Origin of the sequence: Catellatospora coxensis, from assembly GCF_016862635.1 — a bacterium.
GTDB classification, from domain to species: domain Bacteria; phylum Actinomycetota; class Actinomycetes; order Mycobacteriales; family Micromonosporaceae; genus Catellatospora; species Catellatospora coxensis.
The window spans coordinates 1-55,789 of sequence record NZ_BONI01000037.1; the positions used below are offsets into that span (position 1 = coordinate 1).

The 55,789-nt window shown below is 71.9% G+C and carries 56 protein-coding genes (1 of these 56 cut by a window edge); 30 read left to right on the plus strand and 26 right to left on the minus strand.

Features of this window, described 5'->3' with window-relative positions; genetic code table 11:
• On the plus strand, positions 1-1,250 hold a 1,250-nt coding region (locus Cco03nite_RS21550; protein WP_203693972.1), incomplete at its 5' end, for a proprotein convertase P-domain-containing protein.
• Positions 1,251-1,302: 52 nt separating this feature from the next.
• Here Cco03nite_RS21550 and Cco03nite_RS21555 read toward each other — a convergent pair.
• Complete coding sequence (locus tag Cco03nite_RS21555) at positions 1,303-2,205, minus strand: UTP--glucose-1-phosphate uridylyltransferase (RefSeq protein WP_203693973.1); 903 nt, start codon at positions 2,203-2,205, stop codon at positions 1,303-1,305.
• A 197-nt stretch (positions 2,206-2,402) separates the two neighbouring features.
• On the opposite strand from Cco03nite_RS21555, the gene Cco03nite_RS21560 reads away from it, so the two are divergent.
• Complete coding sequence (locus Cco03nite_RS21560; protein WP_203693974.1) at positions 2,403-3,584, plus strand: pyridoxal phosphate-dependent aminotransferase; 1,182 nt, start codon at positions 2,403-2,405, stop codon at positions 3,582-3,584.
• Between the two features lie 126 nt (positions 3,585-3,710).
• Here the strand turns inward: Cco03nite_RS21560 and Cco03nite_RS21565 are convergent, their stop codons facing one another.
• Positions 3,711-4,790 (minus strand): calcium:cation antiporter, encoded by a 1,080-nt coding sequence (locus Cco03nite_RS21565; protein WP_203693975.1) that lies wholly within the window; start codon positions 4,788-4,790, stop codon positions 3,711-3,713.
• A 98-nt stretch (positions 4,791-4,888) separates the two neighbouring features.
• On the opposite strand from Cco03nite_RS21565, the gene Cco03nite_RS21570 reads away from it, so the two are divergent.
• Positions 4,889-5,947 (plus strand): hypothetical protein, encoded by a 1,059-nt coding sequence (locus Cco03nite_RS21570; protein WP_203693976.1) that lies wholly within the window; start codon positions 4,889-4,891, stop codon positions 5,945-5,947.
• A gap of 42 nt (positions 5,948-5,989) precedes the next feature.
• Positions 5,990-6,625: a hypothetical protein gene (locus Cco03nite_RS21575; RefSeq protein ID WP_203693977.1), complete on the plus strand. Its 636-nt coding sequence runs from the start codon at positions 5,990-5,992 to the stop codon at positions 6,623-6,625.
• A 3-nt stretch (positions 6,626-6,628) separates the two neighbouring features.
• Here Cco03nite_RS21575 and Cco03nite_RS21580 read toward each other — a convergent pair whose 3' ends face one another.
• Complete coding sequence (locus Cco03nite_RS21580; RefSeq protein ID WP_203693978.1) at positions 6,629-7,717, minus strand: winged helix DNA-binding domain-containing protein; 1,089 nt, start codon at positions 7,715-7,717, stop codon at positions 6,629-6,631.
• Between the two features lie 11 nt (positions 7,718-7,728).
• The gene (locus Cco03nite_RS21585; RefSeq protein WP_239167545.1) at positions 7,729-8,433 is read right to left on the minus strand and encodes an MOSC domain-containing protein; all 705 of its coding nucleotides are present in this window, start codon (positions 8,431-8,433) and stop codon (positions 7,729-7,731) included.
• Between the two features lie 37 nt (positions 8,434-8,470).
• Between Cco03nite_RS21585 and Cco03nite_RS21590 the strand changes: the two genes are divergently transcribed.
• Complete coding sequence (locus Cco03nite_RS21590; RefSeq protein WP_239167546.1) at positions 8,471-9,586, plus strand: M20 family metallopeptidase; 1,116 nt, start codon at positions 8,471-8,473, stop codon at positions 9,584-9,586.
• A 45-nt stretch (positions 9,587-9,631) separates the two neighbouring features.
• Positions 9,632-9,838, plus strand: a complete 207-nt coding sequence (locus tag Cco03nite_RS21595; RefSeq protein WP_203693980.1) for an RNA-binding S4 domain-containing protein — start codon at positions 9,632-9,634, stop codon at positions 9,836-9,838.
• A 12-nt stretch (positions 9,839-9,850) separates the two neighbouring features.
• Here Cco03nite_RS21595 and Cco03nite_RS21600 read toward each other — a convergent pair whose 3' ends face one another.
• Positions 9,851-10,567 carry a DUF4184 family protein gene (locus Cco03nite_RS21600; RefSeq protein ID WP_203693981.1) on the minus strand — a complete coding sequence of 239 codons (717 nt, stop codon included), beginning with the start codon at positions 10,565-10,567 and terminating at the stop codon, positions 9,851-9,853.
• A gap of 83 nt (positions 10,568-10,650) precedes the next feature.
• Here Cco03nite_RS21600 and Cco03nite_RS21605 point away from each other — a divergent pair, with 83 nt between their 5' ends.
• Complete coding sequence (locus Cco03nite_RS21605) at positions 10,651-11,550, plus strand: GNAT family N-acetyltransferase (protein WP_203693982.1); 900 nt, start codon at positions 10,651-10,653, stop codon at positions 11,548-11,550.
• Positions 11,551-11,615: 65 nt separating this feature from the next.
• On the opposite strand, the gene Cco03nite_RS21610 is transcribed toward Cco03nite_RS21605, so the two are convergent.
• Genes Cco03nite_RS21610 through Cco03nite_RS21625 form a run of 4 tightly spaced genes read right to left on the minus strand, consistent with a single transcriptional unit; the run spans position 11,616 to position 13,923 of the window.
• Entirely contained in the window at positions 11,616-12,383 is a 768-nt protein-coding gene (locus Cco03nite_RS21610) for a DUF899 domain-containing protein (RefSeq protein ID WP_203693983.1), read from the minus strand.
• A 21-nt stretch (positions 12,384-12,404) separates the two neighbouring features.
• Complete coding sequence (locus Cco03nite_RS21615) at positions 12,405-13,079, minus strand: DUF2182 domain-containing protein (protein ID WP_203693984.1); 675 nt, start codon at positions 13,077-13,079, stop codon at positions 12,405-12,407.
• A 17-nt stretch (positions 13,080-13,096) separates the two neighbouring features.
• Positions 13,097-13,477, minus strand: coding sequence for an ArsR/SmtB family transcription factor (locus tag Cco03nite_RS21620; RefSeq protein ID WP_203693985.1), 381 nt, complete (start codon positions 13,475-13,477; stop codon positions 13,097-13,099).
• Positions 13,474-13,923, minus strand: coding sequence for an SRPBCC domain-containing protein (locus Cco03nite_RS21625; RefSeq protein WP_203693986.1), 450 nt, complete (start codon positions 13,921-13,923; stop codon positions 13,474-13,476). The genes Cco03nite_RS21620 and Cco03nite_RS21625 overlap by 4 nt, the downstream gene beginning before the upstream one ends.
• Before the next feature lie 123 nt (positions 13,924-14,046).
• Between Cco03nite_RS21625 and Cco03nite_RS21630 the strand changes: the two genes are divergently transcribed.
• Entirely contained in the window at positions 14,047-14,439 is a 393-nt protein-coding gene (locus Cco03nite_RS21630; RefSeq protein ID WP_203693987.1) for a hypothetical protein, read from the plus strand.
• Between the two features lie 144 nt (positions 14,440-14,583).
• Here Cco03nite_RS21630 and Cco03nite_RS21635 read toward each other — a convergent pair whose 3' ends face one another.
• Positions 14,584-15,297 carry an NRDE family protein gene (locus Cco03nite_RS21635; RefSeq protein ID WP_203693988.1) on the minus strand — a complete coding sequence of 238 codons (714 nt, stop codon included), beginning with the start codon at positions 15,295-15,297 and terminating at the stop codon, positions 14,584-14,586.
• A gap of 97 nt (positions 15,298-15,394) precedes the next feature.
• Positions 15,395-16,339 carry a hypothetical protein gene (locus tag Cco03nite_RS21640; protein WP_203693989.1) on the minus strand — a complete coding sequence of 315 codons (945 nt, stop codon included), beginning with the start codon at positions 16,337-16,339 and terminating at the stop codon, positions 15,395-15,397.
• A 101-nt stretch (positions 16,340-16,440) separates the two neighbouring features.
• On the opposite strand from Cco03nite_RS21640, the gene Cco03nite_RS21645 reads away from it, so the two are divergent.
• Complete coding sequence (locus Cco03nite_RS21645; RefSeq protein ID WP_203693990.1) at positions 16,441-16,992, plus strand: hypothetical protein; 552 nt, start codon at positions 16,441-16,443, stop codon at positions 16,990-16,992.
• Between the two features lie 11 nt (positions 16,993-17,003).
• Here Cco03nite_RS21645 and Cco03nite_RS21650 read toward each other — a convergent pair whose 3' ends face one another.
• Positions 17,004-17,663 (minus strand): dienelactone hydrolase family protein, encoded by a 660-nt coding sequence (locus Cco03nite_RS21650; RefSeq protein WP_239167547.1) that lies wholly within the window; start codon positions 17,661-17,663, stop codon positions 17,004-17,006.
• A 158-nt stretch (positions 17,664-17,821) separates the two neighbouring features.
• Here Cco03nite_RS21650 and Cco03nite_RS21655 point away from each other — a divergent pair, with 158 nt between their 5' ends.
• Complete coding sequence (locus tag Cco03nite_RS21655; protein WP_203693991.1) at positions 17,822-20,122, plus strand: isoamylase; 2,301 nt, start codon at positions 17,822-17,824, stop codon at positions 20,120-20,122.
• A gap of 47 nt (positions 20,123-20,169) precedes the next feature.
• On the opposite strand, the gene Cco03nite_RS21660 is transcribed toward Cco03nite_RS21655, so the two are convergent.
• The gene (locus Cco03nite_RS21660) at positions 20,170-21,126 is read right to left on the minus strand and encodes an endonuclease/exonuclease/phosphatase family protein (RefSeq protein ID WP_239167548.1); all 957 of its coding nucleotides are present in this window, start codon (positions 21,124-21,126) and stop codon (positions 20,170-20,172) included.
• A gap of 262 nt (positions 21,127-21,388) precedes the next feature.
• Here Cco03nite_RS21660 and Cco03nite_RS21665 point away from each other — a divergent pair, with 262 nt between their 5' ends.
• From Cco03nite_RS21665 to Cco03nite_RS21710, 10 genes are all read left to right on the plus strand, one after another.
• Positions 21,389-22,390, plus strand: coding sequence for an MFS transporter (locus tag Cco03nite_RS21665; protein WP_203693992.1), 1,002 nt, complete (start codon positions 21,389-21,391; stop codon positions 22,388-22,390).
• A gap of 1 nt (position 22,391) precedes the next feature.
• Positions 22,392-24,677 carry a molybdopterin oxidoreductase family protein gene (locus Cco03nite_RS21670; RefSeq protein ID WP_203693993.1) on the plus strand — a complete coding sequence of 762 codons (2,286 nt, stop codon included), beginning with the start codon at positions 22,392-22,394 and terminating at the stop codon, positions 24,675-24,677.
• Positions 24,674-25,327 carry a 4Fe-4S dicluster domain-containing protein gene (locus tag Cco03nite_RS21675; protein ID WP_203693994.1) on the plus strand — a complete coding sequence of 218 codons (654 nt, stop codon included), beginning with the start codon at positions 24,674-24,676 and terminating at the stop codon, positions 25,325-25,327. The genes Cco03nite_RS21670 and Cco03nite_RS21675 overlap by 4 nt, the downstream gene beginning before the upstream one ends.
• Positions 25,324-25,833, plus strand: coding sequence for a QcrA and Rieske domain-containing protein (locus Cco03nite_RS21680; protein WP_203693995.1), 510 nt, complete (start codon positions 25,324-25,326; stop codon positions 25,831-25,833). Before Cco03nite_RS21675 ends, Cco03nite_RS21680 begins: the two co-directional genes overlap by 4 nt.
• Positions 25,830-26,132 carry a DUF6755 family protein gene (locus Cco03nite_RS21685; RefSeq protein ID WP_203693996.1) on the plus strand — a complete coding sequence of 101 codons (303 nt, stop codon included), beginning with the start codon at positions 25,830-25,832 and terminating at the stop codon, positions 26,130-26,132. The genes Cco03nite_RS21680 and Cco03nite_RS21685 overlap by 4 nt, the downstream gene beginning before the upstream one ends.
• A complete protein-coding gene (locus Cco03nite_RS21690) occupies positions 26,129-27,349 on the plus strand; it encodes a nitrate/nitrite transporter (protein ID WP_239167549.1) in 1,221 nt (406 codons plus the stop codon). The genes Cco03nite_RS21685 and Cco03nite_RS21690 overlap by 4 nt, the downstream gene beginning before the upstream one ends.
• A 139-nt stretch (positions 27,350-27,488) precedes the next feature.
• On the plus strand, positions 27,489-27,851 hold the full coding sequence (locus Cco03nite_RS21695; protein WP_203693997.1) for an SCP2 sterol-binding domain-containing protein: 363 nt from the start codon (positions 27,489-27,491) through the stop codon (positions 27,849-27,851).
• The gene (locus Cco03nite_RS21700) at positions 27,844-29,943 is read left to right on the plus strand and encodes an amylo-alpha-1,6-glucosidase (protein WP_203693998.1); all 2,100 of its coding nucleotides are present in this window, start codon (positions 27,844-27,846) and stop codon (positions 29,941-29,943) included. The genes Cco03nite_RS21695 and Cco03nite_RS21700 overlap by 8 nt, the downstream gene beginning before the upstream one ends.
• A 100-nt stretch (positions 29,944-30,043) precedes the next feature.
• On the plus strand, positions 30,044-30,496 hold the full coding sequence (locus Cco03nite_RS21705; RefSeq protein ID WP_203693999.1) for a DUF6325 family protein: 453 nt from the start codon (positions 30,044-30,046) through the stop codon (positions 30,494-30,496).
• 28 nt (positions 30,497-30,524) lie between these two features.
• Complete coding sequence (locus Cco03nite_RS21710) at positions 30,525-30,884, plus strand: SHOCT domain-containing protein (protein WP_203694000.1); 360 nt, start codon at positions 30,525-30,527, stop codon at positions 30,882-30,884.
• Between the two features lie 87 nt (positions 30,885-30,971).
• On the opposite strand, the gene Cco03nite_RS21715 is transcribed toward Cco03nite_RS21710, so the two are convergent.
• From Cco03nite_RS21715 to Cco03nite_RS21745, 7 genes are all read right to left on the minus strand, one after another.
• The gene (locus Cco03nite_RS21715) at positions 30,972-32,192 is read right to left on the minus strand and encodes a cation:proton antiporter domain-containing protein (RefSeq protein WP_203694001.1); all 1,221 of its coding nucleotides are present in this window, start codon (positions 32,190-32,192) and stop codon (positions 30,972-30,974) included.
• A 94-nt stretch (positions 32,193-32,286) separates the two neighbouring features.
• The gene (locus tag Cco03nite_RS21720; protein WP_203694002.1) at positions 32,287-33,399 is read right to left on the minus strand and encodes an acyltransferase family protein; all 1,113 of its coding nucleotides are present in this window, start codon (positions 33,397-33,399) and stop codon (positions 32,287-32,289) included.
• A 121-nt stretch (positions 33,400-33,520) separates the two neighbouring features.
• Positions 33,521-34,150: a DUF899 domain-containing protein gene (locus tag Cco03nite_RS21725; RefSeq protein ID WP_203694003.1), complete on the minus strand. Its 630-nt coding sequence runs from the start codon at positions 34,148-34,150 to the stop codon at positions 33,521-33,523.
• Between the two features lie 41 nt (positions 34,151-34,191).
• Positions 34,192-34,656, minus strand: coding sequence for a universal stress protein (locus Cco03nite_RS21730; RefSeq protein ID WP_203694004.1), 465 nt, complete (start codon positions 34,654-34,656; stop codon positions 34,192-34,194).
• A gap of 49 nt (positions 34,657-34,705) precedes the next feature.
• Entirely contained in the window at positions 34,706-34,978 is a 273-nt protein-coding gene (locus Cco03nite_RS21735; protein WP_203694005.1) for a DUF1876 domain-containing protein, read from the minus strand.
• The gene (locus tag Cco03nite_RS21740; protein WP_203694006.1) at positions 34,975-35,631 is read right to left on the minus strand and encodes a phosphoribosyltransferase; all 657 of its coding nucleotides are present in this window, start codon (positions 35,629-35,631) and stop codon (positions 34,975-34,977) included. The genes Cco03nite_RS21735 and Cco03nite_RS21740 overlap by 4 nt, the downstream gene beginning before the upstream one ends.
• A gap of 62 nt (positions 35,632-35,693) precedes the next feature.
• Positions 35,694-37,346, minus strand: a complete 1,653-nt coding sequence (locus Cco03nite_RS21745; protein ID WP_203694007.1) for a SulP family inorganic anion transporter — start codon at positions 37,344-37,346, stop codon at positions 35,694-35,696.
• Between the two features lie 139 nt (positions 37,347-37,485).
• On the opposite strand from Cco03nite_RS21745, the gene Cco03nite_RS21750 reads away from it, so the two are divergent.
• The 3 genes from Cco03nite_RS21750 (at position 37,486) to Cco03nite_RS21760 (ending at position 39,817) form a co-directional block, all read left to right on the plus strand.
• Positions 37,486-38,130 (plus strand): hypothetical protein, encoded by a 645-nt coding sequence (locus Cco03nite_RS21750; RefSeq protein ID WP_203694008.1) that lies wholly within the window; start codon positions 37,486-37,488, stop codon positions 38,128-38,130.
• A gap of 118 nt (positions 38,131-38,248) precedes the next feature.
• Positions 38,249-38,743 carry a hypothetical protein gene (locus tag Cco03nite_RS21755; RefSeq protein WP_203694009.1) on the plus strand — a complete coding sequence of 165 codons (495 nt, stop codon included), beginning with the start codon at positions 38,249-38,251 and terminating at the stop codon, positions 38,741-38,743.
• A 399-nt stretch (positions 38,744-39,142) separates the two neighbouring features.
• Positions 39,143-39,817, plus strand: a complete 675-nt coding sequence (locus Cco03nite_RS21760; protein WP_203694010.1) for a hypothetical protein — start codon at positions 39,143-39,145, stop codon at positions 39,815-39,817.
• Positions 39,818-39,861: 44 nt separating this feature from the next.
• Here the strand turns inward: Cco03nite_RS21760 and Cco03nite_RS21765 are convergent, their stop codons facing one another.
• Together Cco03nite_RS21765 and Cco03nite_RS21770 are read right to left on the minus strand one after the other, a co-directional pair.
• Positions 39,862-40,785 (minus strand): universal stress protein, encoded by a 924-nt coding sequence (locus tag Cco03nite_RS21765; protein ID WP_239167550.1) that lies wholly within the window; start codon positions 40,783-40,785, stop codon positions 39,862-39,864.
• Between the two features lie 4 nt (positions 40,786-40,789).
• Positions 40,790-43,189: a phosphoketolase family protein gene (locus Cco03nite_RS21770; RefSeq protein ID WP_203694011.1), complete on the minus strand. Its 2,400-nt coding sequence runs from the start codon at positions 43,187-43,189 to the stop codon at positions 40,790-40,792.
• 193 nt (positions 43,190-43,382) lie between these two features.
• Here Cco03nite_RS21770 and Cco03nite_RS21775 point away from each other — a divergent pair, with 193 nt between their 5' ends.
• The 6 genes from Cco03nite_RS21775 (at position 43,383) to Cco03nite_RS21800 (ending at position 49,255) form a co-directional block, all read left to right on the plus strand.
• The gene (locus tag Cco03nite_RS21775; protein ID WP_203694012.1) at positions 43,383-43,910 is read left to right on the plus strand and encodes a (2Fe-2S)-binding protein; all 528 of its coding nucleotides are present in this window, start codon (positions 43,383-43,385) and stop codon (positions 43,908-43,910) included.
• A 10-nt stretch (positions 43,911-43,920) separates the two neighbouring features.
• Positions 43,921-44,892, plus strand: coding sequence for an FAD binding domain-containing protein (locus Cco03nite_RS21780; RefSeq protein WP_239167551.1), 972 nt, complete (start codon positions 43,921-43,923; stop codon positions 44,890-44,892).
• Entirely contained in the window at positions 44,889-47,120 is a 2,232-nt protein-coding gene (locus tag Cco03nite_RS21785; protein WP_203694014.1) for a xanthine dehydrogenase family protein molybdopterin-binding subunit, read from the plus strand. The genes Cco03nite_RS21780 and Cco03nite_RS21785 overlap by 4 nt, the downstream gene beginning before the upstream one ends.
• 13 nt (positions 47,121-47,133) lie before the next feature.
• Positions 47,134-47,715, plus strand: a complete 582-nt coding sequence (locus tag Cco03nite_RS21790) for an antibiotic biosynthesis monooxygenase (RefSeq protein WP_203694015.1) — start codon at positions 47,134-47,136, stop codon at positions 47,713-47,715.
• Positions 47,716-47,964: 249 nt separating this feature from the next.
• The gene (locus tag Cco03nite_RS21795) at positions 47,965-48,927 is read left to right on the plus strand and encodes a YncE family protein (RefSeq protein WP_203694016.1); all 963 of its coding nucleotides are present in this window, start codon (positions 47,965-47,967) and stop codon (positions 48,925-48,927) included.
• Positions 48,928-49,021: 94 nt separating this feature from the next.
• Positions 49,022-49,255 carry a hypothetical protein gene (locus Cco03nite_RS21800; RefSeq protein WP_203694017.1) on the plus strand — a complete coding sequence of 78 codons (234 nt, stop codon included), beginning with the start codon at positions 49,022-49,024 and terminating at the stop codon, positions 49,253-49,255.
• Positions 49,256-49,330: 75 nt separating this feature from the next.
• On the opposite strand, the gene Cco03nite_RS21805 is transcribed toward Cco03nite_RS21800, so the two are convergent.
• Entirely contained in the window at positions 49,331-50,521 is a 1,191-nt protein-coding gene (locus Cco03nite_RS21805; RefSeq protein ID WP_203694018.1) for an FAD-dependent monooxygenase, read from the minus strand.
• 169 nt (positions 50,522-50,690) lie between these two features.
• Between Cco03nite_RS21805 and Cco03nite_RS21810 the strand changes: the two genes are divergently transcribed.
• A complete protein-coding gene (locus tag Cco03nite_RS21810; protein WP_203694019.1) occupies positions 50,691-51,605 on the plus strand; it encodes a GntR family transcriptional regulator in 915 nt (304 codons plus the stop codon).
• 85 nt (positions 51,606-51,690) lie between these two features.
• Here the strand turns inward: Cco03nite_RS21810 and Cco03nite_RS21815 are convergent, their stop codons facing one another.
• From Cco03nite_RS21815 to Cco03nite_RS21825, 3 genes are all read right to left on the minus strand, one after another.
• Entirely contained in the window at positions 51,691-52,698 is a 1,008-nt protein-coding gene (locus Cco03nite_RS21815; protein ID WP_239167552.1) for a hypothetical protein, read from the minus strand.
• A 219-nt stretch (positions 52,699-52,917) separates the two neighbouring features.
• Positions 52,918-55,617 (minus strand): PQQ-dependent sugar dehydrogenase, encoded by a 2,700-nt coding sequence (locus tag Cco03nite_RS21820; RefSeq protein WP_239167553.1) that lies wholly within the window; start codon positions 55,615-55,617, stop codon positions 52,918-52,920.
• A 12-nt stretch (positions 55,618-55,629) separates the two neighbouring features.
• Positions 55,630-55,789, minus strand: partial view of a hypothetical protein gene (locus Cco03nite_RS21825; protein ID WP_203694020.1) — the end only. Its footprint extends 488 nt past the window's final position; the window shows 160 of its 648 coding nt (coding positions 489-648); its start codon lies off the right edge, out of view — the gene reads right to left on this strand; its stop codon occupies positions 55,630-55,632.

Genomic DNA, 55,789 nt, shown 5'->3' on the forward strand with positions numbered 1-55,789 from the left:
CCCCGGCCGTGGTCGGCATCGGCCGCACCAAGGCCGAGAAGATCTGGTACCGCGCCCTGGACGTGTACTTCACCTCCAGCACCCGCTACGTGAACACCGCCAGCCCGGCCAACACCTCCCGCGCCTACACGCTGTCCGCGGCGACCGACCTCTACGGCCTGTGCTCGGTGGAGTACAAGACCGTCCAGGCCGCCTGGACGGCGGTCAACGTGGCCGGCAACGACGCCGCCTGCCCCGCCGGCAACGACTTCTCCCTCGCCGCCGCACCCGGCTCGGGCTCGGTCAACCCCGGCAGCTCGGTCAGCAGCACCATCACCGCCACCCTGACCAACGGCAGCGCGCAGACGGTCAACCTGACCGCGAGCGGCCTGCCCGGCGGCGCGACCGCGTCGTTCAGCCCGTCCTCGATCAACTCGGCGGGCGGCGCCTCGACGCTGACGATCGCCACCACGTCGACCACCCCGCCCGGCACCTACCCGGTGACCATCACCGGCACGGGCACCGGCTCGACCAGGACCACGACGTTCAACCTGACCGTCAACGGCCCGCCCGGCTGCTCCGGCACCAACTCCACCGACGTGGCGGTCCCGGACAACACCACCGTCGAGTCCTCGATCACCATCTCCGGCTGCGCCGGCAACGGCGGCTCGGCCAGCACGGTCGCGGTGAACATCCTGCACACCTACATCGGTGACCTGGTGGTGAACCTGGTCGCGCCGGACGGCAGCACGTACCTGCTGCACAACCGGACCGGCGGCAGCGCCGACAACATCAGCCAGACGTACACGGTGAACCTGTCCGGCGAGGCCGCCAACGGCACCTGGAAGCTGCGGGTGCAGGACGCGGCGTCGGCCGACACGGGCACCATCGACACGTGGACGCTGAACCTGGGCGGCAGCACCCCGCCGGCGTGCTCGGGAACCAACGGCACCGACGTCACGATCCCGGACAACACCACCGTCAACAGCGCGATCACGATCGCGGGCTGCTCGGGCAACGCGTCGTCCACCTCCACGGTCGCGGTGAACATCGTGCACACCTACATCGGTGACCTGGTCGTCACCCTGGTCGCGCCGGACGGCAGCACCTACGTGCTGCACAACCGGGCCGGCGGCAGCACCGACAACATCAACCAGACCTACACCGTCAACCTGTCGACCGAGGTGAAGAACGGCACCTGGAACCTGCGGGTCCAGGACGCCGCGTCGGCCGACACCGGCTACATCAACAGCTGGACCCTGACCCTCTAGGTCCGGTGAGACAGTGCGGGCCCCGGCACCGTGCCGGGGCCCGCACTGCCGTTCAGCGCGTGGGCGTGTCCAGGTCGGCGGCCATGCCGCGCAGCAGCGGGCCGTACTCCGGGTGCGCCAGGGCCGTCGCCATCTGCGCGACCAGGTAGTCGGCCGGGTTGCCGGTGTCGTACCAGCGGCCCGAGATGACCTGCCCGTACACGGCGCGGGTGGACGCGTACGCGTTGATCGCGTCGGTCAGGTAGACCTCGCCGGTGCGGCGCTCATACCAGCGCTGGGTCTGCTCGCGCAGCTCGTCGATGATGCCCGGGGTGACGACGTAGCCGCCGATCGCCGCGAACGCCGACGGCGCGTCCTTCGGCTTCGGCTTCTCCATCAGGCCCGTGATGCGCATCAGGCCGCCGTCCAGGTCCTCCTTGACCACGGGAACCCCGTAGCGCTGCGAGTGCTCCGGATCCATCGGCATGAGGGCCAGCACGGGGCAGTTCGTCGCCTCGTACGCGCGGATCAGCTGCTGGGCGCGGGGCACCTCGGCGACGAACACGTCGTCGGGCCACAGCACCAGCATCGGCTCGTCGTCGAAGTTGCGGGCCGCGTTGAGCACCGGCGTGCCGTTGCCGTACGGGCCGTGCTGGTCGAGGTACGTGATGTGCCCCTGCTGGGCCAGCTCGGCGATCTCCTCGACGGCGTCGGCGTACGCGGTCTTGCCGTCGGCGCGCAGCTGCTCCACCAGCGCCGGGTTGGGCCGGAAGTGGTCCTGGATCAGCGACTTGCCGCCCGAGATCACGATCGTGATGTCGGTGATGCCGGAGGCCACCAGCTCGCGCACGGTGTGCTCGATCACCGGCTTGTCGCCGACGGGCAGCATCTCCTTCGGGATCGCCTTGGTCAGGGGAAGCAGCCGGGAGCCGAGCCCCGCGGCGGGGATCACGGCCCTGCGGATGGTCGAAGGCATGACATCTCTCCAGGTCAGGAAACACAGCGGTACCCCCGACGCTAACAGCAGACCAGGTCGATGACGTGACACGCGCCGCCCGCGCGTCGCCCCGCGGTTTCGGGGAAACCGCGCCCATCCGCCGGGTCGCAGGTGCGGCTTCCCCGAAACCGCACGCCGATCCGCGGTCGTCGGGGGGCGTGGGTGAGGATGGGGGCATGGTTGGTGGGTTCGGGGTCGATCCGCTTGTGGAGCGGATGCGGCCGTTCGGCACGACGATCTTCGCGACGATGTCGGCGCTCGCGGTGAAGACCGGGGCGGTGAACCTCGGGCAGGGCTTCCCGGACACGGACGGGCCCGCGGAGATGCTGGACGCGGCGGCTGTCGCGCTGCGCGGCGGGTTCAACCAGTACCCGCCGGGGCCGGGCATGCCCGTGCTGCGCGAGGCCGTCGCGGCGCACCAGCGCCGGTTCTGGGGGCTGGATTACGACCCGGACGGCGAGGTCGTCGTCACCGCCGGGGCCACCGAGGCGATCGCGGCGGCGATCCTCGCCCTGTGCGAGCCCGGTGACGAGGTCGTCTGCTTCGAGCCCTACTACGACTCGTACGCCGCGAGCATCGCGCTGGCGCGGGCCGTCCGCCGCCCGGTGACCCTGCGCCCGGGACCCGACGGCCGGTACGCGTTCGACCCCGACCAGCTGCGCGCCGCGTTCGGGCCGCGTACCAGGCTGGTGCTGCTCAACTCCCCGCACAACCCGACCGGCAAGGTGTTCACCCGCGACGAGCTGCGGCTGGTCGCCGACCTGTGCCAGGAGTTCGGCGCGTACGCCGTCACCGACGAGGTCTACGAGCACCTGGTCTTCGACGACGCCGGCTCCCCGCACGTCCCGCTGGCGACCCTGCCCGGCATGCGCGAGCGCACCCTGCGCATCTCCTCGGCCGGCAAGACTTTCTCCTGCACCGGCTGGAAGGTCGGCTGGGCCAGCGGCCCGGCGTCGCTGGTCTCCGCGGTGCTCCGGGTCAAGCAGTTCCTCACCTTCGTCAACGCCGGCCCGCTGCAACCCGCGGTCGCGGTCGCCCTGAACCTGCCCGACACGTACTTCACCGGCTTCACGGCGAGCCTGCAGTCCCAGCGCGACCAGCTGCGCGCCGGCCTCGCCGCCGCCGGCTTCGGCGTCCTCCAGGCTGAAGGCACCTACTTCATCACCACCGACATCCGCCCCCTCGGCGGCACCGACGGCGTCGACTTCTGCCTCGCCCTCCCCGAACGCAGCGGCGTCGTGGCGATCCCCTCCCAGGTCTTCTACGACGACAAGGAAGCCGGCCGCCACCTGATCCGCTTCGCCTTCTGCAAACGCCCCGAAATCCTCGCCGAAGCCGTAACCCGCCTCAAACCCTAACCCCCGCCCTGCCCCACCCCCGCGGCAACGATCTTGCTCGAACTGTGGGTACGACACGCCCGAATGCCGTAAAACGGCAACAGTTCACGCAAGATCATCGTGATCATGGGGCGGGCGGGGCGGGGGTTAGGGGACGAAGGAGAGGAAGAGGAAGACGCCGAAGATGGTCAGGTGGACCATGCCTTGCATCAGGGTGGCGCGGCCGGGGGCGACGGTGAGGGTGGTGACCACGACGGTGATGGCGAGCAGCACCGTCTCCTTCGGGTCGAGGCCGAGCACGAGGGTGTTCTTCAGCCAGATCGAGGCGAGGGCGATGGCGGGGATGGTCAGGCCGATGCTGGCCACCGCCGAACCGAGGGCCAGGTTGAAGCTGGTCTGGATCTTGTTGCGGGAGGCCGCTCGGACCGCCGCCGCGGTTTCCGGCAGGAGCACCAGCAGCGCGATGACGACGCCGACCACGGCCCGGGGGGCGCCCGCGACCGCCACGAAGTGCTCGATGGCCGGGGACTCGACCTTCGCCAGGCCGACCACGGCGACCAGGCAGAGCAGGAGCATGAGCAGGCTGACCACGGCGGTCCTGCGGCCGGGCGGGACGCCGTGGTCGTCGTCGTCGGTCTCCAGCGGCAGGAAGTAGTGGCGGTGCCGGATCGTCTGCACGAAGACGAACGCCCCGTAGAGCAGCAGTGAGGCGATGCCGGCGAAGGCGAGTTGCGGCCCGGAGTAGGTCGGGCCGGGACTGCTGGTGGTGAACGAGGGCAGCACCAGGGCGAGGACCGCGACGGTGGTCAGCGTGGCCAGGGTGGCGGTCACCCCTTCCACGTGGAACTCGACCTCGCGGTGCCGCAGCCCGCCGACGAGCAGGCAGAGTCCGACCACGCCGTTGCACACGATCATGAAGGCCGCGAAGACCGTGTCCCGGGCCAGCGTGGAAGGGCCCTCCGGGGCGGACGACATCAGCATGATGATCAGTCCGACCTCGATGGCGGTGACCGCGACGGCGAGGATGAGCGTGCCGAACGGCTCGCCGACGTGGTGCGCGACGACCTCGGCATGGTGCACGGCGACCACGACGGCGGCGACCAGCGCGATACCGACGATCACCAGGCCCACGCCGCCGACCTTGTGCCCCCAGGCCGCCACGAGCACGATCACGCAGATCGGCGGGATCAGCGCCCACCACGACAGCGCGCGTGCGGCTTTGAGCATGTACCGAGGTTACGCGGACAAACCTCACCTACCGGCCATAATCCCTGCAACAGGACGGTGGCTGTGCCCCGCCCGCGGGCCGGCACTAGATTCTGCGCGTGCTCTCCCGATCTCTCGTGCTGCGACTGACCGCCCTGGCCGCCACGCTCGGACTCGCCGCCTGCGGCAGCACCGCCCCGGGCGCGGCGGGACCGTCCGATCCGGCCTTCGTGCTGCCCTCCGGCACCGCGGCGCCCTCGGCCACCACCGCCGTGAGCCCCAGCGCGGTCGCCTCGGCCTCCCCCACCGCCGGGCCGTGCGGGGTCTTCCCCGCCAGCAGCGTATGGCGCGCCGACGTGTCGAAGCTGCCCGTGCACCGCTCCTCGGGCGCGCTGGTGAACAGCATCGGCGCGACCGCGCACATGCACCCCGACTTCGGCGCGGGCCTGTGGGAGGGCGCGCCGATCGGCATCCCCGTCACGGCCGTCAAGCCCGGCCAGAAGACCGTCAAAGTCAGCTTCGAGTACGCGGGCGAGAGCGACAAGGGCCCCTACCCCGTCCCGGCTGACGCGAAGGTCGAGGGCGGGCGGAGCAGCGACGGCGACCGGCACGTCATCCTGTACGACGCCGCCGCCTGCAAGGTGTACGAGCTGTACGCGGCGTACCCGGCCGGCGCGGGCTGGCGGGCCGGCTCCGGCGCGATCTACGACCTGCGCTCCAACAAGCTGCGCCCGGCGGGCTGGACCTCGGCCGACGCGGCGGGACTGTCCATCTTCGCCGGGCTGGTCCGCTACGAGGAGGTCGCCGCGGGGCGCATCACGCACGCGCTGCGCATCACCGTGCCCCGCTCCCGCAACACCTACGTCTGGCCGGCCCGGCACGCCGCGTCCAGCTCGTCGGATGCGAACCTGCCGCCGATGGGCCTGCGGCTGCGGCTGAAGGCGAGCGTCGACACGTCGAAGCTGCCCAAGCAGGCCCGGGTCATCGCCGAGGCGATGAAGAAGTACGGCGTGATCGTCGCCGACAACGGCTCGCCGTGGTACCTGTCGGGCGCGCCGGACGACCGCTGGTCCAACGACGCGCTGCGCGCGCTGAAGAACCTGCAGGGCGCCGACTTCGAGGCCGTCGACACCGCCGGGCTGATGGCCGACAAGAACTCCGGCGCGGTACGCGGATAACCCGGTCGCGGCGACGGTGCGGGGCTGTCAGACTGCCCCGCCATGGGCAACTCGTACATGTACCCCGTGCTGCGCACCCCCGACCTCGGCGAGGCGTATGCCCTCGCACTGCGGCTGCTGTCGCTGGCGCGACGGGTGGACGAGGCCGACCTGTGGGCGGTGACCGCAGCGTGCGCGCTGCCCCGCTACGCGGCGCTCGCCGAGGCTCAGCTGCGGGAACAGGCCACGCCGTCGCAGCTGGACGCGCTGGTCGGCGCCCTCGCGCCACTGGTCAAGGACCCGGCGCGGCAGCTGTCCGGAGACCTCGGGAGCCTCTCGGTGGGCCAGCTGGACCTCCGCGACGCGGAGCCGCTGCGCCACCTCGCCGACGTGCGTATCCACCTGTTCGCCGAGCACGTGGCGCCCGGCACCGTCGAGGAGGGCTTCCTGGCGGCGATCGGCTCCGACGTGGGCGCCGTCAACTGGGACGTCCGGTGGCCACCGGTGGACGAACTCGACCTCGACGACTGCGTGAAGTACGCCGGGGTGGAGATCACGGTCAACAGCGCCGGGCTGTTCGACGAGACCTACGCGGGCGACCACACCGTGTGGGTTCACACCCGGGAGGACGAGCGAGCGCAGTGGCTGGCCGAGCGGGCCGGTGCGACCGTGCTCGGACCGCGGATGCTCGGCAGGTGACCTTCAGAGGACCGTCGTGGTGACCATGGCGGGCAGGCCGAGGAAGCGGCCCTGGTGGTCGGCGGCGGCCTGCACCGCCGCGGCCCGGTCGGCGTCGAGCGGGGCGTAGACCAGCACCTCGAACGCGACCTCGGCCCGGCCGACGGTGCGTTTCCAGTGCCCGGCGACCTGGCTGTCGATGATCAGCACACCGTTGTAGACGGGACGGTCCCAGCGCTGCCCGCCGCCCACGCCCGCGATGTCGAGCAGGTGCTTGCTCTCCGCATAGCCGACGATGTACTCGTCGTAGCCCTGGAGCAGGTGCGCCACGGGGCCGTCCGCGGTCGGCGGCGGCACCGGCTCCCCGGAGTGCCAGTACGTCAGCCCGTCGACCTCCACGCTGCGCACCCGGTCGCGGACCATGCCCAGGCCGCGGCGGATCTCGGCCTGGGTGAGGCTGGACCACCAGCGGAAGTCCTTCACGGTGGCCGGGCCGTGGCTGCTGAAGTAGCGCAGGGTCAGCTCGGCCAGCGCGGCGTCCGGGTCGAGCACCCGTGCCCGCGGCGCGCGCTCGGCCAGCAGCGCGTACGTGTGCTGCTTGCCCTTCATCGCGCCGCTGCAGATCAGGCCGTTGAGTTCGGCGTTCATCAGGATGTACGCCATCCGGAAGCCCTCGGTGCCGATGCCCGCCGCCTGGACCAGCGCGGTCAGCTCCTTGCGGGTCAGCTGCGTGCCGGTCAGCGCCTCGACCAGCAGCGCGTCGCAGCGGGCGCGCAGCTGCTCGTCGAGGCCGAGCTGCCGGTAGTAGTACGCGTTGAGCTGATGCACCCGCGGGCCGGTCAGCGCCAGCACCCAGCCGATGTCGTCCGGCGTGACGAAGTGCCACGTCGGCCGCAGCACGTGGGTGCGCAGCAGGGCGCCGTCGGCGAAGTCCCGGTGCACCCGGTCCTCCTGGGCGGCGGTGATGCGCTCGCCGAGCGACCAGGTCGCCGGGCCGTAGTCCTGCGACTGCACCGCCCCGAGGCGGCCGACCACGTCACCGGGTGCGGCGTCGACGGGGGCGTGCAGGCCGAGGTTGTGCATCCGCCACGAGGCCAGGGCAAGTGCGTCCATCGCCGCCGATGCTAACCGCGGCGTACGACAGGGTCGCCGAACCGGACCGTTCCCTCGCGCTCCACATGGGCGAGCACGCCGAACGTCAGCTCGTCGGCGGTCGCGACGGCGCGCAGGATCCGCCCGTCGTACGGCAGGTCCTCCTGCGCGTTGTTGACCATCACGCAGCGGGGCATCGGGCGGGTCACCCGCAGCACCACCTCATCGCCGAGTTGCAGCACCTGCCCGAGCCAGCCGCGCTCCAACCGGCCGGACACGGCCGGGACGTCGATCACGAGGTTGGCTCGGAAGCGCCGCGGGTCGACCGGACCGCCCAGCACCGCGCCCAGGTGGCGCAGCGAGGCCGTGGTCAGCACATGCAGCGGACCCTCGTCGAAGTGCGACACGTCCTCCTCGGCGGTCAGCGTCACCGGCTCGCCGACGTGGCTGCTCAGCGCCGCGTGCACCCCGGGATCGTCGCCGCGGACGTGCTTGCCGGACGGGAACCGCAGCACCGGCACCGCGCCGTCATAGCGCGCCGCCAGCTGGAACAACCCGTCCATCTGCCGGAACCGGCGGGTGGACTTGCCGCTGCCGAACCGGCCGTCCGCGCCGCGCACCGCCCAGCGGCGGTCCCCGGTGATCCCGCGCTCCTGCACCACGGCCTCGGTGAGCGACTCGCCGAGCAGCGACTTCACGGGAAAGCGCCGCAGCGCCGCGAGCGTGCCGACCATCATGATCCGATCACGTCGGCAGTATGCCCGATGCGGCCGCGTGCGGCAGGATGACGGGGTGGAGCTGGAGTCCTTTCTGCGTACGGCCGAGGCGCTGCTCGCCGTGCCGTCGACCGCCGACCGCCCCGACCAGCTGCACCGCGCGCTGGACCTCGTCCTCGACACGGTCGGGCCGGGGTTCGCTGTGGAGCGGTTCGAGTCCGCGGGCAAGCCGAGCGCGCTGCTCTACCACGACACGGGCGCGGGCCGCCCGGAGTTCCGGGTGATCCTCAACGGGCACCTGGACGTGGTGCCCGCGACGCCGGACCAGTTCATCCCGCGCCGCGAGGGCGAGCGCCTGTACGCCCGCGGCGCGCAGGACATGAAGATCTCGGCGCTGGTGCTGGCGCACGTGTTCGCCGAGCTCGCGCCGACGCTGCCGTACCCGCTGGCGCTGCAGCTGGTCACCGACGAGGAGATCGGCGGGCGCAACGGCACCCTGCACCAGCTGGAGCAGGGGGTCACCGGGCAGTTCGTGGTCATCGGCGAGTTCAGCGGCCTGGAGATCGTCACCGACTCGAAGGGCATCGCGCAGGCGCGGCTGACCGCGACCGGCCGCGCGGCGCACAGCGCGTACCCGTGGCAGGGCGACAACGCGCTGCTGCGGCTGACGAACGCGGTCGCGGCGCTGCACGCGGCGTACCCGCTGCCGACCGCGGAGGCCTGGGCCACGACGGTGAACCTGGCCCGGCTGGACACCCCGAACACCGCGTTCAACCAGGTCCCGGCGCTGGCCGAGGCCTGGCTGGACATCCGGTTCCCGCCCGGCGAGCCCGGTTTCGACGGGCGCACCGCCGAGCAGATCGCCGCGCACCTGGGCGAGATCTGCGGGCCGGGCGTGACGGTGGCGGTCGAGCACGCCGACGCCCCGCACCACGCCGACCGGGACTCACCCGAGGTGCGAGCGCTGCAGCAGGCGGCGCGGGCGCAGGGCTACCCGGCCGGGTTCCTGCGCAAGCACGGCGCGGCCGACGGGCGCTTCTACTCCCAGCGCGGCATCGACGCGGTGATCTTCGGCATCGGCGGCGCGGGCCTGCACGGCCCCGAGGAGTACGCCGACCTGGCCTCGATCGTGCCGTACCACCGGGCGCTGCACGCGTTCCTCACCGCGATCTGACGGCCGGTGCGCATCGACGGGCCGGTGCTGGAGGAAGATGGCACCGTGACCGACGTACCGATCCGCGATGACATGATCCGCCTGGGCCAGTTCCTGAAGCTCGCCTCCGTGATCGAGACCGGGGGCGAGGCGAAACTGCGCATCGCCGCCGGTGAGGTGACCGTGAACGGCGAGGTCGAGGTGCGCCGCGGCCGCCAGCTGCACCGCGGCGACGTCGTCGGCATCGACGGCGCGCGGCTGCGCGTCGCCTGATCACCGTGTGCCTCAGTCTGCCCGGGTGACCTGGACGCCCGGGCGCGGCCGGGGCGGCACCAGCACCGTCGCCGCGGCGCCGGCCGCCAGGCCCAGGGCCAGCCCGAGCAGCAGGCGCGCACCCGTGGTGTGCAGCAGGAACGCCCCGGGCAGCCGGGACGACAGCGCCGCCGAGGCGGCGGTGACCACGGCGGCGACGGTCCAGAACAGTCCGTGCCGCGCCGGCCGAGCCGGTGCTGTGCCGTGCCAGGCGCGCAGCAGCCGGTGGCGGCCGACATGCAGGGCCAGCGCCGGCGCCGCGAGCGCGCCGCCCACCGTGGACGCCAGGTCCAGCACCGGCGCGGGCTCGGTGACGCGGTCCCAGGCCAGGTGGCTCGCGGCGGCGAGCAGCGCCGACGCCATGCTGACCGCGAGCGCGGGCCGGGTCGCGCCGAGCACGCCGTAGTCGCGCAGCGCCAGCGCGCCGGGTCGGCGGGGCAGGTGTGCGGCGACCACGGGCGCGGCCCGGCGCACCAGCAGCGCCCCGGCCAGCGTCACCGGCAGGCAGAACAGGAACAGACCCGGCCACTGGTGCGACAGCGGGAAGACCGGCAGGCCCGACCCGTCCAGGGCGTACGCGAGGTCGGGTGAGGCCGCGCCGACGGTCAGCGCGACACCGTCGAACCAGCGGGGACGCCACAGCTTCAGCGGCAGTGGCAGCGCGGCGTGCGAGGGGAACGTCAGCGGCACCGCCGCAGGCTAACTCCCCGTCCGCCGTCCCGCCGTCCCGTAAAGGATTTGTGGATCATGGTGGGCCGGGTCAGGATGGCGGGATGAGAATCCGCACCGCCCTGCCCGACGACGCCCCGGACGTGGTCGCCTTACGCGCGATCGTGTACCCGTACCTGGTGCGCGGGGTCGTCTCCACCCGGCAGATGATCGCCGAACCGCCGGCCGGCGACTGGACCGCGTTCGTGGTCGAGGACGGCGGTGAGATCGTCGGCTGGGCCTCGGCGTTCCGGAACGTCACCACGTCCGAGGCCGGATTCGGCGAGATCTCCCTGCTGCACGTGCACCCCGGCCACCGCCGCCGCGGCGCGGGCACGCTGCTGTTCGACACCGCCGCCCGGCACCTGTCCGCGCTCGGCGTGCGGCGGGTGCGCACCTGGGCGCAGGCGGACTCGCTGGACTTCGCCCGCGACCGCGGGTTCACCCCGAGCCGCGACATGCGCTACTCGATGCTGGAGACCCGGCTCGCGCCGCCCCCGCCCGCCGCGCCGGACGGCGTCACCGTGGTGCCGCTGTCGGGGCTGGACGAGCGGGTGCTCTACACGGCGTACGTCGCGGCCAGCTCCGACGAGCCCGGCGACATCCCCTCGGACGCGATCTCGTTCGACGACTGGTGCTACGAGGTGTGGAACAACCTCGGCCTGGACAAGGACGCCAGCGTCGCGGCCCTCGACGGCGGCGACATCGTGGCGTTCACGCTGGTCAAGCGCGACGGCGAGCGGATGTGGTCGGACATGACCGCCACGCTGCCCGAGCACCGCGGCCGCGGCCTGGCCCGGCTGGCCAAGACCGTGGCGCTGCACCGGGCCGCCGCCGGTGGCGTGACGGTCGCGTACACCTCCAACGACGAGTCGAACGCGCCGATGCTCGCCGTCAACGCCCGCCTGGGCTACCAGCCGGTCGCCGCCCAGTGGTCCTGCCTGGGTGAACTTCAGCGTTCGTAGGCACACGACGCGGTCGTGCCGGTGACAGGCACCGGCACGACCGCGTCCCCCCGTTGCGCCGCAGGTCAGTCGTTGTCGTACTCGTCATGCCGGCGCCACCAGAAGCCCTGCTCGTTGCGCCCGAGCGGGGCCCGATCGAGCCACTGGTACATGCCCCACAGCGCGTCCACGCCGCGCTCGTAGGTCGAGTACGTGTGGTAGACGACGCCGTCGTCCAGCACGAACGCGCTCATGCCGGGCCCCTGCTGCCGGTACGTCGGCCAGTCCACGCCCACCGACGCCGAGATCTCCGTCATCATCGGGTGCAGGTCGGTCGCGCCGATCGGGGTCACCTCCATCGCGCGGAAGTTGTACTCGACCGCGCCCGTCCGCCACTCCTGCTCGGTGTGCGTGACGTGGTAGTCGTGGTTGAAGTCGCCGCCGAACGACGACGCCCACGGGAAGCTCCACCCCATGCGCTTCTTGTAGTCCTGGAGTTTCGCCAGCGGGGCCTGCGACACGGCGCACAGGGTCACGTCGTGGTTGGCCAGGTGCACGACCGAGCCGTCGAAGCCGTCCGCGATCGCCGAGCAGGACGGGCAGCCCGCCTGGTAGTCGGGGCCGAACATGAAGTGGTACACGAGCAGCTGCGAGCGCGCCGCGAACAGGTCGGCCAGCGAGGCGTCGCCGTCGTCGGTCGCGAAGCGGTAGTCCTTGTCCACGCGTACCCACGGCAGGTCCTGGCGCTGCCGCGCCACCTCGTCACTGCGCCGGGTCAGCTCCTTCTCCGCGGCCAGCAGCTCCAGCCGGGCCGCGAGCCACTCCTGCCTGGTGCCTGTCTTGTGGTCGATCATCATTGCTCACCTCTTCTGTCGTCAGTGGTGCGAGTGGTGGTGGCCGCCGCCGTCCACCCCGGACGGCGGCGGGTTGATCCCCGGCACGACCGCGGGCGCGGTCACGAGCACCACGCCGAGCGCCACGACCGCCAGTGCCAGCGGCACGTCCACGGCGGCCCGCGCGGGCAGCAGCTTCTGCGCCAGGCACAGCGCGGTGATCACGCACATCCAGCCGATGCTCATCAGCCCGACCGCGACCAGCACGAGCATCAGGCCGGTGCTCGACCCCACGCAGTGCAGGCCGTACGCGAACCCGGAGTGCCCGCTCTCGCCGCAGCGCCGCCGGAAGTGCCGCTTGACCGGCGTCAGCTCGTAGAGGCCTGCCGCGATCACCAGCACCCCGGCGGCGACCGGCCCGTGCGGCCGGTACAGCACGTGGACGCCGACCCCGACGAGCGTCCAGACGGCGAGGTACGCGGCGACGAACAGCACCGCCGCGCCTGTGCCGTCGCGTGCCCGGCGCACGACCGCCGGGACCGCGCCCGGCAGCATCATCGCCGCGATCATCGACGCCCAACCGGCGACGAAGAACCCGATCGGACCGAGCGGGGTCGCCGGGCCCAGGTCCATGCCGTCCATGAGCCGGATCATCAGGACCCAGCCGGACAGCGCGAGCCCGAGCGTCACCGCCGTCACCGCGTACCCGAGTCGCATCGTGCTCCCTCCCCCGTTCAGGCTCCGCCGGGATGCGCCTCCCCTGCGGCCGCTTCCTGCTCCGCCGTTTCGGCGAGGCGTTTGATGGTCGCCAGGCGGCGGTCCCAGTCGGAGGCGAGCGCCGCCATCCACCGGGCCGTCATGGTCAGCGCCGCCGGGCGCACCGCGTACCGCACCTCGCGTCCGGCCCGGCGGCCGGTGACCAGGCCGGCGGCGTCCAGCACGGCGAGGTGCTTGACGATGGCCTGCCGCGAGATGGGAAGGTGCTCGGCGAGCGTCGTCGCGGTCGGCTCGCCCAGCACGGCGAGCAGGTCGAGCAGCTGCCGCCGGGTCGGGTCGGCTAGGGCCGCCAGTACGGCGTCGACCGGCGAGACGTCGCCGTGGTGCTGGTCTGTCACACGGAGGATTCTTCCGCCCGTGCCTTGAGCGCCTCCAGCTCCAGCGGCCAGCCGCCCGAGTTGTCCCGGTGCGCACCGGTGCGCTGCTCCTCGGGCGCGGCCAGCGCCGCGAAGCCGCTCTCCACCACGCGCAGGCGCGTCTTCTTCGCGCCTTCCGCGGTCAGCGTGAACTCGACCAGGGTGCTGTTGTCGTCGCGCAGCTCCTCGCCCGGGAAGGCGCTGGCCCAGCGGTACGCGAGGTAGTGCGGCGGGTCGACCTTCTCCACGCGGACCGGGAAGTCGCCGTGGTGCGGATTCTTCGCGACCATCGACTCCCCCGCCACGGCCACCGTGCCCGGCAGGCTCGCCTTGTCGGCCACCCAGAAGCCGGGCTGGGCGACCAGCGTCCAGACCCGCTCCAGGGACGCCTCGATCAGGGTCTCGCGTTCGATGCGGTCCTCGCTCATGAACAGACTCCTTCAACGCTGTCGATTGTCGTGCAACTCCAGGGTTGCACATCGAGCCGCGACGCGCAACCCCAGGGTTGCGCGTGTCCCTCGATGTCGCCCGTCGCCCCTACACTCCCGGCCATGATCGAACGCCCGACCGCCAAGTGGCGGCAACGCGTGCTGGAGCAGCGGCAGGCCGTCGCCGCGGGCACGCTGTCCCCCGACGACGCCTACGCCGAGCGCCTGTGGCCGCTGGAGTTCACCGACGCGGTCGACGCCGCCCTGGCCGACTACGAGGCCGAGATCGCCGCCCTGCGCCGGCCGTCCGATGACGACCTGTTCGCCGCGGCCGAACGGGTCGTGCTCGCCCTCAACCACGCCGACCGGGAGCACGCCCGCATCGAAACCGGCGAGCGCGAGCAACTCTGCGCCTACATCGAGGACGTCATCACCCACACCGGCATCGACGTTCCCGCCCTCTGCGCCCGCCGAGGCGACGACCGCGAGGCCCTGACCGCCGGCCGCGACTGGTGACCGCTCGATCGCGACGATCTTGCGTGAACCGTGGGGGCGAAACACCCGTAGCGGGCAAACCCGCAACAGTTCGCGCAAGATCGTCGCGATCTTGGGGGCGGGTGCCGGAGCGTGGGAGGGGGGATTTGAGGGGTCTGGTGTTGGTTAGACGATCTGGGTGAAGGTTGCCGGGCCGGGCTCGTCGGGGACCGCCGCGAAGTCGTAGCGGACCAGGTCGGGGCCGAGGGCGAGCAGGGTGACGGAGCTGGAGCCGTAGCGCAGATCGTCGCCGAAGGTGTGCCGCAGGATCAGAGCGCGTGGGTCGGTGCGGTCGATGCCCTCGCCTGCAGCCAGGGCGGGCCAGGCGCCCCAACTGTCAGCCGGGTCCGGTCGCGGGGCGGCGCGTAGCGCTGTCAACAGGTGCGCGGCGCGCGGCTCGGCGGGGTCCTCGCCGCTGTTGACGATCACCGTGTAGCCCGCCGGAAGGGCGGCCTCGGTGCGGGTGTCGCCGTCCCAGCCGAGCATCACCGCCCCGGTGAGGTCGGCGATGATCAGGTAGAACGGGTCGAAGGTGCTCAGGTCGTCGGGAACCGTCAGCCCGGCGGCGGCCAGTAGCGGCAGGTCGCCGCGGGAGCGGCGGCCGTGTTCGGGGGCGAGCCGCCCGCGCCCGTTGAGCACGAACGCGGCCCGGCGGGCGGCCGGATCCACGGCCAGCCAGGTGCCTCCGGCGACCAGGTCGATCCCGCCCAGCAACCCCGGGTGGCGCGGCCAGTGCTCGGCCGGCGGCTCCCACGGACGCATCAGCAGCTCGTCACGTACGGCCAGCACCAGCAGCGGCACCGGCGACGACGGCTCGAAACTGACGGCGACCGTACACATGATCGGCACTATATGCCCGCCGGGCCGACCCCACACCGCGAGCAGGCGAGCGGGCATCACCGGCACCAGCGGGGACCACGGCCACCGCTGGCCGACGTCACACGAGGTCGATGACGGGACGCAGCAGCACCTCGTCGACGTAGGCGTCCTCGGTGTTCATCTCCTCGGCGAACTCGGCGTTGCGGTACGCCGTGGCGAGCGTCGTCCAGCTGAAGAAGTCGCCGGCGCCGCCGCAGATCGCGCTGCCGCCGTCACCGCCGCACAGGATCTCCCGCTGCGCGGTCCACTCGTGGCGATAGGGGTCCTGGCCGATCGCCAGACCCCACAGGTTCGGCCGCCGGTGCGGGCCGTTCGGCAGGTCGTAGGGGTTCTCGGCAGGCGTGTCGTCGCCCCAGCGGAACAGGGTCCGCGCCCCCGCTCCGCAGGCGTACTCCCATTCGTCCGGTGTGGCCGGCCGCAGCCCGAGTGCGATGAGCGCCTGGACGGCCTCGTCGTACGACGTGGGACGCACGAGCCTGGCACCGGCCACCTTCCCGGACCCGTCGAACCGCACCTCCAGGCCGCCGCCGGCGGTGTAGGTCCGGATGCCGCCGCCCGGCCGGGCACCCGAGGAGCCGACCAGATCACGCACACGCTCGTCTTCAGGGCCGAGCTCGATCCGGCAGGCGTCGAGCGCCTCGACCGCGACCAGCGACGCGGGCAGCTCGACGGTGCGTACGGGCGAGGTGTAGCCGTCGAGGTACTCCGCGAGGTCGGGCGCGTTGTACTCGTCGACGGTCTGCGCGTAGTCGGCGGCCTGGGCGGCGGTGGGCGTGAACGCCGCCCCGTCGTAGCCGAGCGTGACCCGGCCACCGGGCACCAGCGCGAACGCCAGGCCCGCCCGGTCGAACAGCGCGGTCCGGTGGACCCGGCCGGCGTACTCGTGCGCGCCGAGGCCGGTCAGACGCAGGCCGTGCGCGTCCGCGATCGCCAGCGCGACGCGGCGCGCCTCATCGTCGTCGAGGTCCATCCAGGCGGCAGCGGTCAGCTCGGCGTAGGTCACGCGGGGATTCTGCCGCCATGATCTCCCGCGCGCAACGATGCCGCCGCGCCATCACTCACAGCGGCGCGAGCCGCCGCGACCACAGCCTCTACATTGGTCGCATGTGGGTCTGGAACGCGCTCGGTTTTCTCGGCGGTGTGCTCGCGGTGGCGCTGACGTCCTACGTCTCCATCACCGTCAACCGCCGCAAGATGGACGCCGACACCCAGGCGCGCTGGGAGGCGGCGCTGTTCGAGAAGAGTTCGCAGCTCGCCGAGGCCGCGCGCAGCCTGCGGCACCACGCGGAGCAGTACGCCGACAGCGGCGACAAGCAGCTGTGCCGGGACCGGATGGATTCGGCGCAGGAGAAACTGCGGGTGGCCGTGGAGCAGCTCCGGCTGGTCGGCGACAGGCGGGTCCAGGTCGCGGCGCGGACCGTGAAGCTCCACGCGTGGGCGGTCTTCCAGCAGGGCGTCGACGGTCGCGACCCCAGGGCGGCGTCCTTTCCGGACACCGAGCCGATCGGCCGGCTCAACGACGCGTTGCAGGAGTTCTACCGTGCCGTGCGCCGGCAGTTGCGAGCACCGGATGCGGAGGACGTGCTGCACGATGACGACCTCGACCGCAGAGCCGAGCGTCCGCAGGCCCCGGCCCAGCGGGCCGAGTCGGCCTGACACCACGCCTCTCAGCGAACGTAGCGCACCAGCCAGTCGCGGGCCAGGACGGCGGCCTGCTGGAGGGTGCCGGGCTCCTGGAACAGGTGGGTGGCGCCGGGGACGATCTCGACGGCGTGCTCGCAGGTGAGCTGCGCGGCGGCGGCTTCGTTGAGTTCGAGCACGGTGTGGTCGAGGCCCCCGACGATGAGCAGGGTCGGGGCGCGTACCTCGGCCAGGTGAGCGCCCGCCAGGTCGGGGCGGCCGCCGCGGGACACCACCGCGGCCACGTCGGCGTTGCCGTTCGAAGCAGCCCATAGCGCGGCGGCCGCGCCGGTGCTGGCCCCGAACAGGCCTACCGGCAGGCCCTTCGCCGCGGGCCGGGTCCGCAGCCACGCGAGCACCTCGCTCAGCCGCCCCGCGAGCAGCCCGATGTCGAACACGTTGCCCCGGTCGTTCTCCTCAGCCTCGTTGAGCAGGTCGAACAGGAGCGTGCCGAGGCCGGCGTCGCGCAGGAGGCGGGCGACGTACTGGTTGCGGGGGCTGTGCCGGCTGCTGCCGCTGCCGTGCACGAACACGACGAGCCCTGCGGCCTGCGGGGGTATGGCCAGATGGGCCGAGAGCGCGGCTCCGTTCACGGGGATGACGACCTCGGCCGCTGTTCCGTTGTCTCCGGACGTCACTTCGTCCACCCCTCCATCCTTGCTCGCCGGACGGCGTGCCGCTCGTCTTGGGAGCAGTTGGGCGCATCTTTACGGGCCTGAAACTTGCACGTAACCTGGGTCACACTTTGCAAGAATTTTCAGTCGCCGCTCCCCCGGCCACCACCCCCGCTCCGGGAAGGAAGACCATGCGTCGCCTATGGAGGTCCGTGCTCGCCGCCGCGCTGGTGGCGGCCGGGTTGTCCCTCGTCTCCCCCACCGCGCCCGCCCAGGCCGGGATCGACACCCAGACCCTGGGCGGCCGCTACTCGGGCAGCAACGTCAACTTCCGGGTGTACTCGTCCCGGGCCACCCGCATCGCGGTCTACGTCTACGCCGCCGCCACCGGCGCCCAGGAGAAGGCGTCCTACCTGCTCACCAAGGGCACCGGGGACGTCTGGGCGGCCACGGTCGGCGTGGCGGCGCTGCAGTCGGCCGGGGTGACCGGCACCGTCTACTACGGCTACCGGGCCTGGGGTCCGAACTGGCCGTACAGCGCGAGCTGGACGAAGGGCTCGACGACCGGGTTCGTCGCCGACGTGGACTCCGCCGGCAACCGGTTCAACCCGAACAAGCTGCTGCTGGACCCGTACGCCCGGGAGATGAGCCACGACACCGCGCTGCCCGACGGCGTCGCGAGCGACTACTCGTCCGGCCCGGCCAAGCGTGCCGTGGACACCGGCCCGATCGCGCCCAAGGGCATGGTGCTGGCCGCGGACAGCACGAGTTTCGGCACCAAGCCGACCCGGGCCTTCAAGGACGACATCGTGTACGAGGTGCACCTACGCGGCCTGACCAAGGCCGACACCTCGATCGCGACCGCCGAGCGGGGCACCTACAAGGCGGCCGGGCAGAAGGCGGCGTACCTGGCCTCGCTCGGCGTCACGGCGGTGGAGTTCCTGCCGCTGCAGGAGACCCAGAACGACGCCAACGACGCCAACCCGAGCAGCACCACCGGTGACAACTACTGGGGGTACATGACGGAGAACTACTTCGCCCCGGACCGGCGCTACTCCTACGACAAGACGGCCGGCGGGCCGACCCGGGAGTTCAAGGCGATGGTGAAGGCGTTCCACGACGCCGGGATCAAGGTGCTGGTCGACGTGGTCTACAACCACACCGCCGAGGGTGGCGCGATCGGCGACAAGAACACGTACAACATCTTCTCCTGGCGCGGGCTGGACAACCCGGCGTACTACTCGCTGACCTCGGACATGCAGGGGTCGATGGACAACACCGGGCTCGGCCACAACTACAACACCCGCAATCCCGCCGCGCAGAACCTGATCGTCGACTCGGTCGCGTACTGGAAGAACACCCTCGGGGTCGACGGCTACCGGTTCGACCTGGCGTCGGTGCTGGGCAACACCTGCCAGCACGGGTGCTTCAGCTACAGCCGCACCGACGCGAACACCGCGCTCAACCGGCTGACCACCGAGATGCCGGCGCGCCCGGCGGGCGGCGGCTCCGGCGTGGACTGGATCGCCGAGCCGTGGGCCATCGGCACCGGCACCTACCAGGTGGGCAACTTCCCGGCGGCGTGGTCGGAGTGGAACGGCGTCTACCGGGACACGCTGCGCCGCGACCAGAACAAGCTGGGCGTCGACGCGGTCACCCCGAGCGACCTGGCCACCCGGTTCGCCGGCTCGTCGGACCTGTACGGCGACGACGGCCGCAGGCCCTGGCATTCGGTCAACTTCATGGTGGCCCACGACGGGTTCACCCAGAAGGACCTGTACTCGTGCAACGGCAAGAACAACGGGCAGGCCTGGCCGTACGGCCCCTCGGACGGGGGCAGCGACGACAACATCTCGTGGGATCAGGGCGGGGTCGCGACCGAGCAGCGCAAGGCGGCCCGCAACGCGTTCGCGTTCCTGATGCTGTCGGGCGGCACGCCGATGATGACCGGCGGCGACGAGACGCTGCGGTCGATCAACTGCAACAACAACCCGTACAACGTCGACTCGTCGGCGAACTGGCTGGACTGGTCGCTGACCACCGACGAGACGAACTTCAAGACGTACACGTCCCGGCTGGCCGCGTTCCGCAAGGCGCACCCGGCGCTGCGGCCGGTGAACTTCTACACCGCGTCCGACGGCAACGCCAACGGCATGGGCCAGCTGGAGTGGTTCACCCCGGCCGGGGTCGCGCCGGACGGGGCCTACTGGGGCAACGCGGGCAACCACGCCCTGGCGTGGCGGATCGACGGCACGGAGTTCGGCGACAGCGCGAGCGCGCTGTACACCGCCTACAACGGCTGGTCGGGCGACGTGGTGTTCACGCTGCCCGCGCCGCCGGCCGGCAAGCAGTGGTACCGGGTCACCGACACGGCCCCGTGGGCCGAGGGCGCGAACCAGGTCGCCGCGCCGGGCGCCGAGGCGGTCATCGGCGGGGCCGGGACGGCGTACACGCTGCGCGGCCGTGCCGTGCTGTTGCTCATCGCGAAGTGACACCTGCCGGGGTCCCGTCCCACCGAGGACGGGACCCCCGGCGGATGTCAGCCGGCCGGGAAGGCGAACGACGCCGTCACCGCCCGGTGGTCGGTGCCCGGGGCGCGTCGCACACCCGCGTCGGTAGCCGTGAGGCCCCGGTAGAGGACCTGGTCGGGGCGCAGCACGGGCAGCCTGGACGGCCAGGTGAGGCCGAAGCCCCAGCCGGCGTCGGCCTGGGCGTCGCGCAGCAGGGCCGACAGCGGGGCGAAGGCGCGGTCCTCGGCCGAGGTGTTGAGGTCGCCGAGGACCAGGACGCGGCTCGCGTCGTCGGCGCGTACCGCGTCGGCGAGGGTCTGGATGTTGCGGTCGCGGCTCGCGGTCTCGTTGAGGCGCGCCGAGCGCAGGTGCACGACGTACACCGCGACGTCGCCCTGCGGCGTCTCGACCACCGCCCGCAGCCCGCGGATCCAGCTCGTCTCGCTGTCGAGGCTGTTCACCCGCGTGATCGGGTGCTTGCTGAGCAGGCCGACCGTGCCCTTGACCGCGTGGTGCGGGTAGGTCTTGCGCAGCCGCCCGGCGGCCGCCGCGATGGCGCCGTCGGCGGACTCCTGCAGCGCGATGAGGTCGGGCCCCTCGGCGGCCAGCGCCTGGACGGTCGCGGCCGGGTCGGGGTTGTCGGCGAAGAGGTTCTGCGAGACGACCCGCAGCTCGGCTGGCCCACCCTGGGGTGGCAGCAGCGCACCGCCGAACTGGGCGGCCCAGACGGCCGCCGGCAGCGCGACGGCGAGCAGCGCCGCCCGAGCGCGTGCCGCCAGCGCGGCGAGCGCCAGCACGGGCACGGCCAGGCCGAGCAGCGGCGTCACGGAGTCCAGCAGGCTGCCCGCGCTGTAGACGTTGGGCACCAGCCGGTGCCCGGCCAGCACCGCCGCCAGCGTGAGTGCGGCCAGGACGACCACGGCGGCAAGCCACGGGTGGCCCGGTCTGCGGGTACGGGGGGCCGCCTTCGCCAGCTGAGTCGTCACTGTCCGTACGCTACCGGCGGGACGCCCCGATTCCCGTTCCTGCCACCGATTCTGCCGTGTGACAAGAATCCGCCCGCGATTAACGGTGCCTTAACACAGCTCCCGGTATGCAGAAGGTGGACAGCGCATCTCGCCGGTCGATCCTCGACCGCGTCCCCGGCAGGCTGTGTGATCACTGAACGTGACCGCCGGTCGGGCATCTGTGACAGTAAGTCCGATAAACCTCATACAGTGGATTTGCCGATTACATAGCATCGGCTGCATGAGGCCCGTGCTCGTCGGCGTCGTCACCGCCCTGGTGCTCTGCGCGGCGATCTACCTGGGCAGCCGGGAGCTGCACAACTTCGACTCCGCCCTGGCCCCGTACGCCATCGCCAGCGTGTTCCTCGCCTTCGGCATCGCCTACCGCTACACGGCGTGGATCTCCTCCCCCGGGGCGCGGCGGCTGTTCAAGAAGGGCTGGGGCGCGGCGCTGTCCTGGCGGAACCTGCGCCGCGCGCCGACCGCGCTGCCCCGCATGATCGCCACCTACCTCGGCTTCCAGAAGTTCCTCGGCGCGCGCTCCCGGGCCCGCTGGGCCGCGCACCAGCTGATCTTCTGGGGCTGCCTGCTGGCGGCGGCGATCACGTTCCCGCTGACCTGGGGCTGGTTCACCTTCACCGCGAACACCGGGGCCGGGCCGCAGTACACCATGAACATCTGGGGCTTGCCGGTGGTCGAGTTCAACGCCCTGTCGCTGCTCGGGTGGGTGCTCTTCCACGGGCTCGACATCGCCGCGGTGCTGGTCATCGCGGGCGCGACGTACTTCCTGATCCGGCGGATGCGCGACCGGGAGGCGAGCACCGGCCAGCGGTTCGGCTACGACCTGGTGCCGCTGCTCGCGCTGATCATCATCTCGGTGACCGGGCTGCTGCTGACGTTCTCCAGCGTCGCGCTGCACGGCGGCGGCTACGAGTTCCTGGCCGTGCTGCACATGGCCGCGGTCGTGCTGACCCTGCTGTACCTGCCCTTCGGCAAGTTCTTCCACATCGCCCAGCGCCCGGCCGCGGTCGGCATGCAGCTGTTCAAGTACACCGAGCACGGGGAGATCCGGCACTGCCGCAACTGCGGCGAGCCGATCGACACCACGGCGTACGTGGACAACCTGCGCGCCACCATGCGCGACCTGAAACTCGACTTCGACGGACTCGCCGAGGTGTGCCCGCGGTGCAAGCGGCTGCGGCGCGGGCAGGCTTACCGCTCGACCGTGAAACCGGGGTTCTGACATGACCGTCCCCCTCGATCCGGACATCACCCCGCCCGGCACCGGGCGGTTCCGCGACGCGGGCGGGCTGCCCGCCGACCGCTGGCGGGCGATCCGGGGCGAGGAGACCCTCGTGCCGACGCACTGCTGCTTCTGCGGCGTGCAGTGCGGCATGTACCTGCGGGTGCACGACGGCAAGGTGTTCGGCGTCGAGCCGCGCGACCACGACATCAACCGGATGCGGCTGTGCCCGAAGGGCCTGAACGCGTACCAGCAGGTCAACCACCCGGACCGGCTGACCGCGCCGCTGTTTCGCAAGAGCCGCGCCGACGACCTGCGGCCGGTGTCCTGGGAGCAGGCGCTGGACGTGACCGCCGAGCAGATCCAGCGCATCCAGGCCGAGCACGGCCGCGACGCGTTCGGCATGCTGGGCGGGGCGAGCCTGTTCACCGAGAAGACGTACCTGGTGGGCAAGTTCGCGCGGGTGGCGCTGCGCACCCGGCACGTGGACTACAACGGCCGGCTGTGCATGGTCAGCGCGGCCGGGGCGAACAAGCTGTCGTTCGGCATCGACCGGGCCGCGAACCCGTTCGCGGACTGCCTGCTCACCGACTGCCTGCTGATCGCCGGCTCCAACGTCGGCGAGTGCTTCCCGGTCATGACGCAGTACCTGTGGGGCGCGCGCGACCGCGGCGCGAAGCTGATCGTGGTCGACCCGCGGGAGACCAGCATCGCGCGTACCGCCGACATCCACGTCGCGCTGCGGCCGGGCACCGACGCCGCGTTCTTCAACGCCGTGCTGCACGTGATCGTGAGCGAGGGCCTCACCGACGAGGCGTTCCTGGCCGAGCACACCACCGGCTGGGACGAGGTGCGGGCGGCGGCGGCCGAGCACCCGCCGGAGCGGGCCGCCGAGATCTGCGGCGTGCCCGAGCAGCAGATCACGCAGGTGGCGCGGATGTTCGCGACCGCGCCGAAGGCGATGGCCTGGCACGCGCGCGGGATCGAGCACCACACCCAGGGCGTGGAGAACTGCCTCACGGTGATCAACCTGTGCGTGGCCACCGGCAACCTCGGCAAGCCGGGAGCCGGCTACGGCACGATCACCGGGCAGGGCAACGGGCAGGGCGGGCGCGAGCACGGCCAGAAGTCGGACATGCTGCCGGGCGGGCGGTCGATCAGCGACCCGGTGCACCGGATGCAGGTCGCGAACATCTGGGGCGTCGACGTCGAGGACCTGCCGCAGGCGGGCACGTCGATGATGGAGATGGTGCACCAGATGAGCCGCGGCGAGATCCGCGGCCTGTTCGGGCTGTGCAACAACCCGTTCGTGTCGCTGCCCAACTACGCCGTGGTCAAGGCGGGGTACGACGCGCTGGAGTTCCACGCCCAGTGCGACTTCTTCCTGTCCGAGACCGCCGCCAACGCACACCTGGTGCTGCCGGTGACCAGCTGGGCCGAGGACGACGGCGTGATGGCCAACGCCGAGGCGCGGGTGGTGCGCCACCGCAAGGCTCAGGAGCCGCTGCCGGGGGTGCGCACCGACACGTGGGTGCTGTGCGAGCTGGCCAGGCGGCTCGGGGTCGGGGACAAGTTCGACTTCGCGGGGTCCGAGCAGGTGTTCGAGGAGCTGCGGATCGCGTCGCGGGGCACGGTCAACGACTACTACGGCATCACGTACGCGCGGCTCGACGAGACCGGCGGCATCGCCTGGCCCTGCCCCGACCTGGACCATCCGGGCACGCCGCGGCTGTTCGAGGGCGGGCGCACGTACCACGCCGACGGCAAGGTCCATCTGCAGGCGGTGCGCTGGCACCCGCCCGCGGACCCGTACGACGACACGTATCCGATGACGCTGACCACGGGCCGGACCGTGGCCCACTTCCTGTCGGGCAACCAGACCCGGCGGCTGGGCGGGCTGGTCGAGCAGACGCCGCGGCCGTGGGTCGAGGTGCACCCGTCGCACGGGTTCAGCAACGGCGACGCGGTCACCGTGGTCACCCGGCGCGGCTCGGCGACATTCCCGGCGCTGGTCACCGAGGCGATCCGGCCCGACACGGTGTTCGTGCCGTACCACTGGCCGTACCCGGTGGCGGCCAACGAGCTGACCATCGACGCGCTCGACCCGCGCTCGAAGATCCCCGAGTACAAGGTGTGCGCGTGCCGGATCGAGGCGGCGACCGCCGTGACGGCGGTGCCCGCGCCGCCGATGCCGCCGGGGCGGGAGTCATACGCCGACGCGCAGCGGGCCCGCGTCGAGCAGTTGCCGCCCACGTCGTCGCAGGGAAGGGGGACGTCTCAGCCATGATGGGACGCACCATCGTCATCGACCCCGGGCGGTGCATCGGCTGCCAGGCCTGCGTGTCGGCGTGCCGGGAGTGCGACTCGCACCGCGGCAAGTCGATGATCCACCTCGACTACCTGGACCAGGGCGGCAGCGTCGCGTCCAGCCCGACGGTGTGCATGCACTGCGAGGACCCGGTCGCGCCGTGCGCGCAGGTGTGCCCGGCCGAGGCCATCCTGGTCACCCCGGACGGGGTGGTGCACGACGCGGACAAGAGCCGCTGCATCGGCTGCGGCAACTGCGTCAACGCCTGCCCGATGGGCGTGCCGAAGATCGACCTGGCGGCGAAACTCCAGTTCAAGTGCAACCTGTGCTACGACCGGACGTCGTACGGGCTGGCCCCGATGTGCGCCACGGTCTGCCCGACCGGGTCGATCTTCTACGGCACCCTCGAAGAGCTGCGCACCGAGCGCCCCGGCGTCGAGGTCGCCAGCACGTTCGACTTCGACGGGTCGATCATCTCCACCGGCGTCGCGATGGTGGTGCCCAGGGGCCGCCCGGTCGACGAGCCGCTGCCCGGCGGGGCCGGCGAGCACGCCCGGGTCACCGGCAGCCCACAACCGGCCGGGCATCTGGAGCCGTCCGCGGACAACGTGCTGGGAGATCCCCTATGACGGTGGACGAAGAGGAGGTCGCGGCGCTGCGGGAACGGATCGCGGCGGACTCGCTGACCAGCCGACGCGACTACCTGCGGCTGGCGGTCACCATGTCCGGTGGGCTGGCGGCGGGCGGTGTCGCCGTCGCGGCGGGGATCTTCCACCGGCATGGGGAGGGTTCCGCCCGCCCGATGCTCGTTGCCGCGCAATTGCGGCCGGGCGACTCGGTGACGTTCAGCTACCCGGGCGAGGAGGACCGGGCCGTCGCGCTGCGGATGGCCGACGGGACGCTGGTCGCGTACTCCTCGATCTGCACGCATCTGGCCTGCGGGGTGCTGTGGCGGGCCGACCGCGGCGAGCAGGGCGAGCTGTACTGCCCCTGCCACGAGGGCGTGTTCGACCCGCGGACCGGCGCGGTCACCGCCGGTCCCCCGCCGCGCCCGTTGCCCCGCGTGCTGCTGGAGGAGCGCGACGGCGGCATCTGGGCCGTGGGCACCCTGGAATCCGGCGAGGAGCAGCCATGACCGACGCGCGATACCCGCAGATCAAACCCACCAGCGGGTACGGCGACCCGCGCATCCGCAGCACCGGCCCGGGACCTGGCGCGGGCGGCGAGACCGACCCGGAACGCTCCTCGATGCTGTCCGGGCGGCTGGCCCTGGTGCTGTCCATCCTGGTCGGCCAGCTGTGGGCGATCGGGGTCGGGCTGAACGCCTGGATGATGGGCAACACCGCGGTCGCCTGGTGGACGGCCGCGTTCGGGGTGGCGTCGTTCCTCGTCGCGCTGTGGGCGTGGCGGCTGGGCGAACGGCGCGACCGGTGAACGCGGCGGCCGAACGGGTGCCCAGAGGCGGCTACGTCAACATGATCCTCGCCGCCCTGGGCTTCCTGCTCACGGCGTGGGCCTGGGGCCTGATCTCGCCCCTGTCCGCGGTGTACAAGCAGCAGCTCGGGCTGTCCTCGGTGCAGCAGTCCGTGCTGGTCGCGGTGCCGGTGCTGGTCGGCTCGCTGGGCCGGATCCCGGTCGGGGCGCTGACCGACCTGCTCGGCGCCCGGGTCATGCTGCCCGCGCTGGCGTTGCTGACCATCGTGCCGGTGCTGCTGCTGACCGTGTCCGGCGACTCGTACCCGGCGATGCTGGCCGTCGGGTTCCTGCTGGGCGTCGGCGGCACCCCCTTCGCGGCGGCGATCCCGCACGGCAACGGCTGGTTCCCGCCCACCAAACGCGGCATGGCGCTCGGCGTCATCGGCATGGGCATGGGCGGCACCGCCATCGCCGCGCTGCTGACCAAGCCGATGCGCGAAATCGGGCCGAACGCGCAGTTCTACCTGTGCGCGGTGGTGCTCGCGGTCTACGGCGTGGTGGCGTGGCTGGTGCTGCGCGATCCGCCGGGGCGTACGGTGCCCGCCGAGCCGTTCGCGCGCCGGTTCACCGACGCCGCCCGCCAGCCGATGACCTGGCCGCTGTCGGCGTTGTACGCGGTCACCTTCGGCGGGTACGTCTCGTTCGCCGTCTACCTGGTCACCTACCTGCAGAGCCAGTACGACCTGGAGCAGGGCGACGCCTCGCTCAAGGCCGCCGGGTTCACGCTGGTCGCGGTGCTGTTCCGGCCGCCCGGCGGCTGGCTGTCGGACCGGATCGGGGCCGCGAAGGTGCTGAGCTTCTGCCTGGCCGTGCTGGCGGTGATGGCGGCCTGGCAGTCGGCCGCCCCGCCGCTGTACCCGTGGGCGACGATCGCGTTCCTGGTCATGGCGGCCATGCTGGGCGCCGGTGCGGGAGCCGTGTTCTCGCTGCTCGCGCAGGTGGTGCCGGGCCCGAAGGTGGGCGCGGTGACCGGCATCGTCGGCGCGATGGGCGGCCTCGGCGGGTTCGTGCCGCCGCTGGTGATGGGCGCCGTCTACGGGGCCACCGGCCACTACACCATTGGCCTGCTGCTGCTGGCCCTGGTGGCGCTGGCCGCGCTCGCCTACTCGTGGACCCAGCGCAACCGCCGGCCGCCGGTGGACGGGGCGGTCCGGGCGACCCCGAAACCGCGATAAAAGCTCCTGAAAGGTGCGTCACGGATACGCTCAGAACACATACCGACGGGTCCGTGCGGTCCATGACGGCCTGATGAGGCCGACACCGCCTCGCTCTCCACCGCGCCAGGGACCCGCCCCTCGCAAGGAGATGGTGACCATGCCCACGGCGACCGACCAGTTCTTCGCCGACCTCGCCCAGCACGGCGACGAGCCGCTGCTGCGGCACAACGAAGGGATCATCCGGTTCGAGATCGGCTCGAAAGGCAAGGCCCAGCGCTGGTACGTCGGCGTCGACCACGGCCGGTTCACGGTGTCCAAGCGCAGCCAGAAGGCCGACTGCGCGGTCATGGCCGACACCGACGTGTTCGAGGACATCGTCACCGGCAAGGACAACGCCTTCGCCGCGCTGCTGCGCGGCGCGCTGGAGGCCGAGGGCGACCTGGAGATGCTGCAGCTGTTCCAGCGCGTCTTCGAGGGCCCGACGCGCACCACCCACCCGGCGGGGAGCGACCATGTCTGAGCAGGTGCGCATCCTCAACGGCAACACCTTCGTCGTCAGCGACGAGCGGGGCGACATCGAGGCGTCCCGCACCGACCCGACCGGGCTGTTCGCCTGGGACACCCGCTTCCTGTCGACCTGGGTGCTCACCGTCGACGGCGAGCGGCTGGGCACCCTGTCCGTGGACGACCTGCAGTACTTCGAGACCAGGTTCTTCCTCGCCCCCGGCGGCGGCACCGTCTACATCGACGCGAAGCTGTCCGTGATGCGCCAGCGCACCGTGACCGAAGGCTTCCGGGAGCGGCTCGCGGTGCTCAACCACGGCGAGCAGGCCGTCGAGCTGACCGTGCGCATGGAGGCGGGCAGCGACTTCTCCGACCTGTTCGACGTCAAGAACGACGAGGGCAAGAAGGGCGAGCTGTACCGCAGCGTCGAGCGCGACCGGCTGGTCTTCGGCTACCGCCGGGACACCTTCCACCGGGCCACCGAGATCACCTCCGAGCCGCGCGGGCAGCTGGACGAGCAGGGCCTCACCTTCAAGATTCGGGTCGAGCCGCAGTCGCACTGGACCTGCGAGCTGAACGTGACGCCGATCCTGATCGGCCGGGGCGGCAAGCGCACCCGGCTCGGCGGCCCCAAAGCGGCCGAGGACATGGGCGAGGACCTCGACCGCTGGCTGGAGGGTGCGCCGACGCTGGAGTGCGAGTGGGGACCGCTGCGCCAGACGTACCGGCGCAGCCTGATCGACCTGGCGGCGCTGCGCTTCTCCCCGCTGACCTCCGGCGGGCGCAGCCTGCCCGCGGCGGGGCTGCCCTGGTTCATGACCATGTTCGGCCGGGACAGCATCTTCACCAGCCTGCAGTCGCTGCCGTTCGTGCCGGAGCTGGCCGCGACGACGCTGCGCGAGCTGGCGGCCCGCCAGGGCAGCCGGTTCGACGACTTCCGCGACGAGGACCCGGGCCGGATCCTGCACGAGATCCGCTACGGCGAGTCGGCGGCGTTCCTGGATCAGCCGCACAGCCCGTACTACGGCAACGCCGACGCCACCGCGCTGTTCGTGGTGCTGCTCGACGAGTACGAGCGCTGGACCGGCGACAAGGCCCTGGTCCGGGAGCTGGAGGTGGAGGCCCGCGCGGCGCTGCGCTGGGTCGACGAGTACGCCGACCTGCTCGGCAACGGCTACGTCTGGTACCAGCGGCGCAACGAGAAGTCGGGCCTGGAGAACCAGTGCTGGAAGGACTCCTGGGACTCCATCTCCTACCGGGACGGCAGCCTGCCCGGGTTCCCGCGCGCCACCTGCGAGCTGCAGGGCTACGCCTACGACGCCCGGATGCGCGGGGCGCGCCTGGCCCGCCTGATCTGGAAGGACCCCGACTACGCGAACATGCTGGAGAAGCAGGCCGCCGACCTCAAGCGCCGGTTCAACAAGGACTACTGGGTCGCCGACGGCGAGTACTACGCGCTGGCCCTCGACGCCGAGGGCAAGCAGGTCGACGTGCTGACCTCGAACATCGGCCACCTGCTGTGGAGCGGCATCGTGCCGGCGTCGCGCGCCCGCGCGATCGCCCGCCACCTGATGGGGCCCCGGCTGTTCTCCGGCTGGGGCGTGCGCACCCTGGCGCTGGGCGAGAAGCGCTACAACCCGATCGGCTACCACGTCGGCACGGTGTGGCCGTTCGACTGCTCGTTCATCGCCTGGGGCCTGCGCCGGTACGGCTTCAAGAAGGAGGCGGCGCAGATCGCGGCCGGCATCCTCGACGCGGCCGAGTACTTCGACGGGCGGCTGCCGGAGGCGTTCGGCGGCTACCCGCGCGAGGCCACCAAGTACCCGGTGCAGTATCCGACGGCGTGCAGCCCGCAGGCCTGGTCGACGGGCGCTCCGCTGCTGCTGCTGCGGACCATGCTGGGGCTGCAGCCGCTGGAGGACAGCCTGGTCGTGGACGCGGCGCTGCCCGCCGGCATCGGGCAGATCGAGCTGCTGGGCATCCCCGGCCGCTGGGGGCGGGTGGACGCGTTCGGCCGCGGCCTGCTGCGCACCGAGCGGCAGGGCCGGATGCGCCCGGAACTCGGCACGGCCGTCAAGCGCCGGGCCCGGGCCGGGGCGAGCGCCTGACCGCCTTGCCGATTCACGCTCACCGCTGCCCGCCGCGTGCCTACGATGCAGGCACGGGCGCGGGGCGGGCGGTCACAACGCTGCTTGGGAGGCAGACCGAATGAGCCAGAAGACCGACAACAAGAGCGGGCTCGAGGAGCTGGGCCCGATCGACTACGTGGTGATCGAGTTTCCGGGCAACCGGATGACCGGTGAGGGCATCCCGCTGCTGCTGGACCTGGTGGATCGCGGCATCATCCGCATCCTCGACCTGGCCTTCATCCGCAAGGACACCGACGGCACGGTCACCGCCGTCGCCGTCGAGGACATGGACGCCATGGGCGCGCGCGAGTTCGCGGTGTTCCAGGGCGCGGCGTCCGGGCTGCTGGACCGCGAGGACCTCAGCGAGGCGGCCAACGCGATCGAGCCCGGCAACTCGGCGGGCGTGATCGTCTACGAGAACACCTGGGCGGCTCCGCTGGCCATGGCCTGGCGGCGCGGCGGGGCGCAGATGGTCGCCAGCGGCCGGATCCCGGTGCAGGCGCTGCTGGCCGCGGTGGAGTCGAACGTTTAGCGGTAACCGGAACGGGGGGATATCGATCATGGGTTTGATCCGAGGAGTGGCGCGCACGGCCGTGATAGCCGGCACCGCGACGGCGGTGTCCAACCGCGTGTCGCGCCGGCAGGCCGGCCGGTGGGCGGCCCAGGAGGACGAGCAGGCGGCGCAGCAGCAGGCATACGCCGATCAGGCGGCCTACCAGCAGCAGATGGCCGCCCAGCAGCAGATGGCGCAGCAGCAGGCGTACCAGCAGCAGATGGCCGCACAGCAGCCGCAGGCGCCGGCCGCTGATCCGATGCAGGCGAAGCTCGCGCAGCTGAAGACCCTCGCCGACCTCAAGGCGCAGGGCATCCTGTCCGACGCCGAGTTCGAGCAGCAGAAGGCCGCGATCCTGGCCGGCTGACGGCCGACCGTCGAAGATCGTCCGACTTGCCAGGCGCCTGGGCGTATCCGTTCTCAGATACGCACACCTGCCGGGCAAGTCGGACGATCATGTGTGCGGTGGGCGGGCGGGCGCGGGCGCAACGCTCCAACTGTCGGCGATCGGGATCGCCGACAGCCCGTGGGCCAGCACGCTCAGCAGCACCGTGGCCATGATGAGGCTGATCGCCAGCTGCGCCGAGGCGCCGGTGAGTTGCTGCACGCCGATCAGCGCGAAGATCACGCTGGGCAGGCCGCGCGGGCCGAGCCAGGACAGCAGCCACACCTCCCGCGGGTAGCGGCGCAGCCCGACCAGGCTCAGCGCGACCGGCAGCATCCGCACGGCGGTCAGGCTCAGCACCGCGTACAGCAGGACGCGCCAGTTCACGAGGTCGGCCAAGGTGTGCGGGATCAGCGAGCCGAAGGCGAACCAGACGCCCGCCGCCAGCAGCGCGACCACGTCGTGCGAGGTCTGCAGGTGCCGCTCGGGCAGGTCCCGGTCGACCGCGCGGACCGCCAGGCCCGCGACGAACGCCGCGACGATGCCGTTGCCGTGCAGCACGTGGGTCGTCTCGAAGACCAGCACCCCGACGGCGAGGTAGGCCAGACGCTCGGCCTTCGCCGCGCTCCACCCCCGGCGGCGGGCCCAGCGCAGCAGCAGACCCGCGCCCCCGCCCGCCGCGACGCCCGCGACCAGCGCGATCAGCAGCTCGACGACGGTGTGGCCGAGCACCGAGCCGGGGCCGCGCTCGGTCCCCGCGGCGGCAGCCGCCGCGGCGAAGAACACCACGAGCGGGGCGGCCAGGCCGTCGTTGAGACCGCTCTCGACCGTCACCGCCGTACGCAGGTCGTGCGGGATGCGCTCGTCGCGTACGAGCATGGTCGCCAGGCTCGCGTCCGTGGCGGTCAGCGCCGCCGCGACCATCGCGATGACCCATACGTTCGCCTGCGGGAACAGCGCCAGGCCGGCGACCAGGCCGGCGAGCACCGTCAGCGGGAACGCCACGAGCAGCAGCCGCAGCGGCAGATGGCCCGCCGACCACAGGCGGCGCAGGCTGATCTCGGTGGCGTCGGTGAACAGGATCAGGGCGAGCGTCAGCTGTAGCACGTGCTGCACGGCCGCCGAGGACACGTCCACCTCGACCATCGGATCGTCGCCGCCGGCCACCAGCAGCCCGGCCAGCAGCAACGCGATGGGAAGGGTGACGCTGTACCGCGCCGCGCGGGCCGACACCGCGGCCCAGGCGATCAGCACCACGGCCAGCGCGATCAGCCCGTACACGCGCACCACACGGCAGGAATGGGTGATTTGTCCGGGAATGTCACCGAATCATTGTGTCACCGAGCCGGGTCTCACCACGGCCTCTGCCGGAGACCGGGCGCCCTCAGGGGCGGGCGACCGGGATCTCCATGGTCACGTCGACCGGGGTCGGGACCTCCGCCGGCGATGGCACGGCAGGCTGGTCCGGCGCGCCGCGGCGGCCGAGGTCCTTGAACCGCAGCGCCGGCTTCTCGACCAGGAACCAGCTCGCCGCCGCGAACGGCACGACCGCCACCACGGTCGCCGCGATGTAGCCGACGACGCCCCACGCCGTGGCCCCGGCCATCGCGAGCAGCTGCTGCAGCGGGAACGCGTAGATGTACACGCCGTAGGAGATGTCGTTGCGCCGCCCGATCCTGTGCAGCGGCAGCCGCCCGCCCAGGTACATGGTGAGGTAGCCCAGCGGCAGCGCGGCGAACGCCTTCACGGTGCCGGTCGCCCACAGCACGCCGAGCACCGCGGTCGCCGCGGCGGCCAGCCACCACACCGACGGGATCACGTCGGCGTACCGCTTGAGCACGGCTCCGGCGAGGAAGAAGCTCCCCAGGCGGAAGCTCATGCTCACGATGCCGGGCACGTCGGCGTCCGTGAACTCGAACGCGGCCGTGCCGGCGGCGAGCACCGCGAACACGGCGAGGGTCACCCAGCGCTCGCGGCGCGCGTACCCGAACGACAGCAGCACGCCGACACCCACGTAGCAGGCGAACTCGTACATCAGCGTCCACAGCGACAGGTTCCAGGTCGCGTCGTAGGGCGCGCCCAGCAGCGTGTGCTGGATCTTCTGCTGGACCTCGACCAGGGTCGCGTTCGCGACCACGTACCGCAGCGCCGACACCGGGTCCCAGGACGCGCCCGCGTCGAAGGCCAGCGACATCGGCGCGAGCAGGAACGCGGTGACCGCCAGCGCCGCCCAGTAGCCCGGGTAGATGCGCACCACCCGGTTCCACAGGAACTGCCGCATGTCCAGCCGCAGCCGGCTGCCGGTGATCAGCCAGCCGGAGATCGCGAAGAACCCGGCCACCGCCCAGCCGCCGATCTCCAGGTCGCCCCACTTGTACGGGTCGCGCCACCCGGCCACCTGCGGCGCGTGGGACACGATCACGGCGGCGGCGAGCAGCAGCCGCAGGGCGTTGAGGGAGTTCTTGCGCGGGTCGATCGCGGCGGACAGTGGCGTCACGGACGCAGACTCTAACGTGCGGCGTCGGGCACACCGCACCCGGCGACGGGAACCCGTCACAGCGCAGGAAGCCGTCCCTGCGCTGTGACGAGTGGACGGCTGCTGCGGCGTCGGCCGCGAGTCAGCCGTAGGTCGGGTGCTGCGGCCAGCCCTCCGGGGAGTCCTCCCAGTCCTGCATACGGCCGTACGGGGCCAGGTCCATGACGCTGTGGGCGAAGACGAGCCGGTCCACGCCGCGCGAGGTGGTGCTGTAGGTGCGGTAGACGTCGTCGCCGTCGCGCAGGAACACGCTGAGCATGAACCCGCCGCCCGCGCCGCAGTCGTCGGAGAACGACGTGCCGTGCGACGACACGAACGGCAGCGTCCAGCCGCGCTCGGCCTTGTACGCCTCGATCTGGGCCAACGGCATGTTGGACACCGTCTTCCAGGTGATGCCGCGGGCTGCGAGCAGAGGCAGCGCGTGCACGGGCACGTTGTCGGTGAACCCGGTGCAGCCGGGGCAGTAGTGCTGGGGCCCACGGTCCATGAACTGGTAGACCACCAGCTCGCCGCGCCCGTCGAACAGGTCGATCAGGCTCTTGTGCCCGTCGGGCGTGTCGAAGACGTACGGCTTGTCGAACCTCACCATGGGCAGGCGGCGGCGCCGGGCGGCCAGCGCGTCCTGGGCACGGGTCAACTCCTTCTCCGCCTTGAGCAGGTCGTCACGCGCCTGCTGCCACTCCTCGGCGCTCACGATCGTCGGTTTGTCCATACCCGTCATACTGCCCGGCCCATCCGACACCTTTGTGCCGGTCAGCCGGCCGGGTCGGGGACGGCCAGGTCGGCGGCGTGGGGCAGTTCGTGGCCGACGGGCACGACCACGACCGGGCAGTTGGCCTTGCCGATGCACTCCTCGCTGACCGAGCCGAGCACCGTGTGCATCAGCCGGCTGGTCCCGTGGCTGCCGAGCACGAGCAGGTCGGCGTCGGCGGCCGCGGCGGCGAGCACGTCGGCGGGCCGGCCCTCGACCACCTCTCCCGCGATCGCGACGCCCTCCCGCTGGAACGAGGGCAGCGCGCCGAGTTCCCGGTCGAGCATGTCGGTGGTGAGGTCGCGGGCCGCCGAACCGATGACGTCGTCGTCGGTCTCGTCCCACCGCCAGGCCGCCACGGCCTGCACGGTGCCGCCGCGGCCGGCCGCCTCGTGCACCGCCCAGCGCAGCGCGCGGCGGCCGCCCTCGGAACCGTCGACCCCGACCACGATCCGGAAGTTCGTCATGCCGCGCCCCCTACCCCTAGACCGGTCGGCGCTAACGCGCCATGGCGTGTCAGTGTGTGAGCCGTACCTTCTCCCGGGTCGCCCGCTGGATGTCACCGGCGGCGACGACCAGCAGCCGGTGGCCTAGGTCGGACAGCGCCCGCGCCACGGCCAGCTCGTCGCCGATCTCGGGGATGTCCCGGTCGTCCGGGTTGAGCTTGGCCCGCCCCACCCCGATCAGCCGGTCGCCGATCTCGTCGTCGAGCATGCGGGCCTCGGCGTAGGTGCGTCCTTCGTCCTCGCCGACGAACACCTCGATGTTCCAGCGCTTCATCACGGTCATTGCGGATGCCCCCCTTCCAGGATGTGCGCGGAGCCCTCCAGCAGTGCCACGACCTCCTCGTCCGAGGTCTGCCGGAAGTCGGCGTAGCGCTCGCCGACGGCCATGAACAGATCGGGGGTCTCCACACAGACCACCTCGTCGGCGACCGTACGCAGCTCGGCGGCGGTGTCCGCGGCGGCCACCGGCACCGCCAGCACCACCCGGGACGCGCCCCGGGCGCGGGCGATCTCGCAGGCGGCGCGGGCGGTGGCCCCGGTCGCGACGCCGTCGTCGACGATCACGACCGTGCGCTCGGCCAGCGACTCGGCGTCGCGCCCGTGCCGGAAGCGCTGCACCCGCCGCTCCAGCTCGGCCCGTTCGGCCTGCTCGACCCGGTCGAGGGCGGCCGGGCTGATCCCGATCGCGTCCAGCACGCCGGGGTTGAGCACCCGTACGCCGTCCTCGCCGATCGCGCCCATGGCCACCTCAGGCTGGGCCGGCACGCCGAGCTTGCGCACCACGAGCACGTCGAGCGGGGCGTTCAGGGCGCGCGCGACCTCCACCGCGACGACGACGCCGCCGCGGGGCAGCCCGAGCACGACGACGTCGGCGTCGTGGAGCCAGGTCAGGCGCTGCGCCAGGCGGTGCCCGGCGTCCGTGCGGTTCTGGAACATGGCGGCACCCTCCCCCACCATCGTCGTCCCCCGGGAGCCGCCGTGACCAGGACTTTCGTTACTCAGACAGTGCTCTGCGGGTGTTCGGCGCGGAATGCGGCGACCGCGGTGGGCAGGGTGTGGAAGATCCGGTCGCGGCCGACGGCCTCGGCCAGCCCGAATGACACCATTTCGTCCATCAGTTCCTGTTTGACGTGCGCCATGCCGAACACGATGCCGCGCTGGGTCAGCTCGTTGCGCAGCTCCTCGACCGCTTCCATCGCGGTGATGTCGACCTCGACGATCGCCTCGGCGTTCAGCACGAACCACTTGACGTCCGGGGCCTGGCCGACCGCGGCCAGCGCCCGCCGCCGCAGGTCCTGGGCGTTGGCGAAGAACAGCGGCGAGTCGTACCGGTAGATCATCAGACCGGGCACGGTGCGCGCCTGCGGATAGTCGTCGACGTCGTGCATGCCGGCCACCCCGGGCACGATGCCCAGCACCGCGTCATGCGGGCGGGCGACCCGGGCCAGCATCTCGGCGACCGACAGCGCCACCGCCGCCAGCACGCCGTAGAGGATGTCGAACAGCAGCACCCCGGCGAACGCGGCCAGCGCCAGCAGCAGCTCGCTGCGCCGGAACGCGGCCAGCTTGCGGAAACCGGGCAGGTCGATCAGGCGCAGCGCGGCGTACACGATGATCGCGCCCAGGGCCGCGGTCGGGAACGCCGACAGCACCGGACTGGCGAACAGCAGCGTGCAGATCACCAGCACCAGCGCGGTCAGCGAGTACACCTGGCTGCGCGCGCCCGCCGCGTCGGCCAGCGCGGTGCGGCTGCCGCTGCTGCTTACCGGGAACCCGCGCAGCACACCCGACCCGAGGTTGGCCACGCCGAGCGCGAGCAGTTCCTGGTCGGCGTCGACCTCCTGGCGGTGCCGCGCGGCGAACGCACGGGCGGTGAGCATGTTGTCGGTGTAACCGACCAGCATCACGCCCACCGCGGGCAGCAGCAGGTCGGCGAAGTCGGTCAGGTCCGGCCACGCCAGCGGCGGCAGCCCGGACGGGATCTTCCCGATGGTCTCGATGCCGTAGTCCTGCAGGCCGAACAGCGCGGTCACCCCGGTGGCCAGCAGCACCGCCAGCAGCGGGCCGGGCAGCTTCGGGAACTGCCGCTGCACCACGTAGAGGAAGGCCAGCACGAGCGCGCCGAGCACGACCGTGGCCAGGTGGATCTGACCCATGCCCTTGATGAACGCCCACACCTCGCCGAGCAGCGTGCCGCCGTCGACCGGGACACCGGTCAGCCGCTCCAGCTGACCGATGATCATGATGATGGCGACGCCCGCCATGTAGCCGACGAGGATCGGCTTGGACAGCAGGTCGGCCACGAAACCGAGCCGGATCGCCCAGCAGACCAGGCACAGCAGGCCGACGATGACCGCGAGGCCCGCCGCCAGGGCCGCGTACCGGCCGGGGTCGCCCGCCGCGAGCGGGGCGATGACGGTGGCGGTCATCAGCGCGGTGGTGGACTCGGGCCCGACCGACAGCTGCCGCGACGAGCCGAGCAGGGCGTACAGCGCCAGCGCGGGCAGGGCCGCCCAGAGACCGGCCACGGGCGGCAGGCCGGCCAGGCCGGAGTACGCCATCACCTGCGGGATGAGGTACGCCGCGACCGTCGCCCCGGCCAGCACGTCCCCGCGCAGCCAGCCGCGGTCGTACGCCCGCAACGTCACCACACCGGGCGCCTGCGGAATCCATCGTGGTCTGTCGGCCATGGTCACTTTTACCGCATGGCACCTCGCCGCGAAACCCCGCCGCCGGGACCCGGACATGATCGGCTACGGTCGGGCGGTCCTACGACGACGGAGGTGCCCGGTGGGCGGCCGGTCCTACATGCTCGCGACCCGGATGCCGATGTCGCGCGACGGCTTCGACACGTGGCTGTCCACGCCACTGCCGGACCTCGGCGTTCTCGCGAACCCGGACCAGATGTGGCGCGGCTGGGCGGCTGATGATGTGACACCCGACTGGGAGCTGACCGCGATCGCGGACTCACCGGCCGCGGTAGCGACCTACCGCGCGAACCGGACCCGCACCCCGCTGGAGCTGCTCACGGCACGGGCCGCCGCCGGTTTCACACTCGCCCGCCACCACCGGGACGCGCTGGAGATCTACCTGTACGACTACCACGCCGACCACTACGGCGCGCAGACCGACCTGCTCATGCTCGCCGGGGCGGGACGGTTCGCCGACGGCGGCGCCGAGGTCCCGGTCCTGTACTGGGGCGGCGACGTCTATCCGGGCCTGCCGTCCGACGACGGATCGGTGCTGTCGGTGCTGCTGGTCGGTCGCACGGCGGCGCGGTTCACCGCAGCGTACCCGTTCGCGGCGCTGGTCGAGGGGCTGCGCCCGGTGGAGGAGGCATTCCTCGGGGCGGTCGTCGACCGGGACGGCGACGATCCCGGCTGGGACGCCACTGACGTGCTCGACCCGGCAGTCGCCGCCCGGGTGCGACGCTGACTGCCTGCCACCTCCTGGGTGTCGCACGTCGGTTCCGACAGCGATATCGTCGCTCACCGCCCGTGTGCACGGTGATCAGAGCGCCGCGGCGGCTGGGCGCGAGAGGTGGGTCACACGGATGGCAAGCATTTCGGGACTGCACCAGCCGTGGGCACCACGCCCAGGCGCCGACGCCGTGTTCGCCAGCGCACTCGCCATCGCGGAGTTCGCACTCCGGGCCGAGACGCTCCTTCCCGCCCATCGCGACGAGCTACTCAGCATCGCGATCTGGAAATGGACCGAGCGCGACGGCAAATGGCGCACCCGCTTCCGCAGCTCCGGTGCGCTCAGCCTCGGTCCGGGCTGGCACAGGCACGTCAACCACGAGCACGTCACCCCCCGACTCGCCCTTCGCCGGGCGATGCTGCAGGAGCCTCATCGCACCGGGGAAATTCTCAGGAGTGCGCAGGCATGTGTCGTCACCCGGGAGGAGCACTGCCGCCTGAACGCGGTCGGCGAGGAACTCCAAGGATGGGAACGCTACCGGGCGGCTCAGGTCGGCGTGTACGACATGGCCACCGGAAGCCTCATGATCTGGAATGACGACGCCGGCGGCGTACCCGCACGGCCGTGACGTCATGGTCCCGACCGCATTTGCTCTGCACCCAAAAGCTTGCTCTGCACCCACGGGCGCAACTCCGCAAGTGCCGTAAACCGTCGGCGGCTGCAGAACCGCGTGCACTGTTGCGCCGGCGGGTGCAGAGCAAGGCAATGGGTGCAGAGCAAGGCAATGGGTGCAGAGCAAATGCGCTGACCGTGGTCACCCACCGCTGGCAGTTTCGCCGTCGGCCCCCAGACCGTTCTGCTCACGCGGGCCGGGTTCGTCGGCGGTGCTGAGGCCCTCGGACAGCAGCGGGACGGCGCCGATCCCGGCCGGGATTCTCCTGCGTGCTCGACCTCGCGACCGCCATACACCCTGGCCGCTGGTCACCCCGCGGCGCGGGTGGGACCACGCCTGTGATCGAGTCGGTTCATGACCAGATCTGCCGAGGAGATCCGCGCGCGCTTGCACCTCCAGGTCAACGCGGCGCTGCGCCGGCCGGGCATGTTCGGCGGCGAAGCCGCCCTGTACGTGCTCCTCGACGCGCTCGCATACGCCGACGGGCTCGATGCCGACTGGCGACGCGAACTCGCGGATCTGCGCGAACGCTGGATGTTCCTGCCCACGGGCGCGCTCGGCACGGCCAAGCTGGTGCTCCCGGAGAGCCCTCGGCCCGACGACGCGATGGCGTCGCTGTACGCCGAGTTCGCCCACCGCGTCGGCTGGCTGGACGTCGACCGGCGGCTGACCAGGGCCGAGCACGGCGCGCTGCTGTCCCGGCTGCCGGAGTGGTGCGCGGCCGACCGGACGGTGTCGGACGCGGAAGGCACGTTCGGTCCGCCGTCGGTGGTCTTCGGGGGCGGCAACCCGCGCTGGCCGATGACCCTCGTCTACGCGTCCAGGCCTGACCGGCCGCTGGTCTGCATGCACCACTGGAACGAGATCGTCGGGCCGGAGCTGCGGACAGTGTACCCGGAACCGGTTCTGCTGGCCGCCCACGTCGGTGGACGCCCGTTCGACACCGCGTTTCTGCGCACCCCGGAAGGACGCCGCCGCCGACCGGAGGAGCCGGACGACGCCGACGAGCCGCTGCACGCCGCGCCGTAGCAAATCGGATGATCGAGGACGGTCAGCGACGCGTCAAGCGGGCGTCAGCCGCCGCCGCGGGGGACGACCAGGACCGGGCAGTGGGCATGGTGCAGGACCTGGTGGCTGACCGAGCCGAGCAGCAGGCCGGTGAAGCCGCCGCGGCCGTGCGCGCCGACCACCACGAGCTGGGCCTGCTTGCTGAGGTCCACCAGCACCTTGGCCGGCTTGCCGCGCAGCAGGTGCTCGCGCACCAGCACGTCGGGATGGTTCTTGCGCTGCTCGGCCAGGGCCTCCTCCAACTGGTGGCCCTCCTCCTCGGCGACCGTGGCGCTGTCGTGCTTGTGGTCGTGGTGCTCGCCGTGGGCGTGCCCGCTGGCGCGGGTCCAGGTGTGCACCGCCGTCAGTTCTGTCTTGCGCATCTCGGCCTGGGCGAACGCGGCCTCGACGGTCGGGGCCGAGTCGGGTGAGCCGTCCGCGCCGACGACGACGGGCCCGCTGTCGCGCTCCTCGCCGCGCACGACCAGCACCGGGGTGCGCCCGTGCGCGGTGCACTGCACCGCCACCGAGCCGACCAGCAGGCCGGTGAAGCCGCCGAGGCCGCGGTCGCCGATGACGAGCAGCTCGGCGTCGCGGGCGGCGCGCAGCAGCACCGGCGACGGCGCGCCGGTGACCAGGTCGGTGAGCACGGACACGGACGGGTCGGTCTGGGCCGCGGCGGCGGCGGCTTCGGCGAGCAGGCGTTCGGCGTCGTGGCGCAGGCCGCCCTCGTGCGGACCGGCTTCGGACGGGCCCATCTTGACGTGCATGAGCGGCCAGATGAAGGCGTGCACGATACGCAGCGGCAGGTGGCGCCAGGCGGCTTCGCGGGTGGCGAGGCGCACCGCGGTCAGCGACGACGCCGAGCCGTCGACGCCGACCACGACGGGGCGGGCGCCGCCGTCCTCGGTGTTCATCGCCGGACCGGCGCCCGCGTCGAGGCTGTTCATCGGCTCAGGCCCGCCCCGGCCAGGTCCAGTCGGTGATGTCGGGGGCGTCCTGGCCGTAGGCGCGGGTGTGGTCGCGGGCGCGCTGGCGGGCGTCGGTCATGTACTGGCGCAGCCCGGCCGCGGTGACGCCGAGCCCCGGCACCCGGTCGATGACGTCGATGACGAGCCGGAACCGGTCCAGGTCGTTGAGCATCACCATGTCGAACGGGGTGGTGGTGGTGCCCTCCTCCTTGTACCCGCGCACGTGCATGTTGCGGTGGTTGGCGCGTTTGTAGGTGAGCCGGTGGATGAGGCTCGGGTAGCCGTGGTAGGCGAACACGACCGGCCGGTCGGTGGTGAAGATGGCGTCGAACTGCGGGTCGGGCAGGCCGTGCGGGTGCTCGGTGTCGGGCTGCAGCCGCATCAGGTCGACCACGTTGACCACGCGCACCCGCAGCGTCGGCAGGTAGCGCTGGAGCAGGTCGACGGCGGCCATGGTCTCCAGCGTCGGCACGTCGCCGGCGCAGGCCATCACCACGTCCGGCACGCCCCCGGCGTCGTTGCCGGCCCAGGCCCAGATGCCCAGGCCGCGCCGGCAGTGCAGGGCCGCGTCGGTCATGTTCAGCCAGGACGCCTGCGGCTGCTTTCCGGCCACCACGACGTTGACGTAGTCGCGGCTGCGCAGGCAGTGGTCCATCGTGGACAGCAGCGTGTTCGCGTCCGGCGGCAGGTAGATCCGGGTGATCTCGGCCTTCTTGTTGACCATGTGGTCGATGAAGCCCGGGTCCTGGTGCGAGAAGCCGTTGTGGTCCTGCCGCCAGACGTGGCTGGACAGCAGGTAGGTCAGCGACGCGACGGGCCGCCGCCACTCGATGCCGCGGGTCACCTTCAGCCACTTCGCATGCTGGTTGACCATCGAGTCGACGACGTGGATGAACGCCTCGTAGCTGGTCAGCAGGCCGTGCCGGCCGGTGAGCAGGTAGCCCTCCAGCAGGCCCTGGCACAGGTGCTCGGACAGCACCTCGATGACCCGGCCGGTCGGGGCGAGGTGGTCGTCGCCGTCGAAGATGCGCGCGTCGAACTCGCGGTCGGTCACCTCGAACACCGCGCCGAGCCGGTTGGAGTTGACCTCGTCGGGGCCGAACAGCCGGAACCGGTCGGGGTTGGACCGGATCACGTCGCGCAGCCAGACGCCGAGCACGCGGGTCGCCTCGGCCTGCGGGACGCCGGGCTGGGGCACGTCGACGGCGTACCCGCGGATGTCGGGCAGGACCAGGTCGCGCAGCAGCAGGCCGCCGTTGGTGTGCGGGTTGGCGCTCATCCGCCGCGAGCCGCGCGGGGCCAGCGGCGCGAGGAAGCCCATCGGCGCGCCGGTCGCGTCGAACAGCTCCTCCGGCCGGTACGAGCGCATCCACTGCTCCAGCGCGGCCAGGTGCGCGGGGTTGTCCCGCACGCCGGACAGCGGCACCTGGTGCGCCCGGAAGGTGCCCTCGACGGGCACGCCGTCGACGATCCTCGGGCCGGTCCAGCCCTTCGGGGTGCGCAGCACGATCATCGGCCAGCGCGGCCGCTGCCCGTCGGCGCCCTGGCGGGCCTGGGACTGGATGGCGGCGATCTCGTCGAGGGCGAGGTCGAGGGCGTACGCCAGCTCGTGGTGCACCCGCACCGGGTCGCTGCCGGACACCAGGATCGGGTGGTAGCCGAACCCGTGCAGCATCGACATCAGGTCGGCCTCGGGGATGCGGGCCAGCACCGTCGGGTTGGCGATCTTGTATCCGTTGAGGTGCAGGATCGGCAGCACCGCGCCGTCGCTGACCGGGTTGAGGAACGTGTTGGCCAGCCAGCTGCACGCCAGCGGCCCGGTCTCGGCCTCGCCGTCGCCGATCACGCAGGCGACGAGCAGCCCGGGGTTGTCCAGCGCCGCGCCGTACGCGTGCATCAGGGAGTAGCCCAGCTCGCCGCCCTCGTGGATCGAGCCGGGCACCTCCGCGGCCACGTGGCTGGGGATGCCGCCGGGGAACGAGAACTGGCGGAACAGCCGTCCCATGCCGAACTCGCTGCGGTCCACGCTCGGGTAGAGCTCGCTGTAGGTGCCTTCGAGCCAGGTGTTCGCCACGATCGCGGGGCCGCCGTGGCCCGGTCCGCAGATGAAGATCGCGTCGAGGTCCCGGTTGGTGATGGTCCGGTTGAGGTGCGCCCACAGCATGTTCAGGCCCGGGCTGGTCCCCCAGTGGCCGAGCAGCCGGGGCTTGATGTGCTCGGGGCGCAGCGGCTCGCGCAGCAGCGGGTTGGCCATCAGGTAGATCTGGCCCACGGTCAGGTAGTTGGCCGCCCGCCACCAGGCGTCGAGCCTGCTCAGATCGTCGTCACGCAGATGCGTCACACCGGCGGTGTGCCCGGCGCCCGGTCGCTCTGTCACCGTCATGTGCCGATCCTCGCGCGCCGCGAGCCGCCGTGCAGGCATATTGTCCGCTTTCCCGACACGTCTTCGCAGCTCAGCCGCCGAGCTCGGCGCGAGTGACCGGGACCGCCGCCGGGCGGCCGAACTATGCGCATTCGCCCTGATCTGCCCGCCTGGCTGCTATAGCGTGGCCTGAAGTGCGGGAAGAGGAGGAGCGATGGTGGCTTCCCATCTGCCGGACGCCGTGCAGGGACCGGGCCGGGTCGACGTGGTGCTCAACGTCAACGGCGCCACCCACGTGGTGCGCATCGAGCCGCGGGTCAGCCTGCTGGACTGCCTGCGCGACCACATGAACCTGACCGGCGCCAAGAAAGGCTGCAACCAGGGCGCATGCGGCGCGTGCACGGTGTGGGTCGACAAGCGGCGCGTGGTGGCCTGCCTGACCCTGGCCATCGCCTGCGAGGGCAGGGAGGTCACGACCATCGAGGGCATGACCGAGAACGGCAGCCTGCACGCCATGCAGAAGGCGTTCCTGTCCGAGGACGCGTTCCAGTGCGGCTACTGCACCCCGGGGCAGATCATGTCAGCGGTGGCGCTGCTGGCCGAGGGGCACGCCGGCTCCGACGCCGAGATCAGCGAGTGGATGAGCGGCAACATCTGCCGCTGCGCGGCGTACCCGAACATCCGCACGGCGATCCGCGACGTGCGCGACGGCGTGGGAGGAGTCGGCCGTGCGACCGGTTAGCTACTCGCGCGTGACGGACGTGGCGACCGCCATCGCCACCGTCGCCGCCGACCCGACCAGCGCGTACCTGGCCGGCGGCACCACGAAGGTCGACATGCTGCGCATCTACGCCGAGCCGTCGCAGCGCCTGGTCGACATCAACGACCTGCCGATCGACCACATCGAGGTGCAGCCCGACGGCGCGGTGCGCCTGGGCGGCCTGGCCCGGATGAACGACGTCGCGCTGGCCCCGGTCGTGGTGGACCGCTTCCCGATGCTGTCCGAGGCGCTGCTGCTGGGCGCGTCGGCGCAGCTGCGCAACATGGCCTCGATGGGCGGCAACATGCTGCAGCGGGTGCGCTGCTCGTACTTCCGCGACGCCGAGGCGATCTGCAACAAGCGCGAGCCGGGCACCGGGTGCAGCGCGATCGCCGGGGTCAACCGCGGGCACGCCGTGCTGGGCACCAGCCCGCACTGCATCGCCACCCACCCGTCCGATGCCGCGGTGGCGCTGGTCGCGCTCGACGCGATGATCCACTATCAGAACAGCGGCGGCCACCACGCCGTCGCGATCGACGACTTCTTCCTGCTGCCCGGGGACACCCCCGAGCGCGAGCACCCGCTCAACCACGGCGACCTGATCACCGCGATCGAGGTCCCGGCGCTGCCGGCCGCCCGCAACTCGCTCTACCTGAAGGTCCGCGACCGGGAGTCGTACGAGTTCGCGCTCGCCTCGGCGGCCTGCGCGCTCACGGTCACCGACGGCACGGTGAGCGAGGTGCGGCTGGCGCTGGGCGGGGTGGCCACCAAGCCGTGGCGGGCCCGCAAGGCCGAGCACGTGCTGCGCGGCGCGCCCGCGACCCGGGAGACGTTCACGCGGGCCGCGGAGGCGGAGCTGGCCGACGCGGTGCCGCAGACCATGAACGCCTTCAAGATCGAGCTGGCGCGGCGCACGATCGTCCGGGCGCTGGAGACCCTCACCGCGCGAGGAGGAGCCGTATGAGCACCGCGATCGGGCGTCCGCTGGACCGGGTCGACGGGCCCGCGAAGGTCACCGGCGCGGGCCGCTACTCGGCCGAGATCGCGCTGCCCGGCCTGGCGCACGCCGTGCTGGTCACCTCCCGGGTGCCCAGCGGCCGGGTGGAGCTGCTCGACACCTACGACGCCGAGCGGGCCGAGGGTGTGCTCGCCGTGCTGCACCACCTGAACCTGCCCAAGGGCGGCTCGGTGCCGCCGCTGCTGCCGTCGCTGTTCGGCGGGCCCGCGTCCGGGCAGACGTTCTTCCCGATGCAGGACGAGGTCATCCACTACGCCGGGCAGCACCTGGCCATGGTCGTCGCCGAGACCCTCGACCAGGCCGAGCACGCGGCCCGGCTGGTGCGGGTGACCTACCAGGAGACGGCCTCGATCACCACCGTCGAGCAGGGACGCGACCGGGCATACGAGCCGGAGAAGATCTTCGCCGGCTTCATGCCCGGCCGGACGACCCGCGGGGACGCGGCGGCGGCCCTCGACCGCGCGCAGGTGACCGTGGAGAACACGTACCACTGCGCGGCCAACCACCACAACCCGATCGAGTGCTCGGCGACCACGGCGGTGTGGGAGGGCGACCGGCTCACCCTGTACGACGGAACCCAGGGTCCCAACGCGACCCTGCACACCGTCGCCGAGCTGCTCAACGTGATGCCCTCGCACATCCGGGTGGTCACCAACCACGTCGGCGGCAGCTTCGGCTGCAAGGCGATGATCTGGGACCATCCCGCGCTGGCCGCGCTCGCCGCGCGGGCCGTGCACCGGCCGGTGCGCCTGGCGCTGTCCCGCGAGCAGATGTTCAGCTCCGTCGGGCACCGCGAGGAGCAGGAGCAGCGGCTGACGCTGGGCGCCGACCGCGACGGGCGGCTGACCGCGATCCGCCACCACAAGCTGTCCCCCACCTCGCACTTCGACGACTGGGCCGAGCCGTCGCTGGGTGTGGCGTCGCAGATGTACGCCTGCCCGAACTACGAGGGCGTCTACCACCTGATCAAAGCGAACACGATGACGCCGACGTTCACCCGCTGCCCGGGTGAGGCGTCGGGCATGTTCGTCATGGAGACGGCCATGGACGAGCTGGCCGAGAAGCTCGACCTCGACCCCCTGGAACTGCGGCTGCGCAACTACGCCGAGAACGAGCCGACGACCGGGCACCCCTGGTCCAGCAAGGGCCTGCGCGACTGCTACCGGCGCGGCGCGGAGCTGGCCCGCTGGTCCGAACGCGACCCGCGGCCCGGCACCGTGCGGGACGGGAACTGGCTGCTCGGCTGGGGCATGGCCAGCTCCGCGTACCCGGTGACGCCACCCGGCGGGCCGCAGCGGGCCCGTGCCCGGATCTTCGCCGACGGCAGTGCGGTGGTGCAGTCCAGCTTCGCCGACTTCGGCACCGGCTCGGCGACCGCGATGACCCAGGTCGCCGCCGACGGCCTGGGCCTGCCGCTGGAGCGGGTACGCGTCCAGTACGGCGACAGCGACCTGCCCAACACCGCCGCCGCCGTCGGCTCGGCGGGCGCCGGCATGGTCAGCGCCGCCGTGCACATCGCCGCGACCGCGCTGCGCGACCAGCTGATAGCCCAGGCCGTCGCCGACGAGCGCTCGCCGCTGCACGGCGCCGACCCGAGGCAGGTCGTGGTCGGCGACGGCCGGATGGCGCTGCGCGACCGCCCCGGCACCGGTGAGACGTACGCCGAGCTGCTGCAGCGCTCGTTCATGGCCGACGCGGAGGCGCTGGGCACGTGGAACCCGCCCGGCATGGAGACCCGTGCCGCCTCGATGACGTTCGGCGCGCAGTTCGCGCAGGTGGCCGTCGACCCCGAGCTCGGCCTGTGCCGGGTACGGCAGCTGATCGGTGTGTTCGACCCGGGCCGGGTGCTCAACCGCAAGACCGCGCACAGCCAGCTGATGGGCGGCATGCTGTGGGGCATGAGCCACGCCCTGCTGGAGGGCACGATCATGGGCCCGGACGGCCGCTGGGCCAACGCCAGCCTCGGCGAGTACCTGGTCCCGGTCAACGCCGACGCGCCCGACGTGCTGATCGAGACGATCGAGACCACGGACACCGTGGTGAACCCGCTGGGCGTCAAGGGCGTCGGCGAGGTCGGCATGGTCGGCACCGCCGCCGCGATCGCCAACGCGATCTGGCACGCCACCGGCCGCCGGCACCACAAGCTGCCCATCACCGTCGAAGACCTGCTGTAGCCGAGGGCCGCGCGTGACCGAACCCGCTCCCGTACCCGACGACGAACCCGTCTCGGTGCTGTTCACCTGGGCGGTCATGCCCGGCCGGGAGCCCGACTTCGAACGCTGGCTGGAGGAGGTCAACGCGGCGTCCTCGCGCTTTCCCGGCCACCAGGGCGTGACCTGGCTGCGCCCGCAGCACACCGCACCGGGCGACAAGGCGGTCTACCACTGCGTGCTGCGCTTCCGCAACGGCCGGGACCTGAGCCGGTGGCTGACCTCGCCGGAACGCCAGGTGGTGGTGCGCCATCTCGCGGGCATCGCCGAGGAGGCCGAGCCGCGGGAGACCACCACCGGCATGGAGACCTGGTTCAGCCTGCCCGGCCGCCCGGTGCTGCCCCCGCCGCGGTGGAAGATGACGATCGTGTCGTTTCTCGGGGTGTACCCGTGCGTGCTGCTCTTCCAGGTGCTCGGCGCGGAGCACCTGAGCGAGCTGCCGCTGCCGCCGGTGGTGCGCGCCGCGATCCTGCCGATGCTGCTCGCGCCGATCCTGACCTACCTGGTAATGCCCTGGCTGAGCCAGGCCCTGCGCGGCTTCCTGTACGACCGCCGCTGACGCGCGACCCGGCCCGGCATGATCGACGTTGGCCTATCCCGTCGACTACGGCTGTGGAATTTTCGTTGAGATAGGCCAACGTCGACGTGCGTAGGCCGTCGAGCCCCGCCGGCGCCGTTTGGACGGACTGCGCGGCGGCGCGGATGCGCCTTATCCTGTCCCGCGACACGGGGGCGGTCGCATCATGGCGATTGCCGCGTCCCCATCGGAGCCACGGGTGCAGCGCACCCCGATAGCGGAGGCGAGCACATGAACAGGCGACCAGGGCAGCACCGGCGCACGACGATCACCGGAGGGCTGCTCTCGGTGCTGGTGGCCGTGCTGGCGGGCTGCGGCTCTCCGCCGCCCGGCGCTATGACGCCGTCGGCCGGGCCCAACCCCGCGCCCTCGGTCGCGCCGTCGCGGGCGACCCTCGGCGAGACACCGCAGCGGCTGGCGGGCGGCTGGCAGGTCATCGCCGCCGGCGACCGGCTGCTCGACCGGGCCCGCAACGCGTACGTGGCGGCGAACCTGCCGAAGGAGGCCGTGCTCGACCCCACCGGCCGGCGGCACGCGATCGGCGGCGGCAAGCTGAACGTCGTCATGATCGCCGGCGGCAAGACGCTCACGGTGGAGCGGTCCATGATGCTCGGCTTCAGCCGCGGACTCGACCCCTGGTCGCCCGACGGCAACCGGCTCGTCGCCACGATCAACCGCAAGGACCCGTTCGCGATCGGTTTCGCCGTGCTCGACGTGACGACCGGCAAGGTCGCCGAGCACTGGATCGACCGCACCAAGTACGAGTGCAGCTCCTGCTCGTTCGTCTTCACCCGGGACGGCAAGGAGGTCGCGATGCCGCTCGCGGACCGCTCCCAGGGCGAGGCGGCCGAACTCGTGCGGAGCCTGCAGCTGTTCGACGCCCGGACGGGCAAGCCGACCCGGTCGCTGCCGGTCAAGGCGATGCCGCAGAGCCCGTTCGCCTGGTCGCCGGACGGCAGCCGGGTCGTCGCCCGCCCCGACCAGATCAAGGAGGAGGACATGCAGCTGATCGACACCGCCACCGGCGAGGCGAAGCCGTTCCCGTACACGGCGGTCTGGGCGACGGCCGACGAGCTGCTGGCCAAGTTCGACGACGGTGTGCTGACGCTGCGTCCCGACGGGACGGTCATCGCCGACGCGAGCCTGGCCACCCCGCTGCGCGGCCCGCTCGTGCTCGGACCCCCCGCGGCCTGACCGTCGTCACCGAGCGTTTGCCCACTCACACAGAAACAGGCTGTTTCGGACTGCCGGGACGGGGTAGGTGCGATCCGATGGAGAGGAGCACGAGATGAGCTGGGCCGACAAGCCGAACTGGAACAACACGCCACGGCGGGCCGGCACGGCCGATCCGGCCGACTTCGACGGCGACTTCGCCGTCCTGCGTCAGCGGGGTAGGCACCTCATCGCGGAGCTCGTCCGGCTGTCCCGGCAGCTGGCGGACCTGCAGAAGGCGATCAGGTCCCGCCACGGGACGGCCGGCGGATCGCGGGGCAGCAGCGTCTCCGGCGGAGAGCCGCGCTGACCTGAGCCTGGGCCGTGTCCTCACCGAACGCCGTCGTCCCGGGAGCCGTGCAGGCGGCTCCCGGGACGACGGGTGTCAGTAGGCCTTCAGAGTGATCGCGTCGGCCTTGCCGGCCTGGATCTGCAGCAGGCGCGAGAACGGGCGGCGGGTCATCACCCGGGTGCTGACGTCGCGCAGCCGGATCGCGGCCGCCGACATCGGCAGCATGCCGTTGACCCCGCCGGGCGGCAGCTTCTGGCACTGCTCGACATAACCGCGCAGCTGCTCCTCGTACGCGGCGAACGCGGGCACGTGCTCGCCGCCGGCCGCGGCCAGCTCGCCGGCCAGCACGTATGCGCCGACCAGGGACAGGCTGGTGCCGAGGCCGCTGATCGGCGAGGCGCAGTAGCCCGCGTCGCCGAGCAGCGCGACCCGCCCACTGGTCCAGTGCGGCATGTGGACCTGGCCGACGACGTCGAAGTAGAAGTCGGGGGCGTCCCACATCGCGTCGAGCATGGCCGGCACGCGCCAGCCGTCGCCCGCGTACACCTGTGCCAGCAGCCGCTTCTGCGCCTGCACGTCGCGCGGGTCGACGGCGTGGCCCGCCGAGCGGAAGGTCAGCATGGCCTTGGCGGTGTGCTCGTTCTCCGGCCGGATGCCCGCGCAGCGCCCGCCGGGCACGCCGTGCATGAGGAACCAGTGCGGGTCGAGGTCGGGCTGCGCGGGCATGGTGAAGTACGCGGTGTACGCGCCGAGCTGCTTGATGAACCGCTCCTCCGGCCCGAAGGCCAGCGCGCGCACCCCGGAGTGCACCCCGTCCGCGCCGACGACCAGGTCGTAGACCTCGGTGCGGCCGCCGCGGAACTCGACCTTCACCCCGTCCGCGCCGTCGGCCAGCGCGGTGATCCGGTCGCCGAAGCGGTACTCGACGTCGTCCTTGGTCAGGTCGTAGAGGATGTCGGCGAGGTCGCCGCGCAGGATCTCGTACTCGGCGACGATGCCCTCGCCGCCGGCCAGCGTCGCGGGCATCGCCGAGGTGCGCCGGCCGGTCGCGTCGACCCAGGCGAAGCCCTCCTCGTGCACCCGGGCGCGGGTGATCGCGGGCATGATGCCCATCCGCGCGCAGACGTCCTTGGCCACGCCCCGGATGTCGACGGCGTGCCCGCCGGGCCGGATGGCGGGCGCGCGTTCCACCACGGTCACCGCGAAGCCGTGCCGGTGCAGCCAGTACGCCAGCGCCGGCCCGGCGATGCTCGCGCCTGAGATCAGTACGGTGTTCTTCCTCATCGGTCTCTCCCCAGTGTCTGTGTACGCTGTACGCGTCGTTGAGAACACCGTAAAGAGGTGAGGACTTGAGCTGCAACAAGGCAATCAGTGTACTAGTACGCCGCCTAGTACACCGGACGAGGTGGGCGCGATGAGCGCCCGTCGGGACGGATCTGGTGTACTAGTACGCGTGAGCACCGAAGCGCCGTTCCGGCAGATCGTCGGGCAGATCCGGGCCCAGATCGACGGCGGGCAGCTGCGCCCCGGCGACCGGATCCCGTCGGCCCGCCAGATCACCGCCGAGTGGGGCGTGGCGATCGCCACCGCTACCAAAGTGCTGGCCACGCTTCGCGCCGAAGGCCTGGTCGAGGCGGTACGCGGGGTCGGCACCGTGGTCGCCGACCGCGCCGAACCCGCCGAACCCGCGCGGCGGGAACGCCGGCCGCGCCCGGCCGCCGCCGAACCGACCCGCGAGCAGCTGGTCCGCCACGCGCTGGCGCTCGCCGACGCCGAGGGCCTGGAGGCGGTGTCCATGCGCCGGCTGGCCACCGAGTTCGGGCTGGCCACGATGAGCCTCTACCGCTTCGTCCGCGGCAAGGACGACCTGGTCCGGCTGATGATCGACGCTGCGTTCGCCGAGGCGCCGCTGCCCGCCGTACCCCCCAAGGGTGTGCACGCGCAGCTCATCCTGGTCAACCGCCAGCTGTGGGGCATCTTCCGCCGCCATCACTGGCTCGCTCCCGCGATGTCGATCACCCGGCCGGAGTTCGCGCCGCACGGCATCAGGTACACCGAGTTCGCGCTCGCCGCCCTGGCCCCGCTCGGCCTGTCCGTGACCGAGATGATGCACATCCACCTGGCCGTGTTCGCGTTCGTCCGGGGCCTGGCCATGGGCTTCGCCACCGAGGCGCAGGCGGCCCAGCACACCGGGATGACCAGCGACGAGTGGATGGAACGCCAGGGCCGGGCCTTCGACGACCTGATCGGCTCCGGCCGCTTCCCGATGGTCGCCCGCATCGCCGAGATCCCCGACTTCGACCTGGCCCTCGACGCCGTCCTCGACTACGCCCTCCCCCGCTTCCTCGACGGCATCCTGCCCAACTGAAAGGAAGGGCACCGTCGGCTCGCGTCAGCGAGACGAGCAGCAGCCCGGCACATCGCAATGCGATGTAGAAGGTGCCCTTCCCAACTCAGCCCTGGTACAGGTTGGACGTGTAGGTGCGGGACAGCGTGCCGGGGATGGTGAAGTACTCCACGGCGACCTTCGCCGGGTCCGTCGCGAGCTGGCCGCGGCCCGGCAGGTCGTTGCCGTCGTCCCAGCCCCACGGCGCGTTGGCCGAGTTGGTGGTGCAGTCGTAGGTGCCGTCGCCGCAGTCGCCGGAGTCGTCCCCGGCGAACGTGCCCGCGCTCGCGAACAGGCTGCTGTTGGCCCGCTGCGCCCACAGCCCGCCCGCCGCGAAGATGTCGATCAGCTGGTATCGCACGTCGCGGTCGTCGCCGCTGCTCGGCGTCTCGGCGACCGTGGACGGGTAGTACACGATGCCGTCCCCGTTGATGCTGTACTGCGGGTACGCCTTCAGCCCGTGGCCCTTGGCCTCCTGCGCGGTGACCGGGTGCTGGAAGCCGTCGTGCGGCGAGGACTGCAGCTGCAGGGTGCCGTCGACGCTCTCCCGGCCGCTGGACCAGGTGCTGCCCGACGGGGTGTACGAGAAGAAGTCGGTGTGCGCGACCGTGACAGCCGCGCGCAGCACGCCGTAGTCGGAGCCGTCGCGCTCGACGACCAGCAGCACGCCCTCGCCGTCGTTCTCGTGCTCGGTCTCGAAGAACGGGTGGTCGGTCCAGTCACGCGGGTGGAAGAACAGGTAGGTCAGGTACCAGTGGGTGCCGGTCTCCACGACGGAGTAGTAGGCGTGCGCGGCCAGCGAGACCCCCGCCTGGCCGGTGCGGTCCCAGTTGTTGCGGCCGTTGAGGTCGCCGTCGAAGTCGACCTTCGTGATGTAGTCGGACTTCCCGCTCAGCGCGTGGCTGCCGGTGGCGTCGACGTCCTGGTAGTGGATCGGCGCCCAGCGCAGCGCGAGTTGCGCCCTGGTCACCGCCGCGCCGGCCGCTGTGGGGACGGCGAGCCCGGCGGCCGTGAGCGCGGCCGTCAGCACAGCCACCACCAGGGATCGCCCGGTGATCCTGAACCTGTCGAGCATGAGTGCTCTCCCTGCATCCGTGTCGATAGATGGATGCAGATGTTAGGCGCAACGGCGGTCCACGCATATGGCCACGCGGCGAATCGTCGATGGACGGTGATCGAAGATCCCATCGGTGCGCGGACAGGTTTCCGCGGCGGCGTTCACATCATCTTTGCTGTGGGCACAGCAAAGATGATGTGAACGCGCGCCGAGACACCACTTCCGGCGTGGCCCGGGTCAGCCCAGCGCCACGTGCAGGATGCGCTCGTTGCTGTTGTTCGGCACGCTGTCCTTGTCGCCGGTGTTCGACGTGGTCAGCCAGATGCCGCCGCTCGGCGACGGCTCGACCGTGCGCAGCCGCCCGTACGTGCCGACGAAGTACGACTGCACGTTCGTCAGGCTCGTGCCGCTGATCACCGCCCGGTACAGGCGCGTGCCGCGCAGGCAGGCCACGTACACCGCGTCACGGACGACGGTGAGGCCGCTGCACGAGCCCTCCGAGGTGGGATAGGTGCGTTTGGGCGCGATGAGACCGGCCGTGCCGCAGGTCCCCGTGGTGCCTTCGCAGTTCGGCCAGCCGTAGTTGCCGCCCCGCTCGATCAGGTTCGTCTCGTCCATGACCGTGTTGCCGAACTCCTGCTCCCACAACCTGCCCTGCGCGTCGAACGCCAGCCCCTGCGGGTTGCGGTGCCCGTAGCTCCAGACCAGGTTGCCGAACGGGTTGTCGGCGGGCACGGTGCCGTCGGGGTTGAGCCGCAGGATCTTGCCTTCGAGCCGGTTGCGGTCCTGCGCCCAGGACCCGTTCTGCGCGTCGCCGGAGGAGGCGTAGAGCTTGCCGTCCGGCCCGAAGCGCAGCCGCCCGCCGTCGTGGTACTTGTTGCGCGCCATACCGCTGACCAGCACCGCGAGCGTGGAGGTGTCGAGCCGGTCGTTCACCACCCGGATCCGCACGACGCGGTTGTCGGTCGGCGAGGTGTGCATGACGTACAGCCAGCCGTCGGTGGCGTAGCTCGGCGCGACCGCGATGCCCAGCAGGCCGCCCTCGCCGTCGGTGCTCTGCACGTTCGGCACGGTGCCCAGGGTCGTCTTCACGCCCGTGGCCGGGTCGAGCCGGATGATGTCGTGGGCGTCGCGGCGGGAGTACACGATCGACCCGCCGGGCAGCGTGGTCAGGCCCCACGGGATGTCGGTGTCGGTCGCCACCTGGGTGACCGCGCAGACCGTGCAGCCGCCGGTGGTGGCCACCGTCGCGGTGTTGCTCGCCGGGCCGGTGTTGCCCGCCGCGTCACGGGCCCTGACCTGGTACTGGTAGGTGGTGTTCGCGGCGAGCCCGCTGTCGATGAACGTGGTCGCCGGCGGGTTGCCGCTGACCGTGCCGACGACCGCCCCGCCGCGGTACACGTCGTAGGCCCGTACGCCGATGTCGTCGGTCGCGGCCGTCCACTGCAGCGTGACGGTGGTGCCGGACGCGGACCCGGCGAGCTGGGTCGCGGCGGTGGGCGGTGTGGTGTCGGTCTGGCACTGCGGCGGCGTGATCGTCACCGTCGAGCTGGCCTGCGACACGTTGCCGGCGGCGTCGCGCGCGTTGACGTACAGGCCCCAGGTCGCTCCCGGCACGACGGTCAGGTTCACCGACGGCGTGCCGCCGCCGACCGACGTCATCTGCTGCCCGTCGTGGTAGACGTCGTAGAACGCGACGCCCACGTCGTCCGTCGAGGCGTTCCAGGCGAAGGTGACCGAGTTGCAGGTCAGGTTGCTGATCCGGGCGTTGCCGGGCACCGTCGGCGGCTGCGTGTCCGCGGGTGGGGGCGACGTCGGCGTGGTCGTGCCCGTGCAGGTGACGCCGTTCATGGTGAACGCGGCCGGAATCGGGTTGCTGCTTGTCCAGCTGCCGTTGAAGCCGAACGCGGTGCTCGCGCCGGTCGCCAGCGCCCCGTTGTAGGGCGCGTTGCGCACGGTGACCTGGCTGCCCGACTGGGTGTGGCTGCCGTTCCACAGCTGGGTGACGGCCTGCCCGGCCCCGAAGGTCCAGCCGACCTGCCAGCTGCTGACCGGGTCGCCGAGATTGGTGAGGGTGACGTTCGCGCCGAAGCCGCCCTGCCACTGGCTGGAGATCGCGTACGTGACGCGGCAGCCCGCGGCGGCCTGCGCGCTGATGGCGGTCACGGCGCCGGCCGCGACCAGGACGGTGGTGGCGGTCAGCAGGACCGCCAGGCGGCGTCTCGAGGTTCTCATGGGGCCTCCGTTGACGAACAGGACATCGCGGGCACAGGCCTCGACGACATCATGGACCGGGATCGAGGGGTCGGCTGCGCGACGGCGCATCGCCGTCGGCACCGCCTTGTCGTCAGCCGGTGGAGGAACGCGTCTGCCCTGTACGCGACCGGCGTCCACGCGCAGCGTGGCAAAGACTCCCGTTCGGAGCTTAACGGACACATAGGGCCACCACAAGCGACGCAGATCGATGTCCCGGACGCGGGCAAGCGCGACGGCGGCTCCGCTCAAGCCGGCCCGGCGGCGACCTCCGGCGCGCCGTCGCCGGGCAGCTGCCCCCAGCTCAGCGCCGAACCCCGACACCGACAGCACGGTGGCCCGGGTGTGCCCGCTCATCGTGTGCTGCAGCCGCGCCTCGGTCAGCGCGCTGCCCAGCGCCATCGCCGCGATCAGCGCCGCGATGACCAGGGGCACCCCGGCCGTCGCCACGCCCAGGTCACGGACCAGCAGCGGCCCGTACTCGTCGAGGGCGCTCAGGCTCGGCACCGCCGCCGCCGCACTGCCCAGGCAGGCCAGCACGCTGCCCGCGGCGATCAGCCCGAACCCGCCGAGGGCGTACGCCGGGGCGGCCAGCGCGCTGGCGGCCAGCATCGAGACCATCGCCACGGTCGCGGCCCGCCCCGCGAGCGCGGTGTAGCGCTCCGTCGCGCAGCACGGGGTCACTGCGGCCGACCGTCAGTTCGCGGTTCCACCCGGTGGCGTCGGGCGGGCCAGGCACTGCGGCACGGTCACGACGACCCACGGGCGCACCATCGTGCTGTGCGCCTGCTCGTCGATGGCGTAGCCGATGACCAGCTGATCCGCGGCCGGAATGTGCTGCGGCCGGATGACGACG

Bases quoted from the DNA above. Each gene is read 5' to 3' on its own strand.
- Cco03nite_RS21555 (WP_203693973.1), bottom strand. From the start codon at position 2,205: ATGCCTTCGACCATCCGCAGGGCCGTGATCCCCGCCGCGGGGCTCGGC.
- Cco03nite_RS21560 (WP_203693974.1), top strand. From the start codon at position 2,403: ATGGTTGGTGGGTTCGGGGTCGATCCGCTTGTGGAGCGGATGCGGCCG.
- Cco03nite_RS21565 (WP_203693975.1), bottom strand. From the start codon at position 4,790: ATGCTCAAAGCCGCACGCGCGCTGTCGTGGTGGGCGCTGATCCCGCCG.
- Cco03nite_RS21575 (WP_203693977.1), top strand. From the start codon at position 5,990: ATGGGCAACTCGTACATGTACCCCGTGCTGCGCACCCCCGACCTCGGC.
- Cco03nite_RS21580 (WP_203693978.1), bottom strand. From the start codon at position 7,717: ATGGACGCACTTGCCCTGGCCTCGTGGCGGATGCACAACCTCGGCCTG.
- Cco03nite_RS21585 (WP_239167545.1), bottom strand. From the start codon at position 8,433: ATGATGGTCGGCACGCTCGCGGCGCTGCGGCGCTTTCCCGTGAAGTCG.
- Cco03nite_RS21605 (WP_203693982.1), top strand. From the start codon at position 10,651: ATGAGAATCCGCACCGCCCTGCCCGACGACGCCCCGGACGTGGTCGCC.
- Cco03nite_RS21610 (WP_203693983.1), bottom strand. From the start codon at position 12,383: ATGATCGACCACAAGACAGGCACCAGGCAGGAGTGGCTCGCGGCCCGG.
- Cco03nite_RS21615 (WP_203693984.1), bottom strand. From the start codon at position 13,079: ATGCGACTCGGGTACGCGGTGACGGCGGTGACGCTCGGGCTCGCGCTG.
- Cco03nite_RS21625 (WP_203693986.1), bottom strand. From the start codon at position 13,923: ATGAGCGAGGACCGCATCGAACGCGAGACCCTGATCGAGGCGTCCCTG.
- Cco03nite_RS21630 (WP_203693987.1), top strand. From the start codon at position 14,047: ATGATCGAACGCCCGACCGCCAAGTGGCGGCAACGCGTGCTGGAGCAG.
- Cco03nite_RS21635 (WP_203693988.1), bottom strand. From the start codon at position 15,297: ATGTGTACGGTCGCCGTCAGTTTCGAGCCGTCGTCGCCGGTGCCGCTG.
- Cco03nite_RS21645 (WP_203693990.1), top strand. From the start codon at position 16,441: ATGTGGGTCTGGAACGCGCTCGGTTTTCTCGGCGGTGTGCTCGCGGTG.
- Cco03nite_RS21655 (WP_203693991.1), top strand. From the start codon at position 17,822: ATGCGTCGCCTATGGAGGTCCGTGCTCGCCGCCGCGCTGGTGGCGGCC.
- Cco03nite_RS21665 (WP_203693992.1), top strand. From the start codon at position 21,389: ATGAGGCCCGTGCTCGTCGGCGTCGTCACCGCCCTGGTGCTCTGCGCG.
- Cco03nite_RS21670 (WP_203693993.1), top strand. From the start codon at position 22,392: ATGACCGTCCCCCTCGATCCGGACATCACCCCGCCCGGCACCGGGCGG.
- Cco03nite_RS21675 (WP_203693994.1), top strand. From the start codon at position 24,674: ATGATGGGACGCACCATCGTCATCGACCCCGGGCGGTGCATCGGCTGC.
- Cco03nite_RS21680 (WP_203693995.1), top strand. From the start codon at position 25,324: ATGACGGTGGACGAAGAGGAGGTCGCGGCGCTGCGGGAACGGATCGCG.
- Cco03nite_RS21685 (WP_203693996.1), top strand. From the start codon at position 25,830: ATGACCGACGCGCGATACCCGCAGATCAAACCCACCAGCGGGTACGGC.
- Cco03nite_RS21695 (WP_203693997.1), top strand. From the start codon at position 27,489: ATGCCCACGGCGACCGACCAGTTCTTCGCCGACCTCGCCCAGCACGGC.
- Cco03nite_RS21700 (WP_203693998.1), top strand. From the start codon at position 27,844: ATGTCTGAGCAGGTGCGCATCCTCAACGGCAACACCTTCGTCGTCAGC.
- Cco03nite_RS21705 (WP_203693999.1), top strand. From the start codon at position 30,044: ATGAGCCAGAAGACCGACAACAAGAGCGGGCTCGAGGAGCTGGGCCCG.
- Cco03nite_RS21710 (WP_203694000.1), top strand. From the start codon at position 30,525: ATGGGTTTGATCCGAGGAGTGGCGCGCACGGCCGTGATAGCCGGCACC.
- Cco03nite_RS21725 (WP_203694003.1), bottom strand. From the start codon at position 34,150: ATGGACAAACCGACGATCGTGAGCGCCGAGGAGTGGCAGCAGGCGCGT.
- Cco03nite_RS21730 (WP_203694004.1), bottom strand. From the start codon at position 34,656: ATGACGAACTTCCGGATCGTGGTCGGGGTCGACGGTTCCGAGGGCGGC.
- Cco03nite_RS21735 (WP_203694005.1), bottom strand. From the start codon at position 34,978: ATGACCGTGATGAAGCGCTGGAACATCGAGGTGTTCGTCGGCGAGGAC.
- Cco03nite_RS21740 (WP_203694006.1), bottom strand. From the start codon at position 35,631: ATGTTCCAGAACCGCACGGACGCCGGGCACCGCCTGGCGCAGCGCCTG.
- Cco03nite_RS21755 (WP_203694009.1), top strand. From the start codon at position 38,249: ATGGCAAGCATTTCGGGACTGCACCAGCCGTGGGCACCACGCCCAGGC.
- Cco03nite_RS21760 (WP_203694010.1), top strand. From the start codon at position 39,143: ATGACCAGATCTGCCGAGGAGATCCGCGCGCGCTTGCACCTCCAGGTC.
- Cco03nite_RS21765 (WP_239167550.1), bottom strand. From the start codon at position 40,785: ATGAACAGCCTCGACGCGGGCGCCGGTCCGGCGATGAACACCGAGGAC.
- Cco03nite_RS21770 (WP_203694011.1), bottom strand. From the start codon at position 43,189: ATGACGGTGACAGAGCGACCGGGCGCCGGGCACACCGCCGGTGTGACG.
- Cco03nite_RS21775 (WP_203694012.1), top strand. From the start codon at position 43,383: ATGGTGGCTTCCCATCTGCCGGACGCCGTGCAGGGACCGGGCCGGGTC.
- Cco03nite_RS21785 (WP_203694014.1), top strand. From the start codon at position 44,889: ATGAGCACCGCGATCGGGCGTCCGCTGGACCGGGTCGACGGGCCCGCG.
- Cco03nite_RS21795 (WP_203694016.1), top strand. From the start codon at position 47,965: ATGAACAGGCGACCAGGGCAGCACCGGCGCACGACGATCACCGGAGGG.
- Cco03nite_RS21800 (WP_203694017.1), top strand. From the start codon at position 49,022: ATGAGCTGGGCCGACAAGCCGAACTGGAACAACACGCCACGGCGGGCC.
- Cco03nite_RS21805 (WP_203694018.1), bottom strand. From the start codon at position 50,521: ATGAGGAAGAACACCGTACTGATCTCAGGCGCGAGCATCGCCGGGCCG.
- Cco03nite_RS21815 (WP_239167552.1), bottom strand. From the start codon at position 52,698: ATGCTCGACAGGTTCAGGATCACCGGGCGATCCCTGGTGGTGGCTGTG.